The organism is Muriicola sp. E247 (assembly GCF_041358175.1).
In the GTDB taxonomy this organism is placed as follows: Bacteria; Bacteroidota; Bacteroidia; order Flavobacteriales; family Flavobacteriaceae; genus Muriicola.
This window is the reverse complement of sequence record NZ_JBGKBE010000002.1, coordinates 461,374-517,953: the sequence shown is the minus strand read 5'-3', so window position 1 is coordinate 517,953 and position 56,580 is coordinate 461,374. Positions and strand designations below refer to the sequence as shown.

Here is a 56,580-nt window from a genome sequence, read left to right as displayed (position 1 = left end):
CGCTAAAGCTACTGACCAGAAACTATGACCAATCACAAATAAAATGATCAAATTCTTTAGATTATCGTAACTCAATTTTGCATAGCAAAATCAAAGGTCTGGTAGACCTTTGGTTGAGATAGCCGCTTGCGGAGAAATTAAAAGCAACATATATGATTAAGTTCTTTAGACTCATAAGACAGCACCTACTCGCTGAAAACAAGTTTGGTAAATATGTACTTTATGCTATTGGCGAAATTGCACTCGTAGTTATTGGTATCTTGATTGCGTTGTCTGTTAACAATAATAATGAATTGAGAAAACTTCAACAATTAGAAACAAAATCGCTTCAGGAATTAAAAAGAGCCCTTGAGCTAGATTTAAGTGATATAAATTATAATGCTAAGAGGCACAAGAATGCACAATTATCAGCTGAAATAGTATTAGAAGCATTGAATACAGACCATCCTTATCACGATTCCCTGAGTATACATTTTGAAAGGTCAACCAATATTACCGTGTTCCTGCCAAATTTAGGACCATATGAAACATTAAAGGCAAGAGGATTGGATCTGATAGAAAATGATAGTTTAAGAAACGAGATCTCGAAGTACTATGAACAAGATATCAAATATGCCTTTGTATTCGAGGACGCCAACATACAGGGGTGGCCAATGAAGTTTGAACTAATACTTGACCATTTTGATGAATTCAAAATGTTTAACTCTGCTACCCCAGTCGACTTTGAAAAACTAAAGAATGACAGAAGATTTATATCTTATATAAAGTTAACTTCCAATTTAAGAGGTATAGAATCCAATGTATATGCAAATCGAATGCATAATAGTTGTTCTAAACTTATTGAATTAATTGAGAAAGAAATAACGAAAGGCTAGCAATGTGTATAACCTGCCTGCCGGCAGGCAGGTCCATCACGCCAAGGCGTGACGAAACCATACACTAATGCCTTGCGCTTCATTACTTCTTCGCTAAAGCTTCGTAGTAGAAACTATAACCAACCGCTAACCAATGATAAAATTCTTTAGATTATCGAAACATAATTTTGCAAAGCAAAATCAAAGGTCTGGTAGACCTTTGGTTGAGATAGCCGCTTGCGGACGTCCTCTAAATATAATTAGAAACTATGATTAAGTTCTTTAGACACTATCCAAACCTAATTTTGCGGAGCAAAATCAAAGGTCTGGTAGACCTTTGGTTTGGATATAAATAATAACCCTGTCTTAAAATGCTATGATTAAATTTTTTAGAAAAATAAGATTCGATCTTATGGAGAAAAACAAAACTGGAAAGTATCTGAAATATGCAATTGGAGAAATAGTTCTTGTGATGATTGGGATTCTTCTGGCTTTACAAGTCAATAACTGGAATGAACAAAAGAAAAACAAGAAACAAGCTGAAAGATATCTCATAAATCTTAAAGAAGATATTCAAGAAGATTATATTCTTTTGGATGAATTCATTACCTCGAATGAAAAGATGCTTGGCTATGTTATATCTATTGGCAACACACTTGCCACTAAACAAGAATTATCAAAGGATGAAGAAATTGAATTTACTAGAATGCATAACGAATTGACATTTGAAAAATATTTTATTCCAGAAAAACGTACTATTAATCAAATAGCATCTAGTAGTCAAGGTAGTTTAATTAGTAATGAAAATTTACAATCTAAAATATTTAAGTATTACTCGTATTGTGAAAGAGAAGAGCAAAACAATGAAAAAAGTATGCAACTATATATGCATCTTCATATTACCTATAAACTCGCAACTGTTTGGGCTTCAAAAGAGGCTGTAGAAAATTTTAGTGGACCAATTAGCGGAGTTAAGAGACCAAGTATGGATTTTAAAAACCTATCTATGAATTCTGAATATTTTACTGCTTTAGCAAACAAAGGAGGTGTCACAACTGCACAAAACGGTAAGTACACAATTATGAGGACAATGGCTAAAGAACTTGATAGTTTAATTTCTGTCGAATTAAGTAATTATTGAAAAGTAACGAAAGCCTGCCTAACACCTCAAAAATCACAGGCACCACCTAGTGCACAGAAGTACTTTAAAATGTGCGAAGGTGCAAGCACCAAGCACCAAATTCCAAGCACCAAACTTGCCTGCCCGCAGGCAGGTTCCATGTGAATAGATATCTATTATAGGAATTGGGATTTGGAATTTGTATTTTGGAATTTCCCACCGCGTCACAATCATACTTGTCTGCCGTACCAGCGGTAGTTAGGCAGGTAGGTAGAGCATAAACCGTTGCCCACAATTATGAAAAAACTCATTGAATACCTGTTAATGTCCTGTCTGATTTTGATTTCGTTCACTGCCTGTGGACAAAAAATAGATGCAGAATTAACACTTGATAGAATAATTGAACACGCAGAGAGCAATTCTCTCTACCGCGAAAGTGTCGATTGGAATTCCCTAAAGGAAGAGATGTACGAACTAACAATAAACGCCAAATCAACTCTTGATCTAAAACCGGCACTCGACTTAATGCTCAAAGAATTGAATGACAGCCATGGTCGGATTTTTCACAACAGCCAGTACCTGTCCTGCTATACAGGAGAAAAAAAGGAACACAGAACAACTATGAATTCAGAAACTTACAACCAAATCCAATCTGGCCAGGTCTATGAATTCAAAACCTTGATTTTGGAAGACAGTATTGGATATGTAAGAATAGTTGGTTTACCAATGGGAAATAACGAAAAAATGGCAATGGAAATACAAGATGCCGTTTGCAAGATAATTGACCAAGGAGCAAAAAAGTGGATTATTGATTTACGTTATAATGGTGGTGGAAATATGTTTCCAATGGTCGAAGGCATTTCAAACATTATAGGAGATGGAATAGTTGGAGGTACTAAAGGCGTTACCGAAGATGAAAGTTCTGTATGGAAAATTAAGGATGGAGATTTTTATTACGATGACCAAACAGTTGCTTTAGAAAATAAATGCGGTCTTAAAAAAAATCCTAAAATTGCGGTCTTAACAAGTGTGTACACTGCAAGTTCAGGAGAGGCTTTGGCTGTAATTTTAAAAAATCGTCCAAAAACAAGGTTTTTCGGGAGTAAAACTATGGGAATGATAACTGCTACTGACTGGAAGCAAATTGACAGTTTGACCGCTATGTCCATTTCCGTTAGCTATTACAAAGACCGAGAAAACAACCTATATAACAAATATGTCGATGTTGACGAAAATATAGATTTCGAACCCAATTCCGATTTGGAAAAGGATAATGGAATAAACCGGGCGATTGAATGGTTAAACAAAAAGAAATAATTGTGGGCAACAATGTATAACCGCAATTTGCTGCGCTGTTCGCTTCGCTCTGAACGGCGGACACTTGGTTCTTTATAAATAAGATCCTACAAGTTGATAATTTACTAACTTAAAAACCGCAACTGACCGTTATACGAGACCGTTACACAACATTTTGAAGAATATAATCCAAATAATATTTCTATTATCATTCCTGTCAGGAGTTGGTCAGCAATACGATATTCAATTAATTGACGAAACCGTTTCCTTAATTGAAAAAAAAGAAAAATTGCAGCGCAATGAATTGAATTGGGAAGAACTCACTAATCAACCTAGATCTAATGATTCAGAATTTATTGTCTGGAGTAGAAACGATACAATTCACAAGGTATCTCTTGCATCATTTGGTGCTAAAGGCAATATAAAATTTATTCTGTATTGTTTAAATGAGAAACCTATTAAAACTATTATGCTCGAGGAATATAATAATACAGACACTATGTCTCAAGACTCAATAAATCTAATTGTACCGTTTAAAGAAGAAATATATTTTACAGGTGCTAAAGAATATTTTCCTGGCGAAATTGAGTATGAAGTTGAGATAAAAACAGAGGGGAGAAGATTGATTACTGATATGTATTGTCAGGTAAATGAATTATTGCACCCGCTAGCTATTGCGAAAAAGGGTATAAAAAAATAAACGTTAGCTAATAGCTATAACCTGCCTACTGGATCCCCGCCTTGGCGGGCAGGCAGGCACAACATCGGCTATAATCCAGCTGGGCAGAAGAACTTCATTTAAAATTCCTACATTTAATAAAAATAATATTGGCTTAAATTTCTTCGACAGTCAAAGAAGCCGACCTGCCTACCAGCTTTCATACCGTAGGTTTGCAGGAAGGGATCATAGCCGAAACCAACACGTACTATTTATATCTGTCAACTAAATTATATCTTATGAAATTCCACATCTCTCTACTCTTCGTTTTGTTCAGTTTAAGTTCATTCGGTCAGATCAATGCTAAACTGATGCGATATGTGGATGTATCTGAAACGCAGATATGCTTCGTCTATGGTGGCGATATCTGGGTGGTCGACAAAAATGGAGGTACTGCAACACAGCTTACCAATTCGCCAGGAGAGGAATCCTATCCAAAATTCTCTCCAGACGGTAAGGAAATTGCGTTTACGGCAAGATACCGTGGGAATCCGGATGTGTACGTTATGCCTACCACAGGGGGGGTGCCCGTTCGTCTGACCTATGGATCTCATAATGATCGGATGGTAGAGTGGCATCCTTCTGGGGACAAAATCCTGTTTGCCTCCCGAAGGGAGACCGGGATTCCATCCGGCCGAGTAAACCAACTATTCCTGATTCCAAAAACAGGCGGCATGCCTGAGAGATTACCCATCCCGTACGGTGAGATCGCCACCTATTCAGCAGATGGAACGCAACTGGCCTACATTACCAAAATCACCGAGACCTACCCCTTTAAAAGGTATCGCGGAGGGCTCACTTCTGAGGTAATCTTATTTGATTTGGAAACCAACACCGCAAAAAACATAACCAACAATGAAGCTAATGATGGTAAGCCTGCATGGGGTGGGGATAAGATCTATTTCCTTTCCGATCGTGCGGATGACTTTCGATTGAACATCTGGAGCTACGACGTCAGCTCAGAATCACTTAGGCAAGTGACACAGTTCAAGGAATTTGACATCACCTATTTATCTGCGGGTCCCGATGACCTGGTATTCGAAGTAGGTGGTGCACTCCATCTCATGAACCTGGCGACTGAGGATTCGAAGCGGATAGAGGTAAATGTGGTCAGTGATCTGACCCTGGAAATGACCAGGCGACTGGAGGTAGATAATCAAATACGAGGCATGACCGCTTCTCCCGGAGCTAGCCGTATTGTATTTGAGGCACGAGGTGAATTGTTTAATGTCCCTGTAAAAGAAGGATTTGTAAAGAATATCACTGGTTCTTCCGGGGCATTTGACCATAGTCCAACCTGGTCTCCCAATGGCGATCATGTCGCGTATTGGAGTGATAAATCGGGCGAGTATGAGATCTATGTCCAATCCATACGTACGGAACAAGCGGCCAGAAAACTTACCTCTCGAGGTAAGGGATTCGGATACACCCTTTATTGGTCGCCGGACAGCAAAAAGCTGGCATTTATTGACGAGAAAAATGATATCAGCATTGTCGATGTAGCTTCAGGAGCCGTTGAAGTAGCTGATAATTACGAATGGAATTACGGTCACGGAGGCCGTTACAGATATCCAATAAGCTGGTCGCATGATTCCAAGTTCCTCGCCTACTCCATCGGCATGGAAAATGGCAATGAAGCTGTTTTCATCTATGACCTGAATGCTAAACAAGCAAGGCAAGTTACCAGTGGCTTTTACAATGACAGCAATCCGACGTTCGGTACAGAGGGCAAGTACCTGTTCTTCCTTACCGACAGAAATTTTAGTGCAGTATATAGCGACATGCAAGATGGTACCTGGATCTATCCTAACGCCACACAACTTGCTGCCATAAGCTTGAGCGAGGAATTTCCCTACCTGCTACAAGCAAAGAATGATGAATTAAAGGCCGCAGATAAGGACGAACCAGAAGAAAATAAAGACAAGAAAAAGGGAAAAAAGGAAAACACAAAGCAGGAGGCTCCAAAGCTCATCAAAGTAGATTGGAATGGATTGGAGAGCCGGTTGGTGCTCCTCCCTGCTGAACCTGGCAACCTGAATAACCTGATGGCCTTTGATGGGAAGGTGGTGTACCGTCGTTTTCCTAATTCCGGCTCAGGTGGAGGTGATCCTGAATTATTCTTCTATGACCTGAAAGAGCGGGAAGAAAAGTCAATCATGGCCAAAATAAATGCAGTTGTCAAGACCGCTGATGGAGAATCATTATTAGTGCGAAGTGGCCCAAAATTCGGAGTTATTAAGCCCGAGCCCGATCAAAAAATCAAAGATGCCATCCCAACCGGTGGATTGGTAATGGAACTGAACCCCAGAGAAGAATGGCGTCAGATCTTCCAGGATACCTGGAGAAGACACAGAGACTTCTTTTATGACGAAAATATGCAGCAAGTAGATTGGAATGCTCTCCGTATCCAATATGGTGCGTTGATCGAGGATGCCAGATCACGTTGGGATGTTAGTTTTCTCCAGTCCAACCTTGTCGCCGAATTGAGCGCAGGGCATACCTACACATTTGGAGGAGATAATCAGCCCGTAGAAAACGTCAGCACCGGGTATCTGGGCATTGACTGGGACATGGATGCCAAAGGCTATAAGATTAAGCGAATCGTCAAACCTGCAGACTGGGATGCTGAAAACAGATCTCCTTTCGATCGTCCGGGAGTAGGCGTTTCAGCCGGTGACTACATTCATTCGGTGAATGGGATGTATCTTCCTCTGGACAAGGAACCGTATGCTGCTTTTGAAGGGCTCAATGGTAAAACAGTCGTATTGAAGGTCAGTAAGACAGGCAATGCAGGTGATGCAAAAGACGTTGTGATCACCTGCCTGACAGCCCAGCAGGAAGGAAATATTCGATACCTTGATTGGATTGAACAGAACCGGTTACGAGTCGAAGAGCTCTCTGAGGGCAAATTGGGATACGTGTACATGACCAACACGGCAGGCAGAGGACAGCTCGATCTGGTGAAGATGTACTATGGCCAGCTAGACAAAGAGGGATTCATCATTGATGAGCGTTTTAATGGAGGTGGGCAACTCGCTGACCGGTTTTTGGAGCTGATGACACGACCTGTTATTTACAACCTATATTGGCGCCACGGCAAATCCCATACGTTCCCAACAAAAGCTAATACCGGACCGATGGGCATGTTGATCAATGGATGGGCAGGATCTGGGGGCGATGGACTCCCCTGGGCGTTCAGAGAGCTGGATGCAGGTCCTATTGTTGGAGAGAGAACCATTGGAATTCTGGTAGGTCCAGCGACCGGCCATCAACTTATTGACGGTGGAGGGATCACCGTCCCTGGTGCACGATTGTACTTCAATAATGGTAGCTGGTTCGATGAAGGGGTCGGAGTACGGCCTGACATTGTTGTATGGGACGATCCTAACTTATTAATGCAAGGGCGAGATCCGCAGATGGAGAAAGTGGTGGACGAGGTGCTGAAGTTGTTGGAGAACAGTACCAGAGCTACCCAACCTCCTGCCAAAGATGATCGTACCGCAGAAGGTCTAAACAAAAATTAGAGCACTTTTATTAGGGTTAACAGTATTCAACATGGTATAAGAGGCATTAAAACGTCACTTATACTCACCGTTGGCGCAAATAATTTAAGTTTAATGAAACTATTCAACATCCTTCTAATATTGACAATAGGAATTTCCTCTCTTTCCTATTCTCAACAAAAACAAGTGTCTGTTAGTTATTCTGTTACAAAAGAAGCCAGAGTTTTAGATACTGATTTGATTTACAATAAAACTACTGGAGAAAAAATTTCAGAAAAAGAGTTTCGCAAATTAGTTAAACTCAATCCTCGACTTAATCTTGAGAGGTTATACGATGCAAGGGGTAATATCATTCGTTATATCTATGACCCAAATAATCAGAATGTCCCGCAACGCAGATACCCATATTCTGTGGCTCCTAAAGGAAAACCCTATCCAAACTTCATATTAAACACAACGAATGAGGAACAAATAGAATTGGAAAAACTAAAAGGAAAATTGGTTATTGTCAGATTTGAACTCTTTTCAAGTGGTTTGCGATTTAAACAAAATGAAGTAGAAGATCTAGATCAAAAAATCAACGCTCTTGACAATCAGGAGGAAATTGAATCCATCATAATATTCGGGGTAGGAAAGGAAGAAGTTGAAAAAGGGTTTTCTTTAGCAAATACTAATTTTAAATTAGTTTCTGATGGTGAAATATTCTTCGATAAATATCAGATTGACCGTTTTCCGATGACGGCATTAATTGATAAAGAAGGAAACCTAATTGATTACTTCAAGTATTCTGAAGACATTGATTTTAAGAACCACTTTTAGATAATATTACTAACGCCAATAACGACTATAACCTACCTGCCCCGATAGTATTGCGCCATCGGGCACGCGGTAGTTAGGTTCCAAGTGGAGAGGTTTCCATTATAGGAATTGGAATTTGGAATTTGTATTTTGGAATTTCCCGACCGTACTGCAATCACACTTGTCTGCCGTACCGGTGGTAGCTGGGTAGGTGGAGCCGGGAACGTTGGCCTTCATTAAACGAAATTGAGAAATGTTTAGATTTTTTAGATCCATTAGAAATAGATTGATTTCTAAAAATAAAATCGGCCGTTATCTCATTTATGCCATCGGTGAGATAATATTAATTGTAATTGGGATATTGATTGCTCTTGGTATTAACAATCATAATTCTAAGAAAAAAAATGAGCTGGCCTCGATTAGCACACTTCTAGAAATTCAAAACAATTTATTGGACGATTTATATCAATGTGAGACAATGGCCAATAATTACCTGGTTGTAAGAGCTTCAAAAGAGAAAATTCTAGATTTTGAAAATCCCATATCTCTTAGTGACTTGACGAATGGAAATATAAGAAGGATCGGAAATTATTATGATTATTTGAGTATTAATAAAAATGGATTTGAGAATTTTGAAAACCAAATAGATTATTTACCATCAAAGTTTAAACCGTTACTTAAAGACTTAAGATTTTTATATGTTCGCATAAATACAAGTAATATATTCTATAGTGATCGCCTCCTCAGGACTGTAGAAACTCATCGTAATTTTTTGACCGAACAAAACTGGGGTGTGTACGAATTAAAAAATTCCAAAATATCAGATGAAGAAGTAGATTACTTTTTAAATGACGACAGATTCAAAAGCTACATCATCAAGTATGAAGTAGATCGATTTAATGTTTTTATGTCAAGTCAATCTTATCGATTATACGCCATCGATGTATTTAATAAAATTTCTAGAATATTAAATAATAAAGACGAAGGTATCCCTGATAATCTTCTTGGATCAAGCAACTCAAATGAATTAAAGCAATTTCTGGGTTCTTATCAAGAATCCAATAGTGACATAGTCGAAAAATTTTATATTAAAAATAATCTTTTATATAGCGACCTTTTAGATAGCAACGGCATTCACTTAGAGTCAAAAATACATCGAAAAATTAATGACAGTTTATATGCCCATAGAAAGCACCTGTACTCAGAAATTTGGAGATTTGTAAAGACCGAAAAAGATCAATTTAAGATTGTCTTTATCCACAATAATAAGGAGTTACTCAGGATTGATTGATTTAGTATGAGTAACTATAAAGACCACCATCGGCTATAATCCTGCTCGGCTTTTTCACTACCCTGAAATTTCCTACATTTAAATAAAACAAGGAACTGGCTTTAATAGGGCAGAGGCCATAGCCTGCCAAAGGCAGGTAAGCTCGCCAACATCATACTTGTCTGCCGTACCGGCAGTAGCTGGGTAGGTAGAGCTAAGGCCGTTGGCAATCATAACCATTAACCAAATGCATAACATTATGAAAACTTTCAAAAACTATATTGCAAAAGCTACTTTGACAGGAATATTTATTATCGTTTCAGCTACAATTTTATTCATACAGTCCTGTAAAAGTGATAAAAAAGAAACCGAACATAAAACTGTTGTTGAAGAAAAAGATAATGCTATAGAAATTATAACAAGGAATATGGATTTTCAAATGTCTGATACTATTTCCTCTGGATGGAATACCTTTCGTTATAAGAATCTATCACCTCAAACACACTTTTTTCTCATAGATAAGTATCCAGAAGGAAAGACTTCAGAAGATGCAGAAAAACTAGTTGCCCCAGTATTTGATAGTGCCATGAAACTAATTATGGAAGGAAAAACTGAAGAAGGATATGCTGAGTTTGCAAAACTTCCTGAATGGTTTGGCGAAGTTGTGTTTGTTGGTGGATCAGGTCTACTCTCACCAAATCAAATAGGAGTAACGACACTTTATTTAAAGCCTGGAAATTACATCGTTGAATGCTATGTAAAAATGAGCAATGGCATGTTTCATACTTCTATGGGTATGACAAAAGATATCATAGTAACAGGAACTGATTCCGGAAACAATGAACCAACTGCAGACATTGATATTAATATTTCGAGTACAGATGGAATTGTATTTAATGATTCCATTAGTTCGGGTAAGCACACCTTTTCAGTAAAATATATAGATCAGATTGTACATGAAAATTTTGTCGGACACGATATTAATCTTGTTAAGCTAGATGAAAATGCCAATCTTGAAGAGTTGGAAAATTGGATGAATTGGGCAGATCCGAAAGGATTAATTGAACCAGCACCTAATGCTGTTACTTTTATTGGTGGTGTTAATGATATGCCTGCTGGAAACAAAGGTTATTTTACAGCTGAAATTGAACCAGGAAAATATGTCCTAATTTCGGAAGTGCCAAATGCTTCAAGTAAAAACATGCTAAAAACATTTGTAGTATCTGAATAGCTTTTTTAGAAGGTTTTATTGCCAACAAAGTGTTTAAATAATTGCTTGGAGTGTTTAAAGAGTGCCACGAAAGTTCTGCCGAATTTCCACGGTGGATTTACTCTTTTGCTATCTTAGATGCTATAAGCAACTAACCATACACCAACCGTTAGTCTAATTATTCCATCGTTAGCCTGCTTGTGCCTCCGCTAAAGCTTCGGCGACACGCGGACGCCTAAGTAGTTTGGCTACGAAGGCCGAAAAGCTTCGGAATAGAAACTATGACCAATTAATACTCCGTGATGAAAATATTTCGAAAAATAAGACAACAACTGCTCTCTAAAAACAAAGTTAGTAAGTACCTGCTATATGCTATTGGAGAAATCACACTTGTTGTTATTGGGATCCTTATAGCCTTAAGTATAAATAATAAAAATGACGAAATCTCTAAAAGAAATGCGGAGAAAAATTTCTATCGTAATATAAAACAACAATTATTAGATGATGTAGACAATATAAAGTCCCAGATAGTATACAATTCTACCTATACCGAACAATTCAGACACGGAATTAAACTTATTGAATTGAATGACAGAAGCAAGAAGGATAGTTTGGGTAAAATAGCCGTAAATCTGACAAACTATTCCGATTTCGACCGACAGGGAAATATTTACGAAACAATGGTAAATAGTGGAGATATAAAACTGTTGCAGAATAATGAAATAATTGAAAGACTTAGACGGTTAGAAGAAACATATATTTATGCAAACAGAATGGAAACTATTCATTTTGATGTAGTTATTTCTATTGTACCGGAACTAATGAGATCGATTCGACTATATTCTAATGAAGTTGAAAATGTGGAATATCTGTATGGATATAAATTTCAGAATCTATTTGTTATATCTCTTCGAATAATGAATGAAAAAGACGCGGTTTATAACAGAGCGCTTGATGAAATAGACGGGGTAGTTGAATTAATTGAAAATGAATTGAAATAATAAAGGCTAATAACGTGTATAATTAATTGTTGCGAAATTTCCTCACCGGAAATTCACTTGCATGAATTAATTTATCAATACTACGGTAAGTCGCAACTGTTTTCTGGCAACTAATCATACACAAACGGTTATAGCCAATTATAAATTATGAGACCAACAGAACAAACAGAAATCATCTTATATTCGACAATTGCAATAGTTCTAAGCTCATTAATCTGTTTCATCTCTTATGAAATAGGAGACTCCAATATTTCCATCTTATCTGTTTTCACACCATCAATACTTGCTCTGATTTTTACTGCAATTTCTAAAGGAAAAAAAGGGGTTTATGAATTATTTATTAAACAAACAATTCGAAAAATTAACTTCAAATGGTTACTTCTCTCGATAGTTGCAATTCCTCTTATTGCTTCTTTAGCGGTGCTTACGTCCTTAAATTTTGATCTTTCTAAATTCAGCTTAAGAACCACTCAACTACTTCCACAGTTTGTCGTTATCATCCTTATTGCACTTGGAGAGGAATATGGTTGGAGAGGATTTTTACTTCCTAAATTGATAAAAAAATTCAACCTACTTTATTCAAGTATCATACTTGGTTTGATATGGGGATTCTGGCATTTACCTGCATACTTTATTGGAACCGGAGTTCCTTTACAAATGAATTTCATGGTCTTTTTATTGTGGGTTATTGTAGGAACACTATTTATAAGTTGGATTTACTATTATACAAAAAGTGTGCTGACCTCAATTCTGGCACATATAAGTGCTAATGCTGCTTTTAACTACTTGCTAATATTACCAGAGTTTACAGGAAGTATAAATACATTTTTGTTTTTTATGCTCTATATGGCGATAATGATGACAATTGTCTTCTATGTTAGGAGAGAGGATTTAATAAAAGGCTATAACAATGGCTATAAGTAATCCACCAAAGGCCTGCCTGCCCTGATAGCATTGCGCTATCGGGCACGCGGAAGACAGGTTCCACTTGGAACGACCTCCATTATAGGATTTGGGATTTGGAATTTGTATTTTGGAATTTCCGGGCCGTGCCGCAAATATACTTGTTTGCCGTACCGGCGGTAGCTGCTCAGGTAGAGCCAAGGCCACTGTGGCTAATACAAAATGACGGAAAATAATGACAAGAATAATATACTATGTAGCAAGTTCAATTGATGGGTTCATTGCAGGTCAAAATGACGACATAAGCGACTTTGCAGCAGGTGGGAAAGGGGTCGACAAATACTTAGCTGACCTGCTAAAATTCAAGACTGTGATTATGGGTCGCAGAACCTATGAATTTGGCTATCAATATGGACTTGAACCGGGACAGCCTGCCTATCCTCATATGGAACATTTCATTTTTTCCGATTCATTGAAAATTGAAAAATTGGCTGAATCAGTACATATTGAAAAGAAATCAATAGATAGAATTAAGGAAATAAAAGAATCAGCTCAGTCGGACATTTATTTATGTGGCGGGGGAGAATTCGCTGGGTGGCTTTTAGACAACGGACTTATTGACCAACTGAAATTGAAATTAAATCCAATTATTCTCGGAAACGGAATTCGACTTTTTAGCAACTCAAAAACTAAGGCCAAATGGAACTTAAAAGAAACTGAATCATTTGAAGATGGACTAAAAATCCTGACATATGACATTGAAAAGTAAAGTTCTGGCCACGACAAAATTTATAATAAATAGATAACTAAAAAGTCAGTGCTTCTATTCCGCCTAAGCTCTGCCTTCACTACATTTGTGCAAGGTGGACAAGTACGAACTTTTAAACCCGTACTGCGCATAACCAAAACCTTAGAGTTTATTAGAAAAAAAGAGGTCTGATAATTAAATCTTTAGCTACGGTTGCAAATTTCTATTCGACTCATATAATTGGCTTTAGGCAAAAAAAAATAACATGAAAAATCGGTTTATTATACTATTTGTTTTGGTACTACTTAGCGCCTGTAATGACAGAACTGAATCCGGTATAACTCAACAACCAACTCTGGCTGATTATACGGTTGGTGAGAAATGGGTATGGAAATACAAGGGCGTAACCACGAATGGAGAAGTACGCTCAGATGGAAAAGATACTAGAGAAATAGTCGATATTGACGGCGTTTTAGGTATGACTATCGGAAAAGATACCATCCCCCTTACCGAAATTGTTAAACCAGAAGAAAGCAAAACGCCTAAGTACGACTGGCCTCTGAAAGTGGGTAAAAAGTGGAAATATGAAAATAATTGGACAAGTCAGGATGGAACAACGGGAAACCAAAGTCAAGATGCCGAAGTACTATCATACAAAAAAGAAACGGTAGAAGCCGGCACATTTATGGCTTACACGATTGAATACACTGGTAAAACCACTAATTCCAGGGGGTATAGCGCAGATGAAACGGAGGTTTGGTTGTATGCGCCAGCTGTAAAAAACTTTATAAAACTCACTCAGAATCAAGGAGATTTTTTATACGTTGAGGAATTAATCGAATATTCAAAACCAGATTAAATCAAAATATTCTAAAAACTGAATAAAAAACTAATACTAACAAACAAGGGGTATAAACAATAGCGATTTGAGTGTATACTTAAAACGTTTTTTCATTGAATCAAATTACATTGTTACTGGGTAAGTAAGTGCGTGAAAATCCACTACTGCTCATACACATAACCGCTGGCAACAAGCTGTACAAATTGAAACTACATGAAGAATAATGAACTTAAAGGTAAAACGATAAAACAACTACATTCAAATTTAAGCGCCATTAAAGTTATTACGATAGCTTTAGTAATTGTTTTATCGCTTTTGAAGGTGATATCAATTTATGGTTATGTGACCAAAGAGAATAAATCGACATTTATAGCAACTTTCTCCGTTGCTATTGCGTTATGCGGAGTTCTTCCGTTGCAGTTTATGTCAATGAAAAAAATTAAAAACGAACTGAAATACAGAGAGGATGCTAACGAATAGTATCATATTCTGAATTTTTTAGCTTTGTATAAAAAGAACAACATCCATAAACCTGATTAAGCCAGTTGCTTACATTGGCTATAGTTCAGCGCTGCTTTCTCACTAATTTGAAATTTCCTACATTTAATTAGAACAAGGAATCAGTTTAAATAGGGGTGAGACCGGGCCTGACAAAGCAAGGCAGGCGAACCGAATCATGGCTGGTACCTTTAGCAACAAGCTGAAATGAAGGACATTTTAGAATTAGCAAGAATTCAGATTGGACTCATTACTGCGTTTATACTACTTAAATTAATCAGACCTTCTGTACTGCAAAGTAATTCTCCAGAATGGATGAAAATCACCTTACTTTCGGCACCAAATTTCTTCGAAGCAGTTATCGGGATCTTGATTTTAACAGGAATCGGTCTTTACTTTAATTTAAAAGTACCGACTGATAAATGGCGAATTAAGCGGAATTTATTATATATAATGGCACTCGTGGTAGGAGGAATTTATGTTATAACGCAAGAATTGAAGATCCACAATTTTGGCGGCAATAATGTTTTTGATAAGAATGACGTAATTTTTTCTGTTATCGGACTTGTAGTCGGGTTTCTGATTGTTATCATTAAGAAACCTCAAATATATCCAAATACTAAAGATGAAATTATATGAAGCCAGTTGCTAATAACGGCTATAATCAACCTGCCGGGCTCCCTGCTTTGGGTGGGCAGACCTGGATCATTGTCGGGGCCGATAGCGATATATAAATACATGACTTATGAGGAACTTACTTTTATCCATAATTGCATTTTCTCTTTTAGTAAATAGTGGATGCAGAAATATTTCAAGCAATAAAGAGGCCCCAGTAATCCAAAGTGAAGAACAGTATTTAAACCTGGGTGGTGTTGAACAATATATTGAGATATATAAAAGTGCTGATAATAATCCGGTGTTGTTGTTAGTACACGGTGGACCTGCATGGCCACAAACACCTCAATTCAGATACCTGCATAAGGAGATTGCAAATAAATTTACGGTTGTTTTATGGGAGCAAAGAGGGGCTGGTAAATCATATTTAAAAAATAAAACACCGGGAAACATTTCCTTAGACCAGATTATTGATGATGGTCAGGAACTTATAAAAATTATTAAAGATAAACTCAATGTTGAAAAGATCTACCTGGCAGGATATTCGTGGGGAAGTATTGTAGGCCTGAAGATGGTGGAAGAGAATCCTGCCGACTTCTACGCTTATATTGGGATTGCTCAACTGATCAATAAAAAAAGAGGAATGGAAATCTCAAAGGACTGGCTTAGAGAGAATGACACCATTCATAAAGATATTGACGCCATAGCAGTTCTTGATAGCCTGGATAATAATCTTATACCAGATAATCAGGAAGCCGGTATGAAACTATACCAGCTAGTTTATAAATATGGGGGAGCAGTATATAATCAAGAGGCTGGAATAGAAGTTGAAAAGGCACAAAACCATTACGATGATTATAAGAACTATGATTGGTACGGTGTGTATAGGTATTCATCGCAATTTTTAGCGGATGATTTATTTTCAACAGATTTTCGGTCCTTAAAGAAACTCAGGGTTCCGGTCTATTTAATTCTGGGCAGACATGATTGGAATGTTCCATCAGTCCTTGCCCTTGAATGGTATGAAAACCTCGATGCCCCGGAGAAGAAAATCATCTGGATGGAAAATACCGCACATGGGACGCTAGACGAAGATCCTGATGATTTTAAAAGAATAATGCTTGAAATGATACTACCATAGTATTAAAAAACGGGTTTTAAATGTACATTTTGAAGCTCTATACACACCATATTTAAACCGCAGTATATACTATTGATAAATGGGAACGCATCCTCTTAACTTAGCTTTGAGATTTGTTCTGGAAATGTGTGCATTAATTTCAGTAGGATTATACGGATGGAATTTAACTGGTGAATGGTTCAGCAATATATTAGCCTTTTTATTTCCAACAATACTTGCGATAATTTGGGGTGTATTTGCTGTGCCAAATGACCCCAGTCGATCTGGAAAAGCACCAATACCGATTTCCGGAATTATAAGACTTGTATTAGAAATTGGAATATTTGCCATCGCGATCTGGGCCTTATATTGTATGGGATTTTCAAAGTTATGTCTTGTTTTTAGTGTTGTTGTAGTAATCCATTATGTCTTATCTTATGATAGAATTAGATGGTTAGCGTCTCAATAATACTAAACACATCATCGGCTATTAGACAATACTTTGGCTAGCGCCTCATAAATCCCAGGTAACACCTCGTGCACAGAAGCACTTTAAAAAGTGTGAAGGTGCAAGCACTAAGTGCAAAATTCCAAGCACCAAGCACCAAGCACCAAACCTGCCTGCCTGCAGGCAGGTTCCAAGTGTATAGATTTCCATTATAGGAATTGGGATTTGGAATTTGTATTTTGGAGATTGCCGGCTGTGCGAGCTTAAAGCCGAGACCTTTACGCATAATTAGAGGAAGATTTAGAGAATTAGATTAAAAATTGATGGAGTCTATAAAACTCAATAATACTACTTATGTATTTGCCAGAAATTTTAAACACAACCAAAAAATAAGAACAAGCTTCAATAGATTGACAGAATCCGTCTTTGGCTTCAGTTTAGAAAATTGGTACCATGATGGCTTCTGGGGCGACTATTATATTCCCTATACCCTGCTACATGATAACAAGGTTGTATCAAATGTTTCAATTAATAAGATTGAATTTGATATGGAAGGTAAGAGAAAAACGGGCATTCAAATCGGAACGGTAATGACGGACGAAAAATACCGGAATAGAGGACTTAACAAATACTTGATGGAAAGGGTAATACGTGAATGGCAAGATCAGACTGATTTTGTTTATCTCTTCGCTAATGACAGTGTGCTTGATTTTTATCCCAAGTTCAATTTCAAGGTAGTAGAGGAATATCAATACTCGAAAACAATAGATACGCACAGCGCTTCATCAACCTGGAAAAAACTGAACATGGAAGACCCTGCTGATGTCGCTTTTTTAATAGGAAGAATTAAGGACTCAACTCCTATAGCAAAGATATCTATGCGTAACAATGCTTCATTGATCATGTTTTACTGCAATTCTTATAAGAAAAATAGCATTTTTTATATTAAAAAACTTGATGCAATTGTCATCGCCGACTTTAAAGGTGACACCCTCTATCTGGATGATATCTTTTCAAAAAGTCCGATAAAGATCAATAGCGTGATTCAAAGCATATCTGATAAAAGTATTCTGAATGTAATTTTGGGATTTACACCTTTGGATGATACCGGGTTTGAGAAACAATTAATAAAGAGTTCAGATACGCTTTTTTTGCTAAAGGATAAGTTTGAATTTTTCGCAAATAAACACTGGATGTTTCCGGTTTTATCTCGTGCTTAAAAATTTGTTCCATAAAATTCAGGCAATTATTATGCACACCAGCGTAAAAAATTAATCGTTGGTGCAAGCCAACTTACGAATCCCGATAGCTACCGAATCTCTCGGATTTTCTACTTGCTTGGCCCGATAGTATTGTGCTATCGGGCACGCGGAAGGCAGGTTCCAATTAGTGAGATTTCCATTATAGGAATTAGAATTTGGAATTTGTATTTTGGAATTCCCCCCCGTGCGGCCTTATAGCCCGCACCGGTGGTGGTCATATTTTAAAATATGAAGAAAATTCTTGAGACATTAAAAACCAAATGGGCTGGATATCTTCTGGAAATTATTGTCATTATTATTGGTATCATCGGCGCTTTTATGTTAAACAGTTGGCATGAAGGAAGAAAAGAAAGAAATTTTGAGCATAAAGTATTAACAGAACTTCAAAGTTCTCTTCAAAGCAATATTGACTATCTGGATTTGGCTATTGAAAGAAGTGATGAAGCCTGGAAATCCTCCCAACTGATTTTGACCTATTTTGATGATGATCTTCCCTATAGGGATTCATTAGACCTTCACTTTTCCCGATCACTTTTCTGGTTTCACCCATCTATCAATAGTAATGCTTATGAAAGTCTGAAATCTTACGGATTGCATTTGATTACCAATGATTCGATTCGAAAAAATCTTACTGATATTTATGAATGGAAATTTATTGAAAGGCTGTCTTTAAGGCAAGAGCAATATTTTTATAGTTCAGTTAGCCCACTTCTGAAATATTGGTTTGAATCCTATGAGTTTATCGGCGAAATGAAACCGCAAGATTTTAACACCCTTAAAAACTCAGCTGAATATAAACATATTTTGAGAACGATGATTTACAATAGGAAAATGCAAATTCAATATTTTGAAAGTATCAGGCAAGACCGAATCAATTTGGCTGAAATGATAAATAAAGAGCTGCGTAAATATTGAATTAAAACTCATTTTATCAAAATCGTTACAAGCAAATTAGACCCACACTATGAAGTTCTTTAGACGAGTAAGAGAGAAGCTTATTTTAGACAATAGAAATATCCGATATATAAAATATGCTATAGGGGAAATCATACTGGTAGTCATAGGAATTTTGATTGCACTTCAAATAAATAACTGGAATCAGTCCATCGAAGACAAAAAATCTCTGGATGAATATCTGATAAAGATCAAATACCTTACTCTGGAAGATATAGACCAGTTAGATAAATTATCGAAAGGAAGAAAACAAATCGCAGACCTTTGTAAAAAAGCACGAAACAGCATCTTAAATAAAACCGAAAATGAAAATCTGTTTTTGTTCAAGATAAGTGGTGCTGCTTTTGTCGATTTCTATTTCAAACCCAATTCAGGTGGTTATGAATCCTTGAAAAATTCGGAGTATTACGGGAAAATAAATAATACCACACTTGATTCTCTTTTGACCAAATATCACGGTTTAGTAGATATTATCGCAGAAAATGAGAGAAGTTATAATCAATACACCGTTCACCAGGAGAATTATCTCGATACTCAAGTCGACAGGTCACTTATCTTGGCTTCTGCATTTATGTCATTAGACTCCCTGGCCGTAAAGGCAACACCTCATGCTGAATATGACCAGGCATTTATTGAGTATACAGCCAAACCAGCATATAGAAATGTTATTAGTTTAGCAGCATGGCAATTTGATACAATGATTGAACAATATTATCAATTAACAGATCTGGGCCATTTAATTATCAAAGAAATAGATGCGACCACCGCAGACTAAAAGAGAAAAATGATTAAAAACAAAAAAGCCAAATGGACCGTCAGGGCATTATTACTCGTCGGAACAGTAGTATCGTTGTATTTCGTACCATGGCTTCTGGTAAAAGCCTGGATTTTACCACTTCCCGACACTGTTCAGGAACAGGTTGATGAGGCCATAGGGCATGGATTTGAAGGCATGATTGTTTATGTGGACGAAGCAGGTAAACCCCCGGCATTTTACGCTGGGGGTTGGAAAAATAGAGAAAAAAAAATACCAGCCGATCCAAATTCGCTGTTCAAGATTGCTAGCATTAGCAAGCTTTACGATGCTGTGGCTGTAACTAAATTGGTGAGTAAGGGCCGACTTTCTCTTGATAAAACAATTGCCGATTATTTACCGGAACTAGTAGGCAGAATCGAAAACGCTGACAAAATCACCCTGAGGTTGATGATACAGCATAGAAGCGGCATTCCCAATTTTACGGATGCTCCTAACTTTTGGGAAGCTCCAACAGAGACCTATGAAGAAGGCCTTGCATTGATTCTGGACAAACCGGCCAACTTTGAACCTGGAGAAGACTATGAATATTGCAATACTAATTACTTGCTAATTAATAAGATAATGGATGATGAATTAGGTTATGGCAATTTTCAATTCATTCAGGAAGAAATTCTGACACCCCTAAACCTTAACAATACCTTTTCTTCACTAAGTAAAGTTAATATAGAGGATGTAATGAGTGGTTATCATGTGGGATACCCCCATGATTTAAAGACAAACGATTATGGAATGCACGCCACAGCAGAAGACGTAGGCACTTTCCTGAGGGCATTAAACGATGGATCACTATTTGAACCGGGAGAGCAGGAGATCTATTCCTCCGTTTATGAGTATGAACATTCCGGCTGGGTTCCGGGATACCAGAGTTTTGCAAAGTATCATGAAGATCTTGATGCTGTTACTATTGAATTCTACAGTACAACCGACCCTAAACTATACAATTGGAATTTATCAGAAATAATTAATAATAGAATTGTTAAGATAATTGGAAAGAAAAACTAGCTACAACATTGGCTATAGGTAATGCGGAAGAAACTGCTCTTTTACCAAACGTCGTGCTCAATTAAGTCAATCTCTATGAAATCGAAAATAGTTTTAACAATTGTTGCTCCAATATTATTTTTTGCTGGATTCTTTTCGGGACAACAAAATGATATAATTAATAAAGAAGAAGGTAAAATAATTGGGCTAAATCATGTTGGGATAAGAGTACCTGACTTTGATATAGCGGCAGATTTTTATGAAAACACATTAGGTTTTCCTATGATTTACAGATTTGACGATGAAAATGGTCAACTCATATTTGCATATTTTCAGATCAATAAGTCGACCTTTATAGAACTTATGCCCGCAGATGAAGGACATCCCGAAGGGATAGATCACTTTGGTCTGGAAACCCATAATAATGAAGCAGTCGTAAGTGATTTCCTAGAATTGGGAATTGAATGCACAAAATCAAATGTAAGTCCATTTACACATGTAAATATTGCACATGCCAAAGATGTAAATGGGGTTTATTTTGAAATTATTGAAGCAATTGAAGGGTCTGATTTAAGACGGGTTATGGTTAATTGGAAAGAATAAAATATACTAGATTACAACAACGGCTATAACCCACCGCCTGTCGGGGCTTGGGTAAAATTTCCTACATTAGAGCTTATTAATTTTTTCTGGAAAGGTCTGTAAATATCGTGCAGAAATATGATTAAGTTTTTTAGAAAAATCCGCCAACATTTACTGACTGAAAATAAATTCAGTAAGTATCTGATGTATGCTATTGGAGAAATAATTCTTGTGGTTATTGGTATTTTAATAGCTTTAAGCATAAATAATTGGAATGAATGGAAGAAAGAACGTGTAAAGGAACGTGAAATTCTGATTGGACTTGTTGCTAATCTTGAAATCAATATTAAAACCATTGAGTCGGATATTGAAAACTTTCATTTATTAGATAAATCGAGTGAAACTGTTCTATCTACTATTAATAATAAACAACCCTATACAGATACATTAGCTCATCATTTTCATATTGCAAGAATACCAAAGCAGGAATTGTTTTTAGCACAAACCGGTTATGAGGAATACAAGGACGTAGGATTACATATTTTGACCAACAAAAACTTAAAGAACGAAGTCCTAAACCTTTTTGAAACAGTCTTTCCAAAATTTTTATCTAATTATAGGATGGTTAATGAATTTAATTCCGATTTCGACAACCATGTTGTTCAAAATTTCATTTATAAGGATCACAATTTAAAACCAATCAACTACCAGAATCTTTTGACCGACCACTACTATATATCCTGGATACGCGCTTATAAAGAGGGCCGAAAAACACTTATTCAAATGGAGGAAGATCTTTTACAGGAAACCAAAAGAGTACTTCAAATATTAAGGGATGAATTGAAATAAAATCGGAAGACTAACAAGGTAGATAATTCATGCTGGTGCATAATCTGCCAATTAAATTCCTTATTTTAATGAAACCTTGATTTACATCGGAATAATCCTTCGGACCGTTCCACACAATTCATACAGAAGGCCATTGTAGCCTATTTGTAAAACCAAACCTCGAATGAAAACCGAATACCTGAACAGTGTCAAAAAACAGTTTGAATATTACAAATTGCTTGGAGAAAAAACTATTAACCAACTTCAAGAAAATGACCTTTTTTGGCAATTTAATGAAGAATCAAACTCTATTGCAGTAATTGTAAATCACCTTTGGGGAAATATGAAATCTCGCTGGACTGATTTTTTGACTTCTGACGGAGAAAAAGAATGGCGGAATAGGGATTTGGAATTCGAATCAGTAATAAAAAATAAAAAGGAGCTACTTGAAAAATGGGATCGCGGTTGGGAATGTTTGTTTGATGCATTGAATTCTGTAAATGACGAAAACTTTGACAAAAAAGTTTATATCCGAAACCAGGAACACTCAATTATCGAAGCGATAAACAGACAATTAGCTCATTATTCCTATCACGTTGGACAAATAGTTTATGTAGGTAGAATGATTAAAAGCAGTGAATGGAAAAGTTTGAGTATTCCAAAAGGAAAGTCAGATGAATTTAATAAAGAGAAATTTTCAAAAGGCAAACACAAAGGACATTTCTCTGATGATTTAAAATGAATAATAAAACCATCTTTTTTATCGGAATACTGGGAGCTAGCCTCTTTGTCATTTCTTCAATCCTTGGGGGAATTTTAATCGATGATTATAGCATAATAAGTCAGTACCTAAGTGAGTCCTATGCTATTGACACTCAGTATGGAGAGATATTAAGGTTTTTTGGAATTATCCCGAGCGGAATTTTGTTTACGTTATTTGCCTTTACAGCTTATAAGAGATTACCTCAATCCAAACTAAATAAATGGGGGTTTATAGGTCTGGGACTATTTTACGGCATTGCAACAGTGATTGTTGGAATCTTCCCGTGCGATAATGGGTGCAATAAAGAATTTGTCAATCCAAGTTTATCTCAAGTTATTCATAATCTGATAGGGTCTGTAACCTACCTTTTTGTTCCTTTATGTATTATACTGATTGCTGTTTCATTAAAAAACCTTCCCTTATATAAACGACTATCAAATCTTGGATTCACATATGGGATTATCAGTTATCTATTTGTGTTTCTATTAATATCAAACCCAAATTCTGAATTCATTGGCTTGTATCAGCGCATTATAGAGGTCGTTTTTATTTTATGGATAATTAATTGTGCTGTTAAAATCAAAAATAATGAAACCAGCAGCTAACAACTTCTATATTCCAGCACTGCTTTCTTACTAATTTGAAATTTCCTACATTTAATTAAAACAAGGAACTGACTTAAATAGCGCCAAAGGTAGGCAGGCTCGACAAATCATAGCCAGGGCCATTAGCCTTTATTGGAAGTATTTCAACTCAAACTTGTTATTAAGATCTCACATCATGAATACACCGTTTAAGCTATCATTCTCTTACCTTTTTCTATCATTCTCATTGCTGCTGGGTACGGCTTTCGCTTTCGCCCAGGGCAGCGAACACAATGCCACTCCATCCTTGCTTCTTGGGCAGGGCGATCAACTCCTGCGGGTAAAAGCAGAAATTGTGGCAGGCAATCCTGATTTAGTTGCAGCCTTAAAAGAAATCGTCGAAAACGCAGATGCCGCACTTAAGCGGCCTGTCGCTAACGTGGTAGACGAAGGAGCCTTGCCACCGAGCGGTGACCCACACGACTACTACAGCTATAGCCCTTATTGGTGGCCAAATCCTGAAGATCCTGATGGCCCCTACATTTGGCGCGACGGAGAAGTAAATCCTGATCGTAATACTTCAGATATCTCGCGTATTGAAGCTATGGTAGAGAGAGTCACGTCACTGGTACCTGCCTGGTATTTCACGGGCGACGAGCGCTATGCGGAAAGCGCTGTTGAGCAACTTCACGTCTGGTTTCTCGATCCTGCAACCAGGATGAATCCCAATGTGAAGTTCGGTCAGAAACGCCGAGGCCACAATTATAATAGTCCATCAGGAGTCCTGGAGGCATGGCGAATGCGCTGGGTGATCGATAGTGCGATTCTGCTTGAATCCTTTCCGGGATGGACTAAAGAAAACGCCAACGCTTTGCGTACTTGGTTTGGCCAATTCGCAACCTGGATGGTGGAAAGCCCTACAGGTATAGAAGAGGCTATGCAACCGAACAACCATGGTTCCTGGTATAACGCCCAACTCATTCTTAACGCCCTCTATGGTGAAAACTTCGATCTGGCGCGCAAACAACTTGATAACATGCCTGCACGCATATTTTCCCAGGTCTTTATAGATGGACGCCAACCCCAGGAGCTCATCCGCACCAGGTCGCTGAACTACAGCATTTTTAATGCCCGGGCGCTGATTACAGTGGCCCGTCTTGGTCGCCACCTCGATTATGACCTCTTTGCCTACCGCAGTCTGGAAGGCCGGAGTATAAAGCTCGCTGTAGACTATATGACACCATTTATAATGGGCGAGAAAGAATGGCCAATTGCGCAACTTAGGCCTCATAGTAATGAAAGTGCTGCACAACTATATTGGAATGCGGCATTAGGTTTTCAGGATCGTGAATACGCCAATATACTGCGTAAACTGCCGGAATCCCCGCTACCATCGTCCATCGAACAATTACTCGATCCACTGCCGGAAGGCTGGTAAACACTCCAATAAAAAAGATAAAGATGAAAGTTACAGCCGAAAAAAATGAAAAAGTTGCGAATATGATCTTCGCATCTATCTACCCACTTTACTGGAATAGACTGGAGAAGAATGGCAGAACGAAAGAAGAATTCCATCAGGTAATTGAATGGTTCACCGGTTTTGATGAAGATCAATTACATGCTCTAATTGATGAAAAGGTAACTTTTAGAACTTTTTTTCAAAAGGCTAAAATACATCCCAATGCTCACATGATTAAAGGGGTCGTTTGTGGTTATCGAATTGAAGAAATAGAGGACGAATTTGAATTGTATAAGCAATGCAGGCAAATGGAAAAACTGATTGATGAATTGGCAAAGGGCCGTAAAATTGAAAAAATATTAAGAGAGTAAAAAATGAGAATATGAACACTGCAACATTTTTAACTTTCGTAGGGAAACAATGTGGAAAAGCAGAGGAAGCAATAAATTTATACACCTCTGTCTTTCCAAATTCTGGAATTAAAAGCTTAACAAAGTACGCTGAAGGAGAGGCAGGTGGTACACCTGAACTCATCAAATATGGGGTATTTACATTAAACGGAACCGAATACATGGTTTCTGAAAGCAATTACAATCACGCTTGGTCATTTACTCCTGCTGTATCACTTTTTATTATGGACGATTCTGATGAATTGATACAAACAATTTTTGAAAAGCTTTCCTCCAATGGTGGTCAGATAATGGTCCCTCTTGATAACTATAATGGTGAAGGAGATTATGGTTTTGGAAAGAAGTTTGGATGGTGCGAAGACAAATACGGTATATCCTGGCAATTTGTACTTTCTGAATAAATAAGATGAAGAACAGATATCTACTGCCATCAATCTATAGAAAATCATAGCTCCTATTCGGGCACTATGCTACATATACTAAAAGTTAGCTATCATAAAAGCTTGAAAACTATGAGAACCTTCTATCTAATTGCGCTACTTCTTTGTGTTTCCTGTAAACAAGGAGATACTGAATGGATTGATCGAACTAAACACCAGGGGTTATTTAGAATTAACGCTACTGACAAATTCGAAATATATTCCACCCAATCGGAACCGGAGCAGCTAGAAAATACAATTGGCAATATTGAGTCGGCTAAAAAATACTTTGATAAAATATTTGATGAGGATTTAAAATTCGCTGTTCTCTTTATCGACAATAAAAACTGGGATAATTATGCATTTGCACCTCCTCCAGGCATGCCCCAAGCGTATTATGAGGGAAATATGGTGCTAGGGCTAGGAAAATCTATTATGGCACAAAGACATGAAAAAGCCTTAAAAAATGCTTCAATAACAGAACTCGATAGTCTGAAAAAGTATTACGGAAGCGAAATTAATTTGGATTTATTTTTCAGAGATGCCCTATCCATTCATGAACTCGGGCATTTATATCAATCTTATCACACGGGCAGAAATTCACAAAGAAAGTGGCTCGATGAACTTTTCGGAAATCTTTGTCAGGTTGCTGCAACTAAAAATTTTGAAGACCAAGGTACTTATCAAAGAATGGATGCTTATCAAGAATATGTAATTAGGAACAAACCCTGGGGCGAAATAAAATTTACAACACTTGACCAATTTGAAAAAGAGTACTTTGAGATATTCAAACAAGGGCGAAATTATGGTTGGTATCAATCTAAATTTTATACAAAAGCGAAAAGGTTATATGCATTATATGGAGACAGTATTCTAATTCAGTTTCTAGACTTCCAAATTAAAATCAATGCTGATGACATTGATAAAATTGAGGATAAAAAATTATACGATATGATGCTAGAGGAGTTTGGAATAGAAACTATGGAAATATTGGAGTGGAAATACGATAGCTAAAAATGATTATAGGTAATTGACCAAAGTAATTCATACTTGTGGCATGGCAGACAGGTTGCTTATTCTCACCTACATATAAATACGGATAGTTATCCGGAACGCAACTACTCATTGCCGAGAATGTTGTAAGCAAAGAACAAAAAAGGAGAAACATGAGAAAAATCTCTTTTTTCAAATGTAATGATGACTGTACTATTAAGCTGTGGATATTATTTAAAAGCCTTGAAACCAAAGAAGTAAAGTGAAAATTATCATAGAAACAGAAAGGTTAGTACTAAGAGAAATCACCCTTGATGATCAGGAGGAAATGTTTAAGTTGTATTCAGATCCCGAGGTACAAAAGTATACGGGAGAACCCGTGGTAACTTCCATGGAAGAAATGAAAAAAGCCATAGAGTTGCGAATACTGAACTATAAAAAATACGGCTATGGCAGATGGGCGACTGTTTTAAAAAGTGGAAAGCAATTTGTCGGTTGGGCAGGGTTGGCTTATCTCCCCGAATTTGATGAAGTAGACCTCGGGTATAGATTCTTACCCGAATTTTGGGGATCAGGCCTGGCAACAGAGGCATCACGTGCCATCTTAAATTATGGATTTGATGTACTCAAATTAAATAAGATAGTAGCTATTGCAATGAAAGAAAACAAAGCTTCGATCAGAGTGATGGAGAAAGTGGGAATGGAATTCGATAAACTTGCTCCCTATGAACCCGCGAGTGATGATGCTATATGGTACTGGTGTGATAAAAAGCTGATCGCCAAGTATAAATTGTATTAGAATTGGTTTTATTAATATCGTCATACGCATACATTAATTGAACAACTGAGAAAGAATTGAATAAACTACTCCTAAATTTACTTATGATAATAGGTGCTTTGATAGCATTATCCTCTTGCAATGGAATAAACAATGATAAGGTTTCAAAAAAATCTGAACGGCAAATCCTAAAAGGAAAGTCGGTTTCTGACCTTAGCCCGTCTATTTGGACTATTTATCAGGATAAAAAATCAAATTATTGGTTTGGCAGTAAAGATAAGGGGGTGTTTTACTATGACGGGCAAGAATTGATCAATTTCACAAAAGACGACGGATTAATTGGCAATCAGATTCGTCGGATACAAGAAGACACCTTTGGAAATATTTACTTTGAAACAACTGAAGGCATAAGCCAGTTTGATGGAAAATCATTTAATTCATTAAGTATTGACAAAAATCTATCAGGTACAAATCAATGGAAATTACAACCTGACGATCTCTGGTTTTCATCAGGTTATCAGGGAAAAGGTCCTCTTCGTTACGATGGAAATCGATTGTACTCTTATGAATTTCCGAAATCACCTCATGAAGATGATTTTATAGAGAAATATCCAAATACATCTCATAGCCCTTATGGGATTTATGCTATTTATAAAGACCGTAAAGGACATATTTGGTTTGGCACATCCGATATGGGAATTTACCGATTCGATGGAAAAATAATAAGTTATTTATATGAAAAAGAACTAACCGAAACTCCAAATGGTGGAGCTTTTGGGATTAGGTCAATAGCTGAAGATCGCAAAGGCCATATTTGGATTTCCAACTCAGATTATAAATATGAAATCAAGCATGAAATCATTTTGGATAAAGATCTAGGACAAATAACTTATAACCGACTTCCGGGAATAAAAAATAAAGAAAAAGAAACTCAATATTTTTTATCGATGGTCATGGACAATAGTCATAATTTATGGATGATGACGTTTGACAACGGCGTTTGGAAGAATAATGGAAAGGATTTGACTCATTATCCAATCAAAGATGGAACAAATGATGTAAAGCTCTCATCTATGTATAAAGATAATCAAGGAGTTATCTGGCTGGGGACCCAAGGTTCAGGTGTCCTGAAGTTTAACAAAAACTCATTTGAAAAAGTTGAATTTAAAAAAACCAGTGTCAGATAGTGCTTACAGAAAATTGCTGTTCAGGAAGAAATGAAGTTCAAATCGGGGTCAGGGGACAGGATATTAAAATTAAAATCAATGGGGTAACAACGGCTGAATTTACTGAGGAAGGCAATGTTCCTGCTGAGGGTTGTATTTGCTTACAAGCGCATGGCGGAGAGCCTTATGGGCTTTGACATAAAGACTTTGTATTAAAACAAGGAGAAGATTAACTAAATTGCTTAAAATCATAAAATGTAGGTATGGATAAAATCTGGATAATTGGAATAGCAGTATTAGTTTTTGCGGTTTTCGTCTTCCTTTTTTGGAGACTCACTGCAGCGGGTGCAAAAAAAGAATACGGCACTAAGATGTGGAAACACTGGCCAACGAGATTGTCTTACTGGCAGGCGGCTATTTTTTACGGTATTGTTTTTACGACCATAACGATGCTGCTTCTAAAATGGGGAAATGTCCTGAAGTCCTGATTGATCCTATTCCTGAAATAAGATCATATCTCACTAAAATATATCGCTCGTAATGTCATAAGATTTGGCTTTATCTCCCTAAATTAGAGTACCATTTATTTTAATAGGATAGTGTCGCAAGGGGCAATACCGCCGCCTGAAACGTAGTGCCTACTTTGTTTTAACCTTATGGCAAGATGAAAATGCTATTGCATAGGTGAATATATTTACCCGGATAAACCATGGAGGTCTTAAATTTTATCGGAGATTGGACAAATGAGCATCCTGTTGCAACAGGAATTATCAAGTTTGTCGTTTGGGTAATTCTGATTGTTGCCATTATTGGGATCTTAAGAAGGTTCCTGCGTAAAAGCTTGCCAAATACCTCTGTGAGGTACAAATCACAAAAAGGGGTTGAAATAGTAGGATATATCCTCATTATTTTTCTTTCCATATCCTATTTTACCGGCAACATCAAAGACTTTACACTGGCAATTGGCCTTCTTACTGCCGGAATTACAATCACACTTCAGGAGTTGATTCTAAGTATTGCCGGTTCCTTTTATATCTTTTTCGTCAAGGTTTATAAACCCGGGGACAGAATAGAGATCAACGGAATTAAGGGAGATGTCATCGATATCGATAGTATTTATACCACAATGATGGAAATAGGGCAGTGGGTCACGAGCGATAATTACAGTGGAAGGATAGTGAAATTGAGCAATGCCTTTGTTTTTAAAGGTCCGGTTTATAATTATTCAAAAGACTTCCCATTTATATGGGATGAGTTCAACCTGCCAATACGCTATGGTTCTGATGTTGAATTGGCAAAACAAATAATTATTCGTGTCGCCTCTGAACAGTTGTCTGAATATGTCAACAATTCTATTTCCAACTGGAAAACCATTGTTGACAAATACTACATTGAAGATGCGCTGGTTGAGCCCACTTTGGCGCTCACGATGACCGATAACTGGATTCAGTTTAATTTGAGATATATCGTCGACTAAAAGAAAAGAAGGTATACAAAACACTTATTAAACAGTCTTATCGGAAAGGAAATTGAACAAACTGATGGGAAAGTGTTGTTGGCTTCATCTACCATTGAGATCATCCGAATCCCAACGCTGGATATCGATGAAAAAAAGTAGATTATATCCAGTTATTTAAAAAGATCATAACTAATTATAATACAAGGGTGAAGCCAACAAATTCACTTCTTGACGAATAACCTTATTCCCGGGACACCGGGAAATCAAAGCCGTTCTTCTCATTTAATTTTTTCCTACCTTGAAGCTAACATTCTAAGAAGGCTTAAAAACTAACAATATGAAAAAACCAATCTACTCCCTTGCATTGCCTATCCTGCTTTTTGTATTCACGGCTGGTATCCAGAGTTGTAAACAAAAACAAACCAAAGAAACAGAAGAAGTAACAGTTAAAGTAGAACAACCTGAATACTTCCTGCTCCGCCCGGAAGTTGAAAAGGCATATGGTTATTCCCATGCTGTAAAAATTGGCAATGAGATCAGGATTTCCGGGGCCGTAAGCATGGATGATGCCGGTAATCCGACTGCGATCGGCGACATAGAACAGCAGATGAAAAATTGCTATGCCGACCTGAAGAAGATTTTAGATCATTACGGTTGCTCCTATGATGACGTGGTTGCGGAGAATATCTTTACCACGGATATGGCCTCGCTGATAGAAAAATCGGCATACAGGGGTGAAATTTATACAAAGCATTTCCCAACCGGTACATGGGTTGAAGTAACAGGATTGGCTTTGCCCGAGTTTATGATAGAAATTGAATGGGAGGTATATAAGGCTGAATAGGTAGCGGAGGTTTAGTAGACCGACTTTTTTGTTCTGCCCTCAGGTCAGTAAAAAGAAATTACAATGAAGTGTATTCCTTTCTCAGAGTTAAAAACAGAACGACTGCTCTTAAGAAAGCCTGTTGAATCAGACTGGGAGGTGATTTCCTATTTGCGCACTGATAAGGAGGTGAATAAACTTGTTAAACGTCCGAACGCAGATACAAAGGATAAGGCTATTGACTTTATAGAAAAGACTATTGAAGGAATCGATACTGGAAAAATATACTATTGGTGCATTTCTTTGAAAACCCGCCCTGATATGATAGGCAGTATTTGTCTGTGGAACATCAGTGAGGACAGGAAAACAGCAGAAACAGGCTATGATCTGAGTCCGGAGTATCAGAGAAAGGGAATTATGCAGGAGGCTATGCAATGCGTGCTGGATTTCGGCTTTAAGATTTTACACCTCGAAATGATAGAAGCCTATACCCATCACAAAAATGAACCTTCAAAAAACTTACTGGTTCGAAATAATTTCATCCTGAATAAAAGGAGAAAAGACAGGGATAATAAAGACAATGCGATCTATGAAAAAGTTTTTAATTCTTCAATTGCGACCGGAAGACGAGACCACCAAAAGTGAGCTCGAATCCTTCCTGCGGTTTGGTGGATTAGCAGCTCATGAAGTGAAGCAGATCCGTCTGGATAAAGAACCAAATCCGCAAATTGACCTGCACGACTATTCGGCGATACTAGTGGGAGGAAGTCCCTTTGATGTGAGCATCCCTGAAGAAGAAAAGAGCGAATTACAAAAGAAAATCGAACAATTCTTTATGAACTTTTTACACCGGGTAGTGTCTGAGGATTTTCCCTTCCTTGGAGTGTGTGCGGGGAACGGACTTCTAGGGAAATATTCGGGGGTAAGTATTTCAAACACCTATGCAGAACCTCTTGGTAATGTGGAAATCACTATTACGGATACCGGGGCAAAAGATCCCTTGCTCAAAGGCTTGCCCAGAAAATTTTCTGCTTTCGTCGGCCATAAGGAGGCGTGCAACAACACTCCTCCCGGGGCTGAATTGCTGATTACATCAGAAGCCTGCCCGGTTCAGATGTTCAGGTTTAAAGAAAATATATACAGCGCACAGTTCCATCTGGAAGCCGATGCTGATGAGTTTATTTTACGAATAAAGGTCTATAGGCACAATGGTTATTTTCCGCCTTCTCAGGCACAGGAGTTAATAGAGGCCATTAAGGATAAGGAAGCTCCTGTTCCCCATGAAATTCTCAGGCGTTTTGTAAATCGCTATAAGGCGAGGAACTAAAACAGAATTCTACGGAATCCGAAGCTCTTTAGATAATATCCATTCATGAGCTAATTTGTATATTCTTGACCAGATCAGCGAGGTGGCACAATCTAATTTTTATTACCTTAAGGTGTTTAATCGCATCTGTTTCAGTCGAACTACATGTCAAATTAATAAATCCAGCGTTATGAAATATTTAAAGTACATCCTTGGAATTATTGGTGTCCTGGTTATTGTTTTTTTTATGATCGGGATTATTAAACCAGAATTGACTTATGAAGCCGAAATCATGGTTGATAAACCCCTTGCTGAATCCTGGGCTGTGAGTCAGGATGAGGAAAAAATGGGCGACTGGCTCGATGGGTTTCAGAGAATAGAACACATCAGTGGTACACCCGGAACTGTGGGAGCGGTATCCGATGTTTATTTTGTAACGGAAGGACAGGAAATGATAATCCGGGAAACCATAACCGATATCGATCCGGAAAAATCCTGCTCCATGATTTTTTCTAACGATTTTATGGATATGGATTATACCATTTATATGGAGCCTGTAGATAGGAGAACAAAGATCAGTTCTACTACCACAGTCAAGGGAAATGGTATAGTGTCAAAGTCAATGTCGGCATTATTTTCAGGCACATTCAAAACCCAGGAGGAGACCAACCTTGCGAATCTGAAGAAGACCATCGAATCAAATTCAAAGGATTATATGAAAGGTATGGATTAGTAATGAGCTTAGTATAATCAATCATCGTAATGGCACAGAAACAATTTGGGCCACTCAAAATAAAATCTTTTAAATGGAAAACAACATCATCAGTTATATCGAATTCAAAACCAATGATATTGCTGTCACAAAGAACTTCTACAGTAAAGTATTTGGCTGGAAATTTACTGACTACGGAGACACCTATACCTCCTTCTCAGAAAGTGGTGTCTATGGCGGATTTGAAAAAACAGATAAGCCGATTACCCATGGAGTTCTTGTCGTATTATATCACGAAGACCTCAAAGCGGTTATACAGGCTATCACAAAGAATGGGGGAGAGATTGTAAAGGATATTTTCTCTTTTCCAGGCGGAAGGAGATTTCACTTTAAAGATCCCAGTGGAAATGAACTTGCGGTTTGGTCTGATAAATAGGACTTCAAAATACAAAGGGGTGACTGAAAAAGAGAAAATGCTTAAAGGGGATAATTACGATTCGAGAGACCCCGAATTAATTGAGATCTATCACAGAGCGCGCAGGCTTTTAAAACAATTCAACAATCTCGATTCTGATTTAATTCAGGAAAGGGATCGACTGTTAGAAGAGTTGTTTGAATTTAAAGGGGATGGGGTTTGGATCGAATCCCCCTTCTTTTGCGACTACGGGGAACATATTTCTATTGGGGAGAACACCTTTGTGAATACCAATTGTATGTTTCTCGACAATAATAAAATAACCATTGGAAAGAATGGGTTGATCGCCCCCTATGTACAAATCTATACGGCAAGTCATCCCTTACAGGCATCAGAAAGGATCGTTGGGGAGGGTAAAGACAGCCGTTACCTGACATTTACCAAACCTGTAACCATTGGGGACAATGTTTGGATAGGGGGTAATTCGGTGATTTTCCCCGGGGTGACTATCGGCAATAATGTAACCATTGGAGCCGGGAGTGTGGTCACTAAAAATATCCCCGATAATGTCCTTGCCTATGGAAATCCATGTGAAGTAATCAAAGAACTTTAGTAATCAAATGACAAAGATGGATTTCGATAAGAATTTATTATCCTTTTTAAAGCCGGATCTGGTTGATTTAATACTCCAAGAATCCACTATCCGTGAGATTCCTAAAGGCACAGAGATTTTAAGGGAACAGCAATATGTAAAGGTATTACCTATTGTAATCAGAGGACTCGTAAAAGTATACTCACGATTTGATGAGAAAGAATTGTTACTCTATTATATCGAACCTGAACAAAGCTGCGTAATGACATTTTATGCGGCCTTGAAAAATACCCCCAGCAAAGTCTTTGCGGTTACTGAAGAAGACTCTCAGATCCTTCTTATCCCCGTTAGTTTACTCCCTGACTGGCTAAAGGAATATCCGCACTTCAATGAATTGTTTTACAATCAGTTTAACCTGAGATACTCCGAATTGATTGATACTATCCGAAATTTGTTGCTGGATAAAATGGACAAACGACTGTACGATCATTTGAGAAAAAAAACGGACCTAATGGAAACCGACTCCATAAAAATGAGTCACAACCAAATTGCCAATGAGTTGGGGACCGCCCGGGAAGTTATTTCGAGGGTAATAAAGAAACTCGAAAATGACGGTAAGATTACCCAGAATTCTGGCGAAATAAGAATTATTGACGAGTGGTGACCACAGTCACTGCATATTTATTTTTCATCTCCGACCTTTATGGAGAATTAAAATTAAAACCTTAAAATATATTCAGATGAAAAAAAATATGGGATCCGCAGACAGAATTATCAGAATTCTAATTGCTGTAGTAATTGGAGTGCTGGCATATACAGGAACTATTTCAGGGACTTTGGGGACAGTTTTACTGATCCTCGCCGGGGTTTTTGTTCTAACCAGTTTTATTAGCTTTTGTCCTTTATATGCGCCTTTTGGTTTAAGCACTTGCGCAATGAAAGAGAAAAAATAGATCAGGTTACGACCCGATTGGAGTTTCACAACGGTTCAGGCTTAAGCTTGAACCGTTTTTTTGTCCTCTCTTCCAGATGACATTATTCCATTAAAGCGACTATTATTGAGAGGGAACAGTATACTACAACCTAAATCCGTAATTTAACTGGGGAATATGTTTAATATAATCTTCAAAAAATATGGCCAATTATATAGACGGATTCGTGTTGCCCATACCAACAAATCGACTAAGCAAGTATAAGCGAGTTGCAGACAAGGTTGCAGAGATCTGGAAGGAACATGGGGCTCTTGCCTATTTTGAGTATGTTGGGGATGATATGATTTTGAAAGGAACACTTTCTTTTCCGGAAGCTTTTAATGCCAATGAAAATGAATCTATTGTATTCGGATGGGTGGTATTCGATTCGCGGGAGACACGGGACCGGGCTAATGAACACGTAGCAGCAGATCCCAGGATGCACGACCTGTTAAAACCCCTCACAGATCCATCAGCATTGATTTTTGATGCTGGCAGAATGGCATATGGTGGATTTAAAGCGCTGACTTCTAAATAATAAGAAGAGTTAAAGTAGAAAACATCAACTAGATCAAATCAATTACCCATGAAAGTGACAGATAAGCTTTTGACAATAAAAATTGTACATACGGTCATCTGGTTATTTTTTGTGGTCATTATATTTTATGTTCTGTACTCGGGTATCAGCGGGAAGGTAAATACCTTTACCTGGATTAGTATAGCCCTGGTTGTAGGAGAAGGTTTAACGCTACTAGTCTTTAAAATGTTCTGCCCCCTCACATTGATGGCGAGGAAATATTCTGATTCAGACAAGGATAATTTTGATATTTTTCTTCCTAATTGGCTGGCAAGGAATAATAAACTGATCTTCACTTCTATTTTCATAGCCGGATTACTTTTAGTAATCTATCAGACCCTTAAGAATTGAAATAGTTGTAAACCCATATATGAACCTATGAAAATTGTATTTGTGGTCAACAACAAGAACAAACGCCTGCAAAATGAACTTCCAGGACTAAACAAGTGCTTGGAAGAAGGGGAGATTGGCCTTACAGAGATTCTGTTTACCACGAAGGGAAAACATGCCATAGAACTAGCCAGGGAGGCCACGGAAAGGGAATGCGATTTTTTAATTGGAGTAGGGGGGGATGGTACCCTTCACGAGTTGATTAATGGGGTCTTACTAAGTAATATCCCTTCGGAGAGTTATCCTGCAATTGGCCTGCTGCCCTGGGGCTCGGCCAATGATTTCGCCAGAACAGTGGGTGTTTCCAATTCCCCGGACGAATTAATCAGATCAATTAAAGCAAACTCGACCAAAAAGATAGACCTGGGGAAAATAGTATTACATCAGACAAAGGAAATACGCTACTTTATCAATATAGCCGGACTGGGCCTGGGGGCCGAAGTGGTAAAAGGCATGGAGCAGACTACAAGTCGATTAGGCCCGGGATTTAATTACTTTAAACACATCATTACTGGATTTTTCCGCTACAGCAAAAAAGAAGTGAGTTGCAACAGCGGTGACTGGAAATGGAAGGGTAAACTGCTTCAAATGGCGGTAGCTAACGGTCGATATTTTGGTAATGCCATCTGTGTGGCACCCGATGCGGTTCCTGATGACGGTGTTTTTCAGGTGGTCATTTTTGGAAACCTGAGTATATGGGACTATCTGAAAAATCTTCGCAACTTAAAAAAAGGAACTAGAATAAAACACTCGGAGGTACACTACTACAAGGCTAAAGAAATTGTACTGGAAAGCGAAGAACCTTGTGGTATCGAAGCGGATGGTGAGTATGTAGGTATTCTTCCCGCAACCATAAGTATTTTGCCAGGAGCCATCAGCTTTCTAATGCCTTCTGATTCCCGGTAAGGAGGACAGCAATTAATCTGTGCTTTGCAATTTTAAGAATAATGAGGCGTTATAATTAGGATAAATAGCCAAGGCTTTAAATACTTTAAACCTATGATTATCTTTGGATTACGCGCCTCTCATATAGGGTCTGTTCAAGTAGAGGGATCTGCATGTACCTATTGTCAGAATTCTGGAACACAAAATATAAGTCAGTTTGGAAGATACTTCCATATCTTCTGGATTCCCATGTTTCCAGCAGGGAAAAGCACTTTTAGTGAATGTGTTCATTGTAAGAGAACGATCAGGAAAAAAGAGTTCTCTTCAGAGTTAAAAAATGTTTACGATGTCAATAAATCCAAAATAAAAAGACCGGTCTGGCATTGGTCTGGTCTTATTCTGATAGGACTATTGATTACTTCTTTCTATGTCCTTTCAAAGATCTGAGTAAAAGGTTCATCAGTAAAAAGTTTTTCGTTATATCATCATTTTTTAAGAAAGGCTTCAACATAATGATGTGTGCTCTGGTATTCTTTTTTAAGGGCATGCAAAAACAGTATTACTTCTTCCCGAAAGGGGTATTCGGGTGCCAGGCAGTCATTAAAGTTGCCGTCTATTACGGTAATTAAAACGTACCAGTTCGAGTTTCTGGAAGAACTAGCATCTTCGAGAATCGGATCGATAGCTTCAGATTTTAATACTCCAGCGATGAAAATAGGCAGCAAATTGACAACTTCCGTTACTTTTTCTCTTTCGTCAAACGACATAAAATATGTTTGTCCGTTTACTGTAAAAGGGACATTGAGTTCCACATTTTCAAATTCCAGATCAAATCTGGAATTTATATAGTGATAAAATTCATCTGCTTCTTTGTCGTCTTCAAACACAAAGGCGTGTTGCCTTGGCAGATCTCGTTTAAACTTTTTTGCCACAACAATTTTGTAGTCATCAATATTCGGGGCAATCTTAATCGGGATACAGCTAAAACTTAAAGAACATAGGGTCAGGACTAAAAATTTTCTCATGGAAGTTGGTTTCCGCAAATACTACAATAATTATACCTTTTAGATAATCGTATTGATTAAGTCTTTTGCACCCTCCCATGTAAAAGGTCAGAATAGATTGGAAGAGCCAACTATTAATCGTAATATTGCGATTAATTAAACAGATTTTTGATGGGACTGGCAAAAACTGAAATATTTACAGACGAACAAAACAATATTTCTCTCTTTGCAAAGGCATTTTCACATCCGGCAAGAGTAGCGATACTTCAAAAACTCTTTAAAATTGATACTTGTTATTGTGGTGATCTGGTATCGGAAATTGGCCTGGCGCAACCAACCATCTCACAGCATTTAAAAGAACTCAAGCAATTGGGCCTGATCAAAGGGAACGTTGAAGGTACAAGTGTTTGCTATTGTATTGATCCGGAGAAATGGCAGGAGATGAAAGGAGTAATGTTTGAATTCCTGAACCAGGATATCCCCGAACCCGACTGCTGCTAAAATTTTATTCCCATCATTCCCTTTTAATATGACCAAGAAAAAACTAAGCTTCCTCGACAGAAACCTTACCCTCTGGATCTTTGTCGCTATGGCAATAGGTATCGGAATTGGATACTTTATCCCGACCTTCCCGGATATACTAAACAAATTTAACAGCGGAACCACGAATATTCCTATTGCGATAGGATTGATTTTGATGATGTATCCACCTTTGGCCAAAGTCAACTATTCATTGCTACCCGAAGTATTCCGAAACACCCGTATCTTATCAATTTCGCTTATCCTGAACTGGATTATAGGTCCGGTTCTCATGTTTATTTTAGCCATCACTTTTTTACGCGATTACCCGGAATATATGGTCGGCCTCATTCTGATAGGCCTGGCTCGGTGCATTGCCATGGTCCTCGTTTGGAACGACCTTGCCGAGGGGAGCAGTGAATACGGTGCCGGACTGGTTGCTCTCAATAGTATATTCCAGGTATTTGCCTACAGTTTTTATGCCTATGTTTTTATTACACTTCTCCCTCCTTACTTTGGGTTCGAGGGGGCTATCGTTGATATTTCCATCGGTACCATAGCTGAAAGTGTGGCCATTTACCTTGGTATCCCTTTTGTCATGGGTATTTTAAGTCGGCTGATCCTGGTAAAACTCAAAGGCGAAGAATGGTATACTACTAAGTTCATCCCGGCCATTTCTCCTATGACCTTGGTTGCGTTGTTGTTTACTATTATTGTCATGTTCTCTTTAAAGGGAGAACTCATTGTGGAAATCCCTATGGATGTCCTCATCATTGCAGTTCCTTTGCTCATCTACTTTGCTCTTATGTTTATCATCGGATTTTTCTTTTCCAGGGCCATGGGAGCAAAATATGACAAGACAGCCTCGGTGGCTTTTACGGCGGCAGGAAACAATTTTGAGTTGGCGATTGCCGTCGCTATTGCTGTTTTTGGTTTGAATTCAGGACAGGCCTTTGCAGGGGTAATAGGCCCACTGGTAGAAGTTCCAGCCTTGATACTATTAGTCAGGGTATCATTTTGGCTGCGTAAAAAATACTACCAAAAGGCTCTTACCTAAAGTAGAAGACAAATTCGTATACTTGCCTAAATAGCAAAGTTTCTACAAACAACATGTTGTATATCATAGGCGGGGCATCGAGATCCGGAAAGACCATCATCGCTAAAAGGCTTTCAACCCAATTGGGAATTCCATATCTCTCCCTGGATTGGATCATGATGGGATTTACAAACGGTATACCTGAATACGGTGTCCACGACAAATTATTTCCGGATGAGATTGCGGAACGTCTGTGGAGCTTTATAAAAGCGATGCTGGAAAGTATGATACATGTGGAAACAGACTCCATCATTGAAGGGGAAGCCCTCCTCCCGGAACTCATCATTGAACTTCAGAAAAAATATCCGGATCATATAAAAATTTGTTTTCTGGGCTATACCGATATTACTGTCGAAAAGAAAGTCAGTGAAATCAGGGAATTCAGCCAATTGCAAAACGACTGGCTCATCGATAAATCTGATGCCTATATTCAAGACCATGTCCAAAACATGATTGCGCACAGTAAGAGAATTAAAAAATCCTGTAAAGCGAACCAATTACAGTATATTGACACCTCCGAAGCTTTTATGGAAGCTTTAGACTTTACAGCAGGGCAATTGGCGAAGTAAATTCAATAAAATGTAATATGAATAGGCTTCCCTGGATCGAAAATCATCTCCTTTCAAGGGGCCATAAAACATCCTCCAGATACTGTTCACGTCATCCTTCAAATTTTCCTTCTGTCACAGTGCATAAGCCATTAATATGGTTTTTCCCTCATTTAAATCAAATCATTTACATAGCTTACACCAAACTAACCACCAAACATGACCAATAACCAAGCAGACCCTGAACTAAAACGGGTTGTAGGAGTAACCGGCTTATCACTCAATATTATTAATATCACAGTAGGAGCCGGGATTTTTGCCTTACCAGCAATTGTAGGGATAGAACTGGGTGCCTTTAGCATCTTTGCCTATCTCTTTTGCGGTCTGATGATGGCTGCCATTATGTTGTGTTATGCTGAAATAGGAACCCGTGTAACCAAATCGGGGGGGAGTTATGCTTATGTGGTGGCGGCTTTTGGAGAATTTGCCGGCTTTATCGTAAACTGGCTGGCCGTTTTCGGTTGGAGTATCCTTGGGAGTGCCGCTCTTATGAACATCATTGCCGATTCCCTGGCCGTTATTTTTCCCGTATTTTCAGATCCCTGGATACGGGGATTATTTTATTTTATCCTACTCGGTTTTCTGGTGATCACTAATATTCGCGGGGCGAAACAGGGAGTGGCCTTTATTAAGTGGATCACAATTGTGAAACTCTTACCCTTATTCGGTATCGGCATCCTTGGGATAAGCCTGATTGACCCTGTCAACCTGCAATGGGAACAACTACCGGGCTTAAAGACCTTTGGCAATACCACCCTGGTGCTGTTTTTTGCCTTTGCAGGATTCGAAACTGCCCTAGGGGCAAGTGGGGAGATAAAAAACCCCAAACGTACGATCCCCCTTGGAATTATGCTTGGCGGGGCAATGGTTCTGCTGATTTATTTGTTGCTTCAGACGGTTACCCAGGGGATACTGGGGCAGGAAATTGAGTTTTATAAAAATGCACCCCTGGCTGCGGTTGCAGAAAATATTATGGGACCGATTGGAGGTACATTGCTTTTAATTGCGGCTGCAATATCCTGTTATGGCGCAGTAAGTACAGATGTAATGAGTACGCCTCGTGTATTGTTCGCCGGTGCCAGAGACGGTCTGTTTCCAAAATTCCTGGGGAAGGTCCATGCTAAATTTGCTACCCCATACTGGTCGATCATCTGCTTTGCCGGACTGATTTTCCTTTTTTCCATCTCCGGAGGATTTGAACAATTAGCCATTCTGGCTAGTGCAGCTATACTGCTTATCTATCTGCTGGTCATTCTGGCGACGCTCAGGATGAGAAGGAAGAAATCGGAGCTAGCTGAGAAGACATTTAAGGTGCCTGGTGGCTGGATCATCCCTATCATAGGGATTTCCTCTATTCTTTGGCTACTGAGCAGTTTATCGGCAGGAGAATTTTTGTCGATTGCTGTTTTTCTTGTGCTTATATGCACCATCTATTTTGGAGTGCGATGGATTAAAAGGAAAGAGCGCTGAAAAGAATCAAATTGCATGAATAGGTTCGTATTACTTTATTTATTGTTATTGCTGTTGAATCCAACTGCCCATAGTCAGGATACAACAGGGACCAAAGGCATCAAAATACTGTTTGTTGGCAATAGCCTTACCTACACTAATGATCTCCCGGATCTGGTAAGGAAAGAAGCTCAAAGCAAAGGAATTGAAGTGGATTATGAAATGATCGCTTTTCCCAATTATGCCATTATCGATCACTGGAAGGATGGGAAAGTTCAAAAACTAATTGCTGGTAAATCCTTTGATTTTGTGATCCTGCAACAAGGCCCTTCTTCCCAAAAGGAAGGCCGTAGAATGCTGATAGAAGACGGGAAGAAGTACCGTGAGCTTTGTGATGATAGTAATACAACGCTTTGCTATTTTATGGTCTGGCCTTCGCTTGATTACTACCGCACATTTGATGATGTTATTAAAAATCATCGCGATGCTGCCACAATAAATGGAGCGCTGCTTTTGCCTGTTGGAGAAGTGTGGAAAGAGTACATCGAAAGTACAGAAAAGCTCGATTATTACAGTCAGGACGGGTTCCATCCTTCTGAGGTGGGCAGTTCTATGGCTGCGAAGGTTATTGTAGAATACTTATTTCCACAATAGGGGAGGTGTTTTGAGAGATTTACCTGCAATAGCAACTGAAATTCATTAATGTGAACCATGAAGCAGGGGATTTTTCTCCGGAATTTTCGTCCAATCAATCCTTACTTACTACCTTTGCGCCTTTAAATTGTAATCCATAGAAAACAGCAACATGGGAAAAGTAAAAGCAAATGATACCATAAGGGTACATTACACAGGAAAATTAAATGACGGGCAGGTTTTTGACAGCTCACTTGAAAGGGATCCATTGGAAGTCACCCTGGGACAGGGAGCTTTAATTCCCGGTTTTGAAAAAGGGTTGATCGATATGGAGGTAGATGAAGAAAAAACCATCACTATACCCAAAGAAGAAGCCTATGGAGAAGTGCGCAAGGAATTGTTCCAGAAGGTAAGTAAAAGTGATTTACCGGAAGAGATCAAGCCGGAAATTGGAATGGGCCTTGTTGCCACTAATCCTGACGGATCTGAACAGCAATTACGCGTTGTTGAAGTAGAGGAGGAGCATATTGTTATTGATGCTAATCACCCTCTTGCAGGACAAGACCTTATTTTCGACCTGACATTGGTGGAAATTAAATAAATACGGGGTAACACCTAATTGAAGAAGCCACAAGCCGGTTAGAACAGGGATGTGGCTTTTTCTTTGCGCCAATTTCTGGAATGAAATGCGGCAATGTTCTACAGTAAATACTCTGAATGGTCGGACTAAATTGTCTCCACGGGTTCTACAACCCGGGTATCGATACGTTTTTTAGCCTGCTTGGGTTGCTTCTTTTTATCCTTCTTCGCTTTTTCCATTTGCTTACGTTCCCAGGCGGTAGGGCTACCAAACATAATTGACCAGCTTTTCTGTGGACGTTGCCAGATATCCCTGAGCAGGTCGCCCCAGGCGTGGAAGACCAGATAGACCGGATTGTAAGAGTTCACCGGCTTGGTAATGCCGTAAATGGCCTGTTCCTTTTCTTCCTTAAAAGTACCAAAGATTCGATCCCAGATTATAAGGGTCGACCCAAAATTCTTGTCAATATAGTCCTCGTTTACCGCATGATGTACCCTGTGGTGTGAAGGAGTTACAAAAACGTATTCGACGGGTGCAGGGAGCTTACGGATGAGTTCTGTATGAATCCAGAATTGGTACAGGATCTCCAATTGATGAATAATTATAAAAACGACAGGATCAAAACTCATCATAAAAACGGGTACAAAAAATACCAGCTTCAGGTTCTGAACCCAGGATAAACGAAAAGAAGTAGAAAAATTATAATATGTTGAACTGTGGTGAACTACATGGGTAGACCACCAGAAACGTTGAAAATGAGAAATTCTGTGCGACCAGTAGCGAACGAAGTCCAGGGCAATAAAACAGAGGATATAAGACCACCAGGTATGAGGGATGGTCCACGGTGTAAGGTTATAACAAATAACTACGATATAGAAAATACCCACCTTGGTGAGGGCGTTGACAAACAGATTTCCAAAGCCTATTGCAGCTGAAGCCAGAAAGTCTTTTCCGTTATAGAGATTTTTGTTCGTTCTATAGGAAAGGAAATATTCCAGGGCCACCAGGGCAAACATGATGGGAGCGGCTATCCAGATAATCGTGTTAAAATCTAATTGGAGAAGGCCTTCTAAGGTAAGCGGTTTATTTTCGATGAGAATTCCGGGGTTTCCTACAAAACTATCACAAAATATTCTATTATCCCCAAGAAGGACGTAATTAAATTGGAATGTACAAAGGTTTTAAACTGCAAATTGATACGGTAACCTGATGAAAATCATAGGGTTAAACATTAGTCTGTTGTACTTTACTTCATTCGTAAATTTAAAGTATTATGGACTCAAATGTATACAATATCCAGGATGCACCTACTGATGGGAAGAAAGTGTTTCGGGAACTCAGAACCTGTTCGCGCACCTTATGCTATATGCTAAACCGCGAATTCGGCCATCCAAATGAGCTTGTAGAACGTGCTGCCGATGTTTTGGCAGGGGGCATATTACAACAGGGTCATCAATGTGGGATGCTTTGGGGAGCGTCTTTAGCCGCCGGAGCAGAATCGTACAGAAGATTCGGAAATACCGATCTGGCCAAAAAAGTTACCATCAAGGCAACTCAAAGCATTATGTCTTCCTTTGAGCAACGTGAAAAAACGACAAATTGCCGGGAAATTACCAGATGTGATTTTTCAAATAAACTCAGCTTTGCCAAATACATGTTATCAGGAAGGTACCGTCACTGTTTTGAACTTGCTCAAAATTGGGCTCCTGAAGCCATAAAACAGGCTTTTGAAAGTATTTCAAGGACTCAAGCAGATAATACGGAATTTATTAGTTGCGCCTCTGAAGTCGCCAGAAAAATGGGGGCAAATGATAAAGAGATCATCATGGTTGCCGGCTTTGCAGGAGGACTGGGTTTAAGTGGTTCTGCTTGTGGAGCTCTAAGCGCGGCCATTTGGATAAAATCCCTTCAATGGTGTAGGGAAGTTGATGGTAAATCACCCATGAAAAATAAGAGATCAGAAAAAGTGCTCAAGGAATTTATGAACTATACAAATTCTAAAATAATATGCTCCGAAATCACGGGAATAAAATTTGATAGTATTGATGCGCATACTGAATTCATAAGATCCGGAGGTTGCGCCGACCTTATTGATAAACTCTCCCGGAACTAAATTTTAGTCTGCAGAACCGGGCGAATGAAAAATTCAAATCAAAAAAATACTTCCTTGATATAAGGCAGGAATATCTTTAAACCTTATCTTAAGGCTCAGGTAAGTCATATCCACGGCTTCTGAGATATCAGATTGATAATTCCATAAGGAATGGAATAAATCCCTTTTTGACATGAAAAAATTGACAACTATTTTATTAGTATTTTTTTCTATTTACATGGGGGCTCAGACTAAAAAGTTGACTGTAGAGCCCAACCATTCGACCATCGGGTTTAATATCTCCATAGCAGGTTTTACCCAGGTTACCGGCAAATTCACGGACTATGAGCTATTACTCGACTGGAATGAATCAAGCATGGATTCCTCTAAAATTTCTACTGTAATCAAAGTAATGAGCATCAATACTGGAATTCCGGATCGGGATGCCCATTTACGTACTGCTGATTTTTTTGACGCAGAAAAATATCCGCACATCACCTTTGAAAGTGATTCTATTCTACAGATCGATTATTCCAATTTTAAGGCTTACGGAAAGTTTACAATGCACGGGGTAACAAAGGATTATGTATTCCCGTTTCAAATTGTAAAAATTGAGAATAATACAGTCGGTATTAGATCGAGAACAACACTAAACCGCCAGGATTATGGTGTTGGAAGCGAATTCAAACATTCGGCTATGCCCGATTTTTTGTCAGATATAATTGAGGTGGAAATTGATTTCTGGACGAGAAAAAGGAAAGAATAATTGTAGGGCAAAAGTTGATATTATTTACCATTTTTGCTGATAAGGCCTAAATGATTATACTCAGATGAAAATCGTCTTCTTCAGGAAATTTCCATTTCTCCTATTATTCTTATTGGCTATATCAACTAATACTTCATGCCAGGAAAAGCGCGAAAAGCAGAAATTATCTGAAGACACGCCTTATAAAGTAAAGAAAGACTCGGTCTGGATTGACACCTCCAATGGCACAATCTTCGGCTTTCTGTTTCAACCTATTCGGGACGACAATGAAAAAGTACCAGCGGTACTTTGCCTTCAGGGTGGGGGAGATGTAGGTTTAGCCAATTATCTGTATGAGGCTGAATTCTTTGCAAAAAATGGAATAGTTGCTCTGGTCTGTGATAAATCGGGAACCGGATTGTCAGAAACTGAGAAAAGATGGCAGGAGCAAAGTTTTAAAGACAAAACAACCGAGTACCTCGAGCTGCATAAATGGCTCTCATCACAAAAGGCAATAGATAGTTTAAATGTGGGCGTGCATGGCATGAGTGAAGGGGGCCGACTTGCCCTGAATATGGCCATAAGAAGTCGGGAGAAAATAGCTTTTGTAAACGTGGTTTCCGGGCCGATTGCTTCATTCAAAGAGAATCAACTATACGCAATTCAGCATTATCTCGCCGCTCAGGGCTTTAAGCCGACAGAAATCGAACAGGCAGTAGATGTATGGGAGATTTATTTTAATGATGTTGGCAAGGGTCTTATCTCAGATGAAACCATTTCCTCTATTAAAAAACTAATCGAATCACTACCCAAACTAAGATACCGACCGGCAGTTTCAAAAAACCTTCCTTCCAGACCTTTGAGGGAAGACATACATTTTGGTCTCGAAGGCAGCGTTGGGAGTATCACCTGCCCAGTTTTGTTCCAATACGGAGAAAATGATATCCTGGTAGATCCTGTGACCTCGATATCCCTTATTCCAGACAAACCTAACTTCCTGATTAAATTATACCCCGATACAGACCATTCTATGAACTTAGAAAATGGTAATATTCATCCGAATTTTCTCAATGACAAGAAATACTGGATTGAAAATCTAATCTGGGAATAGCATCGAAACAAAAAGCAGTTAATAATCATATAAGGAATAAATAGAAACTATGAATTCAGCCAGGGAGACGGAATCAACACAAAACGATCACAAACTGCGTTGGATAAAAAGGGGTATTACCCTGATATTGGGAATTGTGATCTGGAATCTGCCTATTCCCTGGGACCTGTCACCAGATTCCTGGTACCTGTTTACCATATTTTTTACGGCGATAATTGGAGTTTTACTTGAGGCCCTATCTATTTTCACTGCCTCTATTCTCGCACTTGTTGCCGTGGTACTATTGAGAGTACTACCTGCGGAAAGGGCTTTTTCAGGGTTTTCTGAAAGCTTTATCCTTCTTATTCTGGCGGCCTTTTTAGTGGCAAAAGGAGTGATCAAGTCGGGCCTGGGAAGGCGTATTGCTTTTTTATTAATTCGCAGATTTGGGAAATCTACTCTCAATCTGGGGTATTGCATCGTGGCTACAGATACACTCCTGGGTCCGGCCATTCCCAGTAACACGGCAAGATCTGGTATTTTATATCCTATTGCTCATGCGTTGTCCCTAGACACCGGATCCCTGCCCACTCCTGAAGGCAGAAGGAAGACGGGAAGCTACCTCATGATGACTGCTATATCCGGGCATACCATAAGTTCTGCTCTGTGGTTTACTGGGATGGCTGCCAACCCGGTGGGTGCTGGTATTGCGGCTCAATTTGGGGTTAATATGAATTTTGGAAATTGGTTCATAGTGGCTTCGGTACCTTGTTTTATTGCCCTTGTAGCGATTCCCTATATTCTGTATAAAATATTTCCTCCTGAAGACAAATACACTCCTGAAGCCCCTGAAATGGCTGCAAAAGCACTTCAGAAAATGGGACCCATGAGCAGCAAAGAATGGATTATGGGGGCCACTTTTTTTGGGATGATCCTACTCTGGGCCTTATCCCCGGTATTAAATATCAATCTGGCCATTGTAGCTTTCCTGGGACTGTCTATTTTGATACTGGCTAATGTATATACCCTGGAAGATATCAGGCAGGGGGCGGGGGATGCATTGGAAACATATATATGGTTTGCCATTTTGTATATGATGAGTACCTCCCTGAATGATATGGGGTTTATGAAAACTTTGGGCGCGCAGTTAGCTACTTATATCAGCGGCTATAGCTGGGTAACCGTTTATATCCTGCTCACCGTCTTATATGTACTCATCCACTATCTTTTTGTGAGTCAGACAGCCCATTTGCTGGCTTTGTATGCCGTTTTTTTACAGGTGGCGGTAAATGCGGGGGTACCGGCGGCCTTGATGGCATTCATGCTTTCTTTTGCCACCAATTACTTTGCCGTAATGACCCCTCAGGCTTCCAGTTCAAATGTATTATTTGCCGGCAGTGGCTTTTTGCCTTCGGAAGATATTTATAAGCATGGGGCTGTCATCACCGTTTTAAATACCGCAATTTTTCTCCTCGCAACCCCCTGGATACTTTGGGCTTCATCTTTATAATCCAAAAATTCGTATAACTGAAAATCTTCTTTTTTTGGCTGATTTCTTTTTGATTTATGGTAAAAACCGGGACTCTTAAGGGATAAGTCGACAGGATTTTATAATTTAAGGGACACCAATATCACGGGAGTCATGAAAGATACCAGCCACCATGATGAGCGAATCGCAAAAATGATCTTTGCCTCTGTATACCCTCATTACATAACTAAAGTTGAAAAAAAGGGTAGGACTAAGGAAGAACTTCACGAAGTAATAAGTTGGTTAACGGGGTATAACGAAAAGGATTTGGAAAGAATCCTACAGGAAAAAGATACCTTCGAACAGTTCTTTAATAATTGCACCCTTCATCCCAATGCAAAACAGATCAAAGGAGTGATTTGTGGTTATAGGGTTGAAGAGATCACAAATCCGATCACGCGGCAGGCAAGATACCTCGACAAGCTGGTTGATGAACTTGCAAAAGGCAGACCGATGGAGAAAATATTAAGGCAAAACTAAAATTATTAATTGATTAGTTAGTAATGGTTAGTTATTCCAGCAGCGTGAATTTCATGAGCCTGAGTCTTCCAAAAAATTGATTTAAATTGAATTTAAAATCAGATCCCAGAGTTAAAGCTGTTTTCGATCGATATCCCGAATTGATCAAGCCCAAAATGTTAGCATTGAGAGATCTGGTTATTGAGACGGCTAAGGAGGTAGACGGACTTGCAGAGCTAGAGGAAACCTTAAAGTGGGGTGAGCCCAGTTATCTGACAAAAAACGGAAGTACATTGCGGATGGACTGGAAACCTAAAAAACCTGATCAGTATGCCTTGTATTTTAAATGTACGAGTCGACTGGTAGAGACGTTTAGATTGCATTTTAGGGGAGCTTTAGAGTTTGAAGGCAACAGGGCCATTGTATTTCAAATAAATGAGGCTGTTCCCAGGGCAGAACTTAAAGAGTGCATCAGGGCTGCACTCACATACCATAGGGTAAAACAATTAGCTGCCTTGGGGATACAATCTAAATCAGGAATAAAATGATCAAATTCTTTCGAAGAATTTGAATGCAATTGCTAAATGAAAACATTAGCTGATTGATTAAACTAATGAAAGCAATGACTTTAAGACTTTTCATGTCGGGTATTTTAGCCATTATTATATGGGGGTGCAATCCATCTTTAAAGAGATCGACCAAAGATCAATTTATGGATAAGGTAATCGTTGTTGGAGCCTTAAAAAATGTTATGTGGAAAGGAGAATTGGGAAGCAGGGTCGACCTTGATACGATAGCAAATAAAAAACACCTTTATGGTCTTGGCCCTGAAAGCTTCCTCAAGGGTGAACTCCTTGTCCTAGACGGTCAAATCTATGTGTCCAGAGTGACCTCAGATACCTCTATGGTGGTTAAACGGGAAGCTGACTTATCGGCTCCCTTCTTTGTGTACACTAGTGTTGAGTCCTGGAAAGATATACAGCTTCCCGATGAGATCAAATCAATACCGGAGCTCGAAAGATTTATCGACGAACAAAACGCCGATATCAAAACGCCCTTTACTTTTAAACTGGCTGGCAGGGCCATCAGGGCTAAAATACATGTCCAGAATCTCCCTAAGGGGACTAAAGTGAGTTCTCCAGAGCAGGCACATCAGGGTCAGACAAACTATGAATTGATGGATGAAGAGGTGGTAATACTGGGCTTTTTCTCCAGGAAACACCAGGGGATATTCACTCATCACGACTCCTATCTACATATGCATCTCCTAACTAAAGACAAAAGCAAAATGGGCCATTTGGATAGTTTGGAGATCGGCAAGATGACACTTTCTTTAGCCATAGACGAAGACCTTCGGTAATAAGTTAAAAAAGACGTATCTTCTTTTTGCCAAAACCCAATTCATTAAGCATAATGAAAACTGCGGAAGTTGTATCAGATTGGTTTAATAAATGGGAGGAGGGAGATTTTATGAATCTTCCAATTACCGATAAGTTTGAACATACCAGTCCGTTTGGGACGATCAGCGGTAAGGACACCTATCTGGCATTAGTTAAAAACAATAGAGATAAATTCCTTAACCAATCCTTTAAGCTCCACGATTCTTTTTACGGGGACGACAAAGCCTGTGTACGCTACACGGCCTCACAGGGAAAAGATTTTAAACTGGAGGTAAGCGAGTGGTACTATTTTAAGGGTGATCTTATCGATAAAATAACGGCCTACTATCATATAGGGGAGATCAGGGAGGAAAGGAAATTAAAGCAGTAAATCGGTTTATCCGAAAACAAACAAACTTAAAAACAATAGTATGAAATCAATGAGCTGTAAACAATTGGGTGGCGCCTGTGATATCATGTTCAGTGGGGAAACCTTTGAAGATATAGCCGTACAGAGTAAAGAACACGGGATGGAGATGTTTCAAAAAGGAGATATAGGCCATCTTAAGGCGATGAAGACTATGAAAAACAGGATGCAAACTACAGAGGATTTCAATAAATGGATGGAAGATAAAAGAAAAGAGTTTGATGCCCTTCCGGAAGAGGGATGATATTGTATTAAATGAATACTTAGACATTTATTTAGGCTGTTGCATTAAGATAAATTCAAATATGTATACAAAATGAGCAAGAAAGAATTTACCGCACTCCTTATTTTTATTTCAATTTTTTCCTGCAGACCTCAGAATAGTAACAAAAGAGAGGTGTTAGTAGGAGGCCCTTGTGAAGGTTGTGAAGCCATTTATGAATATGGCGATATGCGTCTGTCATCCACTGATACTTTACCTGATTTTAAAACGACAGAACCGAAATTAAAAATTACCGGTACCGTATATCAAAATGATGGAAAAACGCCGGCTTCAAACGTAATCCTCTACGTCCATCAAACCAACCGGAAGGGTATTTACCCAACAAAAGGGAATGAAATAGGCTGGGCCAGAAGACATGGTTATATCCGGGGATGGATAAAAACCGCGGGGGACGGGAAATACACTTTTTATACATTCCGTCCTGCCTCTTATCCCAATCGCAGTGAACCGGAACACATCCATCTTACGGTTAAAGAACCCGATAAGAATGAATACTACGTCGATTCATTCGTCTTTGAAGATGATCCCCTGCTAAGTAAATCGACTCGGGCGAAATTAGACAACAGGGCAGGCTCGGGAATTATCAGTCCGGTCTTTCAAAATGGAATTCTTGTGGCGGAACGGGATATCATCCTCGGGTTAAATATACCCGATTATGAATAGCAAAATTCATAGCCATAACAACAATGTCCATCTTACCTTTAGCTGGATCTTTGCAATTATTTTCTTTTCTCTTGGAATCCTGAACCTGATATTTGTACACCCGATTCCGGGGCTATTCTACCTCTTGCTGGCTGTTTTCTACCTGCCTTTCACCAATTCGATTCTCTTTAAACAATTGGGATTTGCCATTCCTTTATGGATCAAAACTTTGGTTGCCCTTATACTGCTCTGGGGCACTCTGGCAGTAGGCGACCTGATGGAGATTTTTGAGGCCTGGATGCTCAGATAGGAAATCACAGGATTAACCCATCCTCGTTTCATCCTCAGAATATGACAGTTGGGTAAAGAATAAGCCTTAATTGCCTGAAGTTTCCTGAGATTAGTGTGGAAAATTACAAGATCCATGAAACTCTTAATCATTGGAGGTACAGGCAAAACCGGGAGGCAGTTAATCAAGCAAGGCCTTGAACAGGGACATGAACTCACCGTACTGGTCCGAAAGTCGGGAAAAGTGAAGGTGAACCATCCGAAACTCAGAATCCTGCAAGGCGACGTCTTAAAACCTGAAACCATGACAGCGGCATTCAAAGACCAGAATGCCGTATTATCTGCCCTGGGTCATAAACGTTTTATCATAAGGACCACTATTCTTTCTAGGGGAACTGCCAATATCATTGAGGCCATGGAAAATTCCCGGGTGAACCGACTTGTATGCATTACCTCCCTGGGGATCAACGACAGCCGTTTTAGGCTAGGCTTGTATTACACATTGTTTACTATACCTTTTATTTTGTTCTTCTACTTTCAGGATAAGGCCAAACAGGAAAAAATGATAATGAATAGCGATCTGGAATGGACCATTGTGCGTCCCGGTCAATTGTTCAATGGAAAGAAAAGAAGGAAGTACAAACTCGGTCCTAAGGAGGGGCATTATATCTTCACAAAATTTATCTCCCGCGCCGATGTGGCCCATTTTATGCTACAGGAAGTGCAGGACAGGAAGTATTTAAATAAAGCGGTAGGGATCACCTATTAAAATTTGATAATTACTTAAATTCGCCCAAAATCCTATATATCCTTAGAGCAGGGGTGTACTAATCATTAAATCCACAAAGAACCGGAGATATATGAAAGTAGCTGTATTTAGCACTAAACCTTATGACCAGGAGTATTTTGAAAGGTATGCAAGCAGAGAAGACCTCCATTTCACCTATTTTGATTCTCCTTTGAATAAGGATACGGCCAATCTGGCGGCTGGTTTTGAAGTGATCTGCGTCTTTGTGAATGACACTGTGGATAAGGAGACCATAGATCTTTTGGCAGGGCATGGAGTGGGCCTTATCGCACTGCGCTGCGCGGGATACAACAACGTAGACCTCAATGCCGCGAAGGAAAAGAACATTAAACTTGTAAGGGTTCCGGCCTATTCCCCTGAGGCGGTGGCAGAACATGCTGTAGCCCTTATCCTTACGCTAAATCGCAAAACACACAAAGCATATAACAGGGTAAGGGAAGGGAATTTTTCCCTGAACAAACTCCTTGGCTTTAACCTCTATGGTAAAACCGTTGGGGTGATTGGTACAGGGAAGATCGGGGCAACCTTTTGTGGAATTATAAAAGGTTTTGGGTGTAATATTATTGCCTATGATCTGTATCCTTCGGAAGAACTTAAATCGCAGGGAGTGGAATACAAGTCGCTGGAGGATGTATTTAAAGAGGCAGACATTATCTCCCTTCACTGTCCGCTGAATCCCGATACTAAACACATCATCAACAAGTCGTCTTTGGAAATGATGAAAGACGGAATTATGATCATCAATACCAGCAGGGGAGCGCTGATCAACACTCCGGACATCATCGATGGTCTGGCTAATAAGAAAGTCGGGTTTTTAGGAATTGATGTTTATGAACAGGAAGAAAACCTTTTCTTTAAAGACCTTTCTGAGATGATCATCGAGGACGATCTGATCCTTCGCCTGATCAGCTATCCCAACGTTTTGATTACCTCACACCAGGCTTATTTTACCCGGGAAGCCATGGAAGAGATTACCCTTACCACTATAAAGAATATCAAAGAGTTTTGCAGTGGAAGTACTTTGTCTAATGAAGTTATGTAATTCCGGGTGATATAATACTTTTAGTATCAGAAGGTAATATTCACAAAAGGAATCACGGCACTGGTATACACAGTTTTATCCGAATCATAAAGCAGGTTTACCTTGGCTCCGATTGAGATATTATTCGTGACATTCAGGCCTGCCCCAACAAACAAAGCGCTGTCCCAGTATTTATCGGTCACATTTTCAGCTAGATTTTCCGTTTTTGTAGATACCCTCAATTCAGTAAATTCAAGGAGTGTTGTAATAATAGGTGCCGGGGTGTATTGAGTGATGACATTAAATCCAAAAGTTGTGGTGTTCTGTACATCTTTTATCCCGGCATAGCTGGCCTGTAAGCCTCCACCAAGACTTATTTTGTTACTTACGTCATAGATCAGATTGGGGGCGACAAAAATATTGGTCCCTCCAACAAAGTTCAGGCCAAATCCACAGCCAAACTTCAGGCGTTTGTCAACTACATCCGCACTGTCTTTCACCATAACAGTAGTTGCCTGGGAAAATGCTGCAGAAGTTATGAATATGGCACTGAGAACAAGTACAATTTTAAGGATTGATTTTTTCATGGGTAGTGTTGATTATCTTTCTAAATATTGAACATTTCGAGGTCAAGGTATTACTTTTTCTGAGATGATTCTAAATTGCTATTAAAATAGGATTTCTTTAGTCTACTTCGGAAATAATGGAGTATTGTGTTCCTTTGTGTTATGACGAATTTTTTTAAAAAGTATGAAAAACTTCATCCGCGTATAGAGAAATCTCCCTTGAGGAGATTAATCGGACTCAGGCGGCTGATGAGTGTAACTAACAACAAAACAGGGGAGTTATGGCAGCATTTTATGCCCAGACGGGGAGAAATTCAGAACAGGAATACTTCTGATGTGCTTTCTGTAAACCTATATGGGAAAGAGTATTTTGCAGAATTTAATCCTGACAGGGAATTTGAGAAATGGGCAGTAACTGAGGTATCAGCAAATACAGATATCCCCCCTGATATGGACACCCTGGAGATACCCTCAGGCCTCTATGCTGTTTTTAATTACAAGGGTCTTTCTACAGATAATTCTATTTATCAAGAAATCTTCAGTGAATGGCTTCCGAACTCAGACTATCTTTTGGATCACCGGCCCCATTTCGAGATACTGGGGGAGAAGTACAGGAACAATGACCCCGATTCTGAAGAGGAGATCTGGATTCCGGTAAGAAAGAAATAGTAAATAAAATAACTGCACTATAAAATTCAATTGGAGGTAAGTGAAATCAGCGTTTAAAGAAGTATTGATCATGACTGTCTAAGGATTGCACAAAAATTCTTAACTTTATACAATAGATCACTGACAATGAAGTAGATAGTCTGGACAAATCAGACGCTAAAATTCTTTTTAATCTCAAAAACGAAGCTTATGATCACTCTAGATAAAAGACTGGGCCTTATCCTTCTGGGATCTGTTTCACTTCTCTTGATCCCGCTTATTGCAATGCAATTTACGGCAGAAGTAAACTGGAATTTATTTGATTTTATTGTTGCCGGTATCCTCTTGTTAAGTGTAGCTTTCCTGGGTGAATTGTCCTGGCGTAAATTAAAGAATAGTCCCTACAGGACGTTGGTACTATTGGGGATATTCCTCCTTTTTGTACTTATCTGGGCCGAACTGGCCGTAGGTATCTTTGGCTCTCCGCTGGCTGGAAGCTAAATCATTCTTACCTGGATTCATTAACAATTACATTCCGTTCTTCTTTTGTGCCCTTGAGCTTTAAAGATAATGAGGTGATCTATACTGATAAGTCTAAATATTGATTTCGGCGGTCTTTTTATTTTATCGTACGACATGTGAGTGGCTAACATGGTAATAGATGTTATCTCTTATAGTGAATTAACAATTTAGCACGTATTTTTGCCCCATGGAGGAATGGTACCATTATGTTTTATTGGTGGGAGTGGGTTTTGTGGTTGGCTTTATCAACACCATTGCAGGCGGTGCCTCTCTGATCTCCCTTCCGGTACTTATCTTCTTAGGATTGCCTCCTTCCGTTGCTAACGGAACCAACAGAGTGGCTATTGCCTTCCAGACTGCAATAGGAGTGGCAGGTTTTAAGAGCAAAGGGGTGTCAACTTTTCCCTTTAATGTTTATCTGGGGTTAGCCGCTTTAATCGGCTCTATTCTGGGGGCATCAATTGCCGTTGATATTAAAGGTGAAACCTTTAACCGTATCCTGGCCATCATAATGGTCATCGTAGTACTGATCATCGTTTTTAAGCCCAAGATCAACCTTGAGAATATGCAGGAACGACTCACAGGGAAACATCTCTGGCTGGGAATGCTTGCGTTCTTTTTTATCGGAATCTACGGGGGCTTTATCAATGCCGGAATCGGGTTTGTGATCCTATTATTTCTTCATTATTTTCACCGTATGAGCCTGGTAAGGGCCAATGCCACCAAAGTAGCTGTTGTATGTATTTATACGCTGGCTGCCCTGGCGGTATTTATCCTCAACGACAAGGTGATCTGGAAAGTAGGTCTGGTCCTTGCCATTGGAAATGGGATGGGAGCATGGTTCTCCAGTAGGGTATCGGTAAGAAAAGGAGACGGATTTATAAAGACATTTTTGGTGATCATGGTGATTGCAATGGCGATAAAATTATGGTTTTTTACTTAAGAAAATGAGTGATAGTTTAGAACGATTGGAATGGCGGTATGCCGTAAAAAAATTCGATGCAGAAGCAATGCTCAAAGAAGAGCAGATCGACCGCCTGATCAGGGCCTTTAATTTAACCGCTACTTCATATGGATTGCAGCCTATCCGACTCGTAGTGTTGAAGAACAAGGAAATCCAACAG

General features: G+C 38.8%; 71 protein-coding genes (1 of these 71 only partly in view). 68 read left to right on the top strand and 3 right to left on the bottom strand.

All coding sequences use genetic code 11. From position 1 onward, the window contains the following. Positions 1-152: 152 nt before the first annotated feature. The 45 genes from ACA086_RS06065 (at position 153) to ACA086_RS05845 (ending at position 37,516) form a co-directional block, all read left to right on the top strand. Positions 153-875, top strand: a complete 723-nt coding sequence (locus tag ACA086_RS06065) for a DUF6090 family protein (protein ID WP_371002449.1) — start codon at positions 153-155, stop codon at positions 873-875. A 391-nt stretch (positions 876-1,266) separates the two neighbouring features. Beyond that, on the top strand, positions 1,267-1,995 hold the full coding sequence (locus ACA086_RS06060) for a DUF6090 family protein (protein ID WP_371002447.1): 729 nt from the start codon (positions 1,267-1,269) through the stop codon (positions 1,993-1,995). 276 nt (positions 1,996-2,271) lie between these two features. Continuing rightward, positions 2,272-3,291 (top strand): S41 family peptidase, encoded by a 1,020-nt coding sequence (locus ACA086_RS06055; RefSeq protein ID WP_371002446.1) that lies wholly within the window; start codon positions 2,272-2,274, stop codon positions 3,289-3,291. 154 nt (positions 3,292-3,445) lie between these two features. After that, on the top strand, positions 3,446-3,970 hold the full coding sequence (locus ACA086_RS06050) for a hypothetical protein (RefSeq protein ID WP_371002445.1): 525 nt from the start codon (positions 3,446-3,448) through the stop codon (positions 3,968-3,970). 257 nt (positions 3,971-4,227) lie between these two features. Continuing rightward, the gene (locus tag ACA086_RS06045; protein WP_371002444.1) at positions 4,228-7,512 is read left to right on the top strand and encodes a PDZ domain-containing protein; all 3,285 of its coding nucleotides are present in this window, start codon (positions 4,228-4,230) and stop codon (positions 7,510-7,512) included. A gap of 93 nt (positions 7,513-7,605) precedes the next feature. Then, complete coding sequence (locus ACA086_RS06040) at positions 7,606-8,310, top strand: peroxiredoxin family protein (protein WP_371002443.1); 705 nt, start codon at positions 7,606-7,608, stop codon at positions 8,308-8,310. A 232-nt stretch (positions 8,311-8,542) separates the two neighbouring features. Further along, entirely contained in the window at positions 8,543-9,580 is a 1,038-nt protein-coding gene (locus ACA086_RS06035) for a DUF6090 family protein (protein ID WP_371002442.1), read from the top strand. A 238-nt stretch (positions 9,581-9,818) separates the two neighbouring features. Further along, positions 9,819-10,790, top strand: a complete 972-nt coding sequence (locus ACA086_RS06030; protein ID WP_371002441.1) for a hypothetical protein — start codon at positions 9,819-9,821, stop codon at positions 10,788-10,790. Positions 10,791-11,071: 281 nt separating this feature from the next. After that, positions 11,072-11,770, top strand: coding sequence for a DUF6090 family protein (locus tag ACA086_RS06025; protein WP_371002440.1), 699 nt, complete (start codon positions 11,072-11,074; stop codon positions 11,768-11,770). Between the two features lie 147 nt (positions 11,771-11,917). Next, positions 11,918-12,694, top strand: a complete 777-nt coding sequence (locus ACA086_RS06020) for a CPBP family intramembrane glutamic endopeptidase (RefSeq protein WP_371002439.1) — start codon at positions 11,918-11,920, stop codon at positions 12,692-12,694. Positions 12,695-12,908: 214 nt separating this feature from the next. After that, entirely contained in the window at positions 12,909-13,442 is a 534-nt protein-coding gene (locus tag ACA086_RS06015) for a dihydrofolate reductase family protein (protein ID WP_371002438.1), read from the top strand. A 244-nt stretch (positions 13,443-13,686) separates the two neighbouring features. Further along, the gene (locus ACA086_RS06010) at positions 13,687-14,280 is read left to right on the top strand and encodes a hypothetical protein (protein ID WP_371002437.1); all 594 of its coding nucleotides are present in this window, start codon (positions 13,687-13,689) and stop codon (positions 14,278-14,280) included. A gap of 195 nt (positions 14,281-14,475) precedes the next feature. Then, complete coding sequence (locus tag ACA086_RS06005; RefSeq protein ID WP_371002436.1) at positions 14,476-14,742, top strand: hypothetical protein; 267 nt, start codon at positions 14,476-14,478, stop codon at positions 14,740-14,742. A gap of 225 nt (positions 14,743-14,967) precedes the next feature. Beyond that, positions 14,968-15,399, top strand: coding sequence for a hypothetical protein (locus ACA086_RS06000; protein WP_371002435.1), 432 nt, complete (start codon positions 14,968-14,970; stop codon positions 15,397-15,399). A 106-nt stretch (positions 15,400-15,505) separates the two neighbouring features. Continuing rightward, positions 15,506-16,516, top strand: a complete 1,011-nt coding sequence (locus ACA086_RS05995) for an alpha/beta fold hydrolase (RefSeq protein WP_371002434.1) — start codon at positions 15,506-15,508, stop codon at positions 16,514-16,516. A 79-nt stretch (positions 16,517-16,595) separates the two neighbouring features. After that, positions 16,596-16,964, top strand: a complete 369-nt coding sequence (locus ACA086_RS05990; RefSeq protein ID WP_371002433.1) for a YrdB family protein — start codon at positions 16,596-16,598, stop codon at positions 16,962-16,964. A gap of 302 nt (positions 16,965-17,266) precedes the next feature. Further along, a complete protein-coding gene (locus tag ACA086_RS05985) occupies positions 17,267-18,163 on the top strand; it encodes a GNAT family N-acetyltransferase (protein WP_371002432.1) in 897 nt (298 codons plus the stop codon). Between the two features lie 270 nt (positions 18,164-18,433). After that, entirely contained in the window at positions 18,434-19,120 is a 687-nt protein-coding gene (locus tag ACA086_RS05980) for a hypothetical protein (RefSeq protein ID WP_371002431.1), read from the top strand. Positions 19,121-19,169: 49 nt separating this feature from the next. Further along, positions 19,170-19,934 carry a DUF6090 family protein gene (locus ACA086_RS05975; protein WP_371002430.1) on the top strand — a complete coding sequence of 255 codons (765 nt, stop codon included), beginning with the start codon at positions 19,170-19,172 and terminating at the stop codon, positions 19,932-19,934. Between the two features lie 9 nt (positions 19,935-19,943). Then, on the top strand, positions 19,944-20,978 hold the full coding sequence (locus ACA086_RS05970; RefSeq protein WP_371002429.1) for a serine hydrolase domain-containing protein: 1,035 nt from the start codon (positions 19,944-19,946) through the stop codon (positions 20,976-20,978). A 75-nt stretch (positions 20,979-21,053) separates the two neighbouring features. Next, positions 21,054-21,560: a VOC family protein gene (locus ACA086_RS05965; RefSeq protein WP_371002428.1), complete on the top strand. Its 507-nt coding sequence runs from the start codon at positions 21,054-21,056 to the stop codon at positions 21,558-21,560. 117 nt (positions 21,561-21,677) lie between these two features. Continuing rightward, a complete protein-coding gene (locus tag ACA086_RS05960) occupies positions 21,678-22,388 on the top strand; it encodes a DUF6090 family protein (RefSeq protein WP_371002427.1) in 711 nt (236 codons plus the stop codon). 163 nt (positions 22,389-22,551) lie between these two features. After that, positions 22,552-23,109 carry a DUF1572 domain-containing protein gene (locus ACA086_RS05955; RefSeq protein WP_371002426.1) on the top strand — a complete coding sequence of 186 codons (558 nt, stop codon included), beginning with the start codon at positions 22,552-22,554 and terminating at the stop codon, positions 23,107-23,109. Beyond that, entirely contained in the window at positions 23,106-23,735 is a 630-nt protein-coding gene (locus tag ACA086_RS05950; protein WP_371002425.1) for a DUF998 domain-containing protein, read from the top strand. The genes ACA086_RS05955 and ACA086_RS05950 overlap by 4 nt, the downstream gene beginning before the upstream one ends. Positions 23,736-23,910: 175 nt before the next feature. Further along, positions 23,911-25,152, top strand: a complete 1,242-nt coding sequence (locus ACA086_RS05945; RefSeq protein ID WP_371002424.1) for an alginate lyase family protein — start codon at positions 23,911-23,913, stop codon at positions 25,150-25,152. A gap of 23 nt (positions 25,153-25,175) precedes the next feature. Next, entirely contained in the window at positions 25,176-25,544 is a 369-nt protein-coding gene (locus ACA086_RS05940; RefSeq protein WP_371002423.1) for a DUF2200 domain-containing protein, read from the top strand. An 11-nt stretch (positions 25,545-25,555) separates the two neighbouring features. Then, positions 25,556-25,984: a VOC family protein gene (locus ACA086_RS05935; RefSeq protein ID WP_371002422.1), complete on the top strand. Its 429-nt coding sequence runs from the start codon at positions 25,556-25,558 to the stop codon at positions 25,982-25,984. A 111-nt stretch (positions 25,985-26,095) separates the two neighbouring features. Next, the gene (locus tag ACA086_RS05930; protein ID WP_371002421.1) at positions 26,096-27,016 is read left to right on the top strand and encodes a hypothetical protein; all 921 of its coding nucleotides are present in this window, start codon (positions 26,096-26,098) and stop codon (positions 27,014-27,016) included. A 241-nt stretch (positions 27,017-27,257) separates the two neighbouring features. Next, positions 27,258-27,794 (top strand): GNAT family N-acetyltransferase, encoded by a 537-nt coding sequence (locus tag ACA086_RS05925; RefSeq protein ID WP_371002420.1) that lies wholly within the window; start codon positions 27,258-27,260, stop codon positions 27,792-27,794. 83 nt (positions 27,795-27,877) lie between these two features. Further along, positions 27,878-28,960 carry a two-component regulator propeller domain-containing protein gene (locus tag ACA086_RS05920; protein ID WP_371002419.1) on the top strand — a complete coding sequence of 361 codons (1,083 nt, stop codon included), beginning with the start codon at positions 27,878-27,880 and terminating at the stop codon, positions 28,958-28,960. Beyond that, a complete protein-coding gene (locus ACA086_RS05915; RefSeq protein ID WP_371002418.1) occupies positions 28,960-29,136 on the top strand; it encodes a family 16 glycoside hydrolase in 177 nt (58 codons plus the stop codon). The genes ACA086_RS05920 and ACA086_RS05915 overlap by 1 nt, the downstream gene beginning before the upstream one ends. Positions 29,137-29,202: 66 nt before the next feature. Then, entirely contained in the window at positions 29,203-29,427 is a 225-nt protein-coding gene (locus tag ACA086_RS05910) for a hypothetical protein (protein ID WP_371002417.1), read from the top strand. A 221-nt stretch (positions 29,428-29,648) separates the two neighbouring features. Then, a complete protein-coding gene (locus tag ACA086_RS05905; protein WP_371002416.1) occupies positions 29,649-30,416 on the top strand; it encodes a mechanosensitive ion channel family protein in 768 nt (255 codons plus the stop codon). 319 nt (positions 30,417-30,735) lie between these two features. Then, complete coding sequence (locus tag ACA086_RS05900; protein ID WP_371002415.1) at positions 30,736-31,242, top strand: RidA family protein; 507 nt, start codon at positions 30,736-30,738, stop codon at positions 31,240-31,242. 63 nt (positions 31,243-31,305) lie between these two features. Next, positions 31,306-31,866 carry a GNAT family N-acetyltransferase gene (locus ACA086_RS05895; RefSeq protein ID WP_369749179.1) on the top strand — a complete coding sequence of 187 codons (561 nt, stop codon included), beginning with the start codon at positions 31,306-31,308 and terminating at the stop codon, positions 31,864-31,866. Beyond that, on the top strand, positions 31,811-32,548 hold the full coding sequence (locus tag ACA086_RS05890) for a glutamine amidotransferase (RefSeq protein ID WP_369749180.1): 738 nt from the start codon (positions 31,811-31,813) through the stop codon (positions 32,546-32,548). Before ACA086_RS05895 ends, ACA086_RS05890 begins: the two co-directional genes overlap by 56 nt. A gap of 169 nt (positions 32,549-32,717) precedes the next feature. Further along, positions 32,718-33,260: an SRPBCC family protein gene (locus tag ACA086_RS05885; RefSeq protein WP_371002414.1), complete on the top strand. Its 543-nt coding sequence runs from the start codon at positions 32,718-32,720 to the stop codon at positions 33,258-33,260. Positions 33,261-33,333: 73 nt separating this feature from the next. Then, positions 33,334-33,675, top strand: coding sequence for a VOC family protein (locus ACA086_RS05880; RefSeq protein WP_371002413.1), 342 nt, complete (start codon positions 33,334-33,336; stop codon positions 33,673-33,675). Between the two features lie 19 nt (positions 33,676-33,694). Further along, positions 33,695-34,267: a sugar O-acetyltransferase gene (locus tag ACA086_RS05875; RefSeq protein WP_371002478.1), complete on the top strand. Its 573-nt coding sequence runs from the start codon at positions 33,695-33,697 to the stop codon at positions 34,265-34,267. A gap of 16 nt (positions 34,268-34,283) precedes the next feature. After that, entirely contained in the window at positions 34,284-34,910 is a 627-nt protein-coding gene (locus tag ACA086_RS05870) for a Crp/Fnr family transcriptional regulator (protein ID WP_371002412.1), read from the top strand. Positions 34,911-34,986: 76 nt separating this feature from the next. Beyond that, positions 34,987-35,199: a DUF2892 domain-containing protein gene (locus tag ACA086_RS05865; protein WP_369749184.1), complete on the top strand. Its 213-nt coding sequence runs from the start codon at positions 34,987-34,989 to the stop codon at positions 35,197-35,199. A gap of 181 nt (positions 35,200-35,380) precedes the next feature. Further along, entirely contained in the window at positions 35,381-35,755 is a 375-nt protein-coding gene (locus ACA086_RS05860) for a DUF1428 domain-containing protein (protein WP_371002411.1), read from the top strand. 48 nt (positions 35,756-35,803) lie between these two features. Continuing rightward, the gene (locus tag ACA086_RS05855; protein ID WP_371002410.1) at positions 35,804-36,145 is read left to right on the top strand and encodes a hypothetical protein; all 342 of its coding nucleotides are present in this window, start codon (positions 35,804-35,806) and stop codon (positions 36,143-36,145) included. 27 nt (positions 36,146-36,172) lie between these two features. After that, positions 36,173-37,090, top strand: a complete 918-nt coding sequence (locus tag ACA086_RS05850; RefSeq protein ID WP_371002409.1) for a diacylglycerol kinase family protein — start codon at positions 36,173-36,175, stop codon at positions 37,088-37,090. Between the two features lie 93 nt (positions 37,091-37,183). Continuing rightward, positions 37,184-37,516, top strand: coding sequence for a hypothetical protein (locus ACA086_RS05845; RefSeq protein ID WP_371002408.1), 333 nt, complete (start codon positions 37,184-37,186; stop codon positions 37,514-37,516). A gap of 38 nt (positions 37,517-37,554) precedes the next feature. On the opposite strand, the gene ACA086_RS05840 is transcribed toward ACA086_RS05845, so the two are convergent. Next, positions 37,555-38,094, bottom strand: a complete 540-nt coding sequence (locus tag ACA086_RS05840; RefSeq protein ID WP_371002407.1) for a hypothetical protein — start codon at positions 38,092-38,094, stop codon at positions 37,555-37,557. 150 nt (positions 38,095-38,244) lie between these two features. Here ACA086_RS05840 and ACA086_RS05835 point away from each other — a divergent pair, with 150 nt between their 5' ends. The 6 genes from ACA086_RS05835 to ACA086_RS05810 all read left to right on the top strand — a co-directional run bounded on the left by ACA086_RS05835 (position 38,245) and on the right by ACA086_RS05810 (position 42,979). After that, the gene (locus tag ACA086_RS05835) at positions 38,245-38,574 is read left to right on the top strand and encodes an ArsR/SmtB family transcription factor (RefSeq protein ID WP_371002406.1); all 330 of its coding nucleotides are present in this window, start codon (positions 38,245-38,247) and stop codon (positions 38,572-38,574) included. 28 nt (positions 38,575-38,602) lie between these two features. Beyond that, entirely contained in the window at positions 38,603-39,649 is a 1,047-nt protein-coding gene (arsB, locus tag ACA086_RS05830; RefSeq protein ID WP_371002405.1) for an ACR3 family arsenite efflux transporter, read from the top strand. Positions 39,650-39,702: 53 nt separating this feature from the next. After that, the gene (locus tag ACA086_RS05825) at positions 39,703-40,257 is read left to right on the top strand and encodes a hypothetical protein (RefSeq protein ID WP_371002404.1); all 555 of its coding nucleotides are present in this window, start codon (positions 39,703-39,705) and stop codon (positions 40,255-40,257) included. Between the two features lie 198 nt (positions 40,258-40,455). Then, positions 40,456-41,766 carry an APC family permease gene (locus tag ACA086_RS05820; protein WP_371002403.1) on the top strand — a complete coding sequence of 437 codons (1,311 nt, stop codon included), beginning with the start codon at positions 40,456-40,458 and terminating at the stop codon, positions 41,764-41,766. A 15-nt stretch (positions 41,767-41,781) separates the two neighbouring features. Beyond that, complete coding sequence (locus ACA086_RS05815) at positions 41,782-42,399, top strand: SGNH/GDSL hydrolase family protein (protein WP_371002402.1); 618 nt, start codon at positions 41,782-41,784, stop codon at positions 42,397-42,399. Positions 42,400-42,550: 151 nt separating this feature from the next. Then, positions 42,551-42,979 carry a peptidylprolyl isomerase gene (locus ACA086_RS05810; protein WP_371002401.1) on the top strand — a complete coding sequence of 143 codons (429 nt, stop codon included), beginning with the start codon at positions 42,551-42,553 and terminating at the stop codon, positions 42,977-42,979. Between the two features lie 125 nt (positions 42,980-43,104). Here the strand turns inward: ACA086_RS05810 and ACA086_RS05805 are convergent, their stop codons facing one another. After that, complete coding sequence (locus tag ACA086_RS05805) at positions 43,105-43,974, bottom strand: sterol desaturase family protein (protein WP_371002400.1); 870 nt, start codon at positions 43,972-43,974, stop codon at positions 43,105-43,107. 257 nt (positions 43,975-44,231) lie between these two features. Between ACA086_RS05805 and ACA086_RS05800 the strand changes: the two genes are divergently transcribed. From ACA086_RS05800 to ACA086_RS05740, 13 genes are all read left to right on the top strand, one after another. Beyond that, positions 44,232-45,071: a C-GCAxxG-C-C family protein gene (locus tag ACA086_RS05800; RefSeq protein WP_371002399.1), complete on the top strand. Its 840-nt coding sequence runs from the start codon at positions 44,232-44,234 to the stop codon at positions 45,069-45,071. Between the two features lie 172 nt (positions 45,072-45,243). Further along, the gene (locus tag ACA086_RS05795) at positions 45,244-45,816 is read left to right on the top strand and encodes a YceI family protein (protein WP_371002398.1); all 573 of its coding nucleotides are present in this window, start codon (positions 45,244-45,246) and stop codon (positions 45,814-45,816) included. A 64-nt stretch (positions 45,817-45,880) separates the two neighbouring features. Beyond that, positions 45,881-46,906: an alpha/beta hydrolase family protein gene (locus ACA086_RS05790; protein ID WP_371002397.1), complete on the top strand. Its 1,026-nt coding sequence runs from the start codon at positions 45,881-45,883 to the stop codon at positions 46,904-46,906. 49 nt (positions 46,907-46,955) lie between these two features. Then, positions 46,956-48,395, top strand: coding sequence for a DASS family sodium-coupled anion symporter (locus ACA086_RS05785; protein WP_371002396.1), 1,440 nt, complete (start codon positions 46,956-46,958; stop codon positions 48,393-48,395). Between the two features lie 132 nt (positions 48,396-48,527). Beyond that, positions 48,528-48,893, top strand: a complete 366-nt coding sequence (locus ACA086_RS05780; RefSeq protein WP_371002395.1) for a DUF2200 domain-containing protein — start codon at positions 48,528-48,530, stop codon at positions 48,891-48,893. An 86-nt stretch (positions 48,894-48,979) separates the two neighbouring features. Continuing rightward, positions 48,980-49,420, top strand: coding sequence for a DUF1801 domain-containing protein (locus ACA086_RS05775; RefSeq protein WP_371002394.1), 441 nt, complete (start codon positions 48,980-48,982; stop codon positions 49,418-49,420). Between the two features lie 164 nt (positions 49,421-49,584). Beyond that, positions 49,585-50,232, top strand: coding sequence for an acetolactate decarboxylase (locus ACA086_RS05770; RefSeq protein WP_371002393.1), 648 nt, complete (start codon positions 49,585-49,587; stop codon positions 50,230-50,232). A 53-nt stretch (positions 50,233-50,285) separates the two neighbouring features. Next, positions 50,286-50,642, top strand: a complete 357-nt coding sequence (locus tag ACA086_RS05765; protein WP_371002392.1) for a nuclear transport factor 2 family protein — start codon at positions 50,286-50,288, stop codon at positions 50,640-50,642. A 40-nt stretch (positions 50,643-50,682) separates the two neighbouring features. Next, on the top strand, positions 50,683-50,922 hold the full coding sequence (locus tag ACA086_RS05760) for a DUF1059 domain-containing protein (RefSeq protein WP_371002391.1): 240 nt from the start codon (positions 50,683-50,685) through the stop codon (positions 50,920-50,922). Between the two features lie 72 nt (positions 50,923-50,994). Further along, positions 50,995-51,624, top strand: coding sequence for an intradiol ring-cleavage dioxygenase (locus tag ACA086_RS05755; RefSeq protein ID WP_371002390.1), 630 nt, complete (start codon positions 50,995-50,997; stop codon positions 51,622-51,624). After that, positions 51,617-51,913: a hypothetical protein gene (locus ACA086_RS05750; RefSeq protein ID WP_371002389.1), complete on the top strand. Its 297-nt coding sequence runs from the start codon at positions 51,617-51,619 to the stop codon at positions 51,911-51,913. The genes ACA086_RS05755 and ACA086_RS05750 overlap by 8 nt, the downstream gene beginning before the upstream one ends. A gap of 114 nt (positions 51,914-52,027) precedes the next feature. Beyond that, on the top strand, positions 52,028-52,660 hold the full coding sequence (locus ACA086_RS05745; protein WP_371002388.1) for an NAD(P)-dependent oxidoreductase: 633 nt from the start codon (positions 52,028-52,030) through the stop codon (positions 52,658-52,660). Between the two features lie 91 nt (positions 52,661-52,751). Next, the gene (locus tag ACA086_RS05740; protein WP_371002387.1) at positions 52,752-53,741 is read left to right on the top strand and encodes a 2-hydroxyacid dehydrogenase; all 990 of its coding nucleotides are present in this window, start codon (positions 52,752-52,754) and stop codon (positions 53,739-53,741) included. Between the two features lie 26 nt (positions 53,742-53,767). On the opposite strand, the gene ACA086_RS05735 is transcribed toward ACA086_RS05740, so the two are convergent. Then, positions 53,768-54,307 carry a hypothetical protein gene (locus tag ACA086_RS05735; protein ID WP_371002386.1) on the bottom strand — a complete coding sequence of 180 codons (540 nt, stop codon included), beginning with the start codon at positions 54,305-54,307 and terminating at the stop codon, positions 53,768-53,770. 141 nt (positions 54,308-54,448) lie between these two features. On the opposite strand from ACA086_RS05735, the gene ACA086_RS05730 reads away from it, so the two are divergent. The 4 genes from ACA086_RS05730 to ACA086_RS05715 form a co-directional block, all read left to right on the top strand. After that, positions 54,449-54,955, top strand: coding sequence for a GyrI-like domain-containing protein (locus ACA086_RS05730; protein ID WP_371002385.1), 507 nt, complete (start codon positions 54,449-54,451; stop codon positions 54,953-54,955). A 189-nt stretch (positions 54,956-55,144) separates the two neighbouring features. Then, positions 55,145-55,435: a hypothetical protein gene (locus ACA086_RS05725; protein WP_371002384.1), complete on the top strand. Its 291-nt coding sequence runs from the start codon at positions 55,145-55,147 to the stop codon at positions 55,433-55,435. Between the two features lie 208 nt (positions 55,436-55,643). Further along, positions 55,644-56,399, top strand: a complete 756-nt coding sequence (locus ACA086_RS05720) for a sulfite exporter TauE/SafE family protein (RefSeq protein WP_371002383.1) — start codon at positions 55,644-55,646, stop codon at positions 56,397-56,399. A gap of 4 nt (positions 56,400-56,403) precedes the next feature. Continuing rightward, on the top strand, positions 56,404-56,580 hold the beginning of the coding sequence (locus ACA086_RS05715; RefSeq protein ID WP_371002382.1) for a nitroreductase family protein. 459 nt of this gene lie beyond the right edge of the window; the window shows 177 of its 636 coding nt (coding positions 1-177); the start codon lies at positions 56,404-56,406; its stop codon lies off the right edge, out of view.

Excerpts from the sequence above, each read along its gene's own strand:
- ACA086_RS06065 (WP_371002449.1), top strand. The coding sequence starts at position 153 with ATGATTAAGTTCTTTAGACTCATAAGACAGCACCTACTCGCTGAAAAC.
- ACA086_RS06060 (WP_371002447.1), top strand. The coding sequence starts at position 1,267 with ATGGAGAAAAACAAAACTGGAAAGTATCTGAAATATGCAATTGGAGAA.
- ACA086_RS06055 (WP_371002446.1), top strand. The coding sequence starts at position 2,272 with ATGAAAAAACTCATTGAATACCTGTTAATGTCCTGTCTGATTTTGATT.
- ACA086_RS06045 (WP_371002444.1), top strand. The coding sequence starts at position 4,228 with ATGAAATTCCACATCTCTCTACTCTTCGTTTTGTTCAGTTTAAGTTCA.
- ACA086_RS06040 (WP_371002443.1), top strand. The coding sequence starts at position 7,606 with ATGAAACTATTCAACATCCTTCTAATATTGACAATAGGAATTTCCTCT.
- ACA086_RS06035 (WP_371002442.1), top strand. The coding sequence starts at position 8,543 with ATGTTTAGATTTTTTAGATCCATTAGAAATAGATTGATTTCTAAAAAT.
- ACA086_RS06030 (WP_371002441.1), top strand. The coding sequence starts at position 9,819 with ATGAAAACTTTCAAAAACTATATTGCAAAAGCTACTTTGACAGGAATA.
- ACA086_RS06025 (WP_371002440.1), top strand. The coding sequence starts at position 11,072 with ATGAAAATATTTCGAAAAATAAGACAACAACTGCTCTCTAAAAACAAA.
- ACA086_RS06020 (WP_371002439.1), top strand. The coding sequence starts at position 11,918 with ATGAGACCAACAGAACAAACAGAAATCATCTTATATTCGACAATTGCA.
- ACA086_RS06015 (WP_371002438.1), top strand. The coding sequence starts at position 12,909 with ATGACAAGAATAATATACTATGTAGCAAGTTCAATTGATGGGTTCATT.
- ACA086_RS06010 (WP_371002437.1), top strand. The coding sequence starts at position 13,687 with ATGAAAAATCGGTTTATTATACTATTTGTTTTGGTACTACTTAGCGCC.
- ACA086_RS06005 (WP_371002436.1), top strand. The coding sequence starts at position 14,476 with ATGAAGAATAATGAACTTAAAGGTAAAACGATAAAACAACTACATTCA.
- ACA086_RS06000 (WP_371002435.1), top strand. The coding sequence starts at position 14,968 with ATGAAGGACATTTTAGAATTAGCAAGAATTCAGATTGGACTCATTACT.
- ACA086_RS05995 (WP_371002434.1), top strand. The coding sequence starts at position 15,506 with ATGAGGAACTTACTTTTATCCATAATTGCATTTTCTCTTTTAGTAAAT.
- ACA086_RS05990 (WP_371002433.1), top strand. The coding sequence starts at position 16,596 with ATGGGAACGCATCCTCTTAACTTAGCTTTGAGATTTGTTCTGGAAATG.
- ACA086_RS05985 (WP_371002432.1), top strand. The coding sequence starts at position 17,267 with ATGGAGTCTATAAAACTCAATAATACTACTTATGTATTTGCCAGAAAT.
- ACA086_RS05980 (WP_371002431.1), top strand. The coding sequence starts at position 18,434 with ATGAAGAAAATTCTTGAGACATTAAAAACCAAATGGGCTGGATATCTT.
- ACA086_RS05975 (WP_371002430.1), top strand. The coding sequence starts at position 19,170 with ATGAAGTTCTTTAGACGAGTAAGAGAGAAGCTTATTTTAGACAATAGA.
- ACA086_RS05970 (WP_371002429.1), top strand. The coding sequence starts at position 19,944 with ATGATTAAAAACAAAAAAGCCAAATGGACCGTCAGGGCATTATTACTC.
- ACA086_RS05965 (WP_371002428.1), top strand. The coding sequence starts at position 21,054 with ATGAAATCGAAAATAGTTTTAACAATTGTTGCTCCAATATTATTTTTT.
- ACA086_RS05960 (WP_371002427.1), top strand. The coding sequence starts at position 21,678 with ATGATTAAGTTTTTTAGAAAAATCCGCCAACATTTACTGACTGAAAAT.
- ACA086_RS05955 (WP_371002426.1), top strand. The coding sequence starts at position 22,552 with ATGAAAACCGAATACCTGAACAGTGTCAAAAAACAGTTTGAATATTAC.
- ACA086_RS05950 (WP_371002425.1), top strand. The coding sequence starts at position 23,106 with ATGAATAATAAAACCATCTTTTTTATCGGAATACTGGGAGCTAGCCTC.
- ACA086_RS05945 (WP_371002424.1), top strand. The coding sequence starts at position 23,911 with ATGAATACACCGTTTAAGCTATCATTCTCTTACCTTTTTCTATCATTC.
- ACA086_RS05940 (WP_371002423.1), top strand. The coding sequence starts at position 25,176 with ATGAAAGTTACAGCCGAAAAAAATGAAAAAGTTGCGAATATGATCTTC.
- ACA086_RS05935 (WP_371002422.1), top strand. The coding sequence starts at position 25,556 with ATGAACACTGCAACATTTTTAACTTTCGTAGGGAAACAATGTGGAAAA.
- ACA086_RS05930 (WP_371002421.1), top strand. The coding sequence starts at position 26,096 with ATGAGAACCTTCTATCTAATTGCGCTACTTCTTTGTGTTTCCTGTAAA.
- ACA086_RS05920 (WP_371002419.1), top strand. The coding sequence starts at position 27,878 with ATGATAATAGGTGCTTTGATAGCATTATCCTCTTGCAATGGAATAAAC.
- ACA086_RS05910 (WP_371002417.1), top strand. The coding sequence starts at position 29,203 with ATGGATAAAATCTGGATAATTGGAATAGCAGTATTAGTTTTTGCGGTT.
- ACA086_RS05905 (WP_371002416.1), top strand. The coding sequence starts at position 29,649 with ATGGAGGTCTTAAATTTTATCGGAGATTGGACAAATGAGCATCCTGTT.
- ACA086_RS05900 (WP_371002415.1), top strand. The coding sequence starts at position 30,736 with ATGAAAAAACCAATCTACTCCCTTGCATTGCCTATCCTGCTTTTTGTA.
- ACA086_RS05895 (WP_369749179.1), top strand. The coding sequence starts at position 31,306 with ATGAAGTGTATTCCTTTCTCAGAGTTAAAAACAGAACGACTGCTCTTA.
- ACA086_RS05890 (WP_369749180.1), top strand. The coding sequence starts at position 31,811 with ATGAAAAAGTTTTTAATTCTTCAATTGCGACCGGAAGACGAGACCACC.
- ACA086_RS05885 (WP_371002414.1), top strand. The coding sequence starts at position 32,718 with ATGAAATATTTAAAGTACATCCTTGGAATTATTGGTGTCCTGGTTATT.
- ACA086_RS05880 (WP_371002413.1), top strand. The coding sequence starts at position 33,334 with ATGGAAAACAACATCATCAGTTATATCGAATTCAAAACCAATGATATT.
- ACA086_RS05870 (WP_371002412.1), top strand. The coding sequence starts at position 34,284 with ATGGATTTCGATAAGAATTTATTATCCTTTTTAAAGCCGGATCTGGTT.
- ACA086_RS05865 (WP_369749184.1), top strand. The coding sequence starts at position 34,987 with ATGAAAAAAAATATGGGATCCGCAGACAGAATTATCAGAATTCTAATT.
- ACA086_RS05860 (WP_371002411.1), top strand. The coding sequence starts at position 35,381 with ATGGCCAATTATATAGACGGATTCGTGTTGCCCATACCAACAAATCGA.
- ACA086_RS05855 (WP_371002410.1), top strand. The coding sequence starts at position 35,804 with ATGAAAGTGACAGATAAGCTTTTGACAATAAAAATTGTACATACGGTC.
- ACA086_RS05850 (WP_371002409.1), top strand. The coding sequence starts at position 36,173 with ATGAAAATTGTATTTGTGGTCAACAACAAGAACAAACGCCTGCAAAAT.
- ACA086_RS05845 (WP_371002408.1), top strand. The coding sequence starts at position 37,184 with ATGATTATCTTTGGATTACGCGCCTCTCATATAGGGTCTGTTCAAGTA.
- ACA086_RS05840 (WP_371002407.1), bottom strand. The coding sequence starts at position 38,094 with ATGAGAAAATTTTTAGTCCTGACCCTATGTTCTTTAAGTTTTAGCTGT.
- ACA086_RS05835 (WP_371002406.1), top strand. The coding sequence starts at position 38,245 with ATGGGACTGGCAAAAACTGAAATATTTACAGACGAACAAAACAATATT.
- arsB (WP_371002405.1), top strand. The coding sequence starts at position 38,603 with ATGACCAAGAAAAAACTAAGCTTCCTCGACAGAAACCTTACCCTCTGG.
- ACA086_RS05825 (WP_371002404.1), top strand. The coding sequence starts at position 39,703 with ATGTTGTATATCATAGGCGGGGCATCGAGATCCGGAAAGACCATCATC.
- ACA086_RS05820 (WP_371002403.1), top strand. The coding sequence starts at position 40,456 with ATGACCAATAACCAAGCAGACCCTGAACTAAAACGGGTTGTAGGAGTA.
- ACA086_RS05815 (WP_371002402.1), top strand. The coding sequence starts at position 41,782 with ATGAATAGGTTCGTATTACTTTATTTATTGTTATTGCTGTTGAATCCA.
- ACA086_RS05810 (WP_371002401.1), top strand. The coding sequence starts at position 42,551 with ATGGGAAAAGTAAAAGCAAATGATACCATAAGGGTACATTACACAGGA.
- ACA086_RS05805 (WP_371002400.1), bottom strand. The coding sequence starts at position 43,974 with ATGTTTGCCCTGGTGGCCCTGGAATATTTCCTTTCCTATAGAACGAAC.
- ACA086_RS05800 (WP_371002399.1), top strand. The coding sequence starts at position 44,232 with ATGGACTCAAATGTATACAATATCCAGGATGCACCTACTGATGGGAAG.
- ACA086_RS05795 (WP_371002398.1), top strand. The coding sequence starts at position 45,244 with ATGAAAAAATTGACAACTATTTTATTAGTATTTTTTTCTATTTACATG.
- ACA086_RS05790 (WP_371002397.1), top strand. The coding sequence starts at position 45,881 with ATGAAAATCGTCTTCTTCAGGAAATTTCCATTTCTCCTATTATTCTTA.
- ACA086_RS05785 (WP_371002396.1), top strand. The coding sequence starts at position 46,956 with ATGAATTCAGCCAGGGAGACGGAATCAACACAAAACGATCACAAACTG.
- ACA086_RS05780 (WP_371002395.1), top strand. The coding sequence starts at position 48,528 with ATGAAAGATACCAGCCACCATGATGAGCGAATCGCAAAAATGATCTTT.
- ACA086_RS05770 (WP_371002393.1), top strand. The coding sequence starts at position 49,585 with ATGGATAAGGTAATCGTTGTTGGAGCCTTAAAAAATGTTATGTGGAAA.
- ACA086_RS05765 (WP_371002392.1), top strand. The coding sequence starts at position 50,286 with ATGAAAACTGCGGAAGTTGTATCAGATTGGTTTAATAAATGGGAGGAG.
- ACA086_RS05760 (WP_371002391.1), top strand. The coding sequence starts at position 50,683 with ATGAAATCAATGAGCTGTAAACAATTGGGTGGCGCCTGTGATATCATG.
- ACA086_RS05755 (WP_371002390.1), top strand. The coding sequence starts at position 50,995 with ATGAGCAAGAAAGAATTTACCGCACTCCTTATTTTTATTTCAATTTTT.
- ACA086_RS05750 (WP_371002389.1), top strand. The coding sequence starts at position 51,617 with ATGAATAGCAAAATTCATAGCCATAACAACAATGTCCATCTTACCTTT.
- ACA086_RS05745 (WP_371002388.1), top strand. The coding sequence starts at position 52,028 with ATGAAACTCTTAATCATTGGAGGTACAGGCAAAACCGGGAGGCAGTTA.
- ACA086_RS05740 (WP_371002387.1), top strand. The coding sequence starts at position 52,752 with ATGAAAGTAGCTGTATTTAGCACTAAACCTTATGACCAGGAGTATTTT.
- ACA086_RS05735 (WP_371002386.1), bottom strand. The coding sequence starts at position 54,307 with ATGAAAAAATCAATCCTTAAAATTGTACTTGTTCTCAGTGCCATATTC.
- ACA086_RS05730 (WP_371002385.1), top strand. The coding sequence starts at position 54,449 with ATGACGAATTTTTTTAAAAAGTATGAAAAACTTCATCCGCGTATAGAG.
- ACA086_RS05725 (WP_371002384.1), top strand. The coding sequence starts at position 55,145 with ATGATCACTCTAGATAAAAGACTGGGCCTTATCCTTCTGGGATCTGTT.
- ACA086_RS05720 (WP_371002383.1), top strand. The coding sequence starts at position 55,644 with ATGGAGGAATGGTACCATTATGTTTTATTGGTGGGAGTGGGTTTTGTG.